The following is a 57671-nucleotide window of genomic DNA, read 5'->3' on the forward strand; positions in this document are numbered from 1 at the left end:
GAATCGCGGTGGCCTCACATGCCCAACCGCCTTCGGGCGGTGGCGGTAGATGCGCAGCAGCCATGCCGAAGCGAGCGTTGAAGACCTGTAGCCATCGCAGCGCCCCGGGCTCCCGTCGATCCAGCAGCCATTCGGCAAGCAGTTCAAGCATCTCAGTGCTCAGCGATTCACCATCTGCACGACGCAGACGGCGGCGCAGGTCCTCTGCATGGATGAACCGCTCACGGCGCTCGGTCAGAAACTTTGCCGCTTCGACCACGCCACCGTCAGCGCCTCGGATCGCGTTGTAGAAAACGTCGCGCCAGTCGGCGCCGGAATAGCGGCAGGTCATTGCCGTTCCCCTTGAATGCTGGAAATTTCAGGATGGCGCCCGCGAACAGTGCCGAGGACACTGCGGGCATGACGAAAAGAAAGCCCCACTCCAGCCAGCAACGCAAGCAGCACACGCCTTCCCGCGCGTGCGGCACCCAATCGGGGAAGGAGACGAATCCCGGGCGGCGTTGCCGGGCTACTGGAGAGGGAAAAAACAGATGCCAAGACGCTAGACATTGGCGCCTCCAGACACAGAGGCATGGGAGCCACGCACGACCCACCACATCACGTCCGAGCGCAAGGACTCGCACAGCACCTCGCGCCCACTGTGCAGCTCGATGAGGATGCAAAGGCTCTCAGCAGGCTTCTTGCCGTATGCGACGTTCCGCAAGTGGCCATAAGAGGTCTTGCAACGCTGCGCGAAGTCTTCGCGCGCAGGCCCACTCAGGCCCCCCAAATATTCCTTCAGCGTCTTGGTAGTCATGACGCAAGACTATACACCGAACGGTGCATAAAAGAACACCGTTCGGGGAATTCACCAAATGGTTACGGGCTGGTCAAATCAACCACTATGGAAATCGCAGACATTCGCCGCCGAAACGCACAAAAGATCGTGGACGAGCTCACGCTGTCAGCTGCAGCCCGCCGCTTCGACCTTCCCACTCGACAGCTGCTCGACATGCTGCAGGGCCGCAAGTCTTTTGGTGAAAAGATTGCTCGGCGGATGGAGGCAAATTTTTATCCTGAGCATCTCCCCGGCTGGCTCGACCAGCTTCAGGATTCCATCCTTGATGAGGATGCGACCATCGCTGCAGCGCCTGCAGCCATGAAGACAGCGGGAGACATACGCATCCCGCAGTACGAGACCGGTGGAAGCATGGGCCATGGGATCGTGCTAGCCGATCAACCGGGCGTAATCAAGCAGTGGACGGTGTCTGAGAAGTGGCTACACATGAATGTCCAGCGCATCACCAGCGCCAAGAATCTCGCCATAGTCACCGGCTTCGGCCCTTCAATGCAGCCCCTCTTTAATCCAGGTGACCCTCTTCTCGTTGACAGGGGGGTGAAGGTGGTAGACACAGATGGCGTCTATTTCTTTCGAGTGGGAACCGAAGGGTTTGTGAAGCAACTGCAACGCATCCCCACGATCAATGGACTTGTTGTTCGAGCCAAGAGCTACAACGCCCTGTATGACCCCTTCGACATCGTCGATGGGATGGACTTCGAGGTGTTCGCCCGAGTGGTGAAGATCTGGAAGGGCGAAGAATTCTAGATATACACCAAACAGTGTTGACCTAATATGCACCGAATGGTGTAATGCGTCTGCCTGAGTTTTCGCTCAGGCGGGCGCAATGGCATGCAGGCCGTGCGCCCTCCACCGCACAGGAGGCCCGGCATGCAATGCAGCAGTACAGCAGACAGTGCACACGTCTGCACCCTCTTTCTAGCCGTTGACACGATGCCGCTGCAGCGGCAAATCCAGGAGCTTGAGCGACTGCTCTGGCCCTACCAACTCACGTCCATGTGCAACGCCGCGACTGCACGGGTGCAGCAAGGCATCCTGCAGGCCGCCAGCGAGGCATACATTGCCCTCGACATCCCGCCCCCGGACAGCCACGTCATTGACGTGCTGATGTCTATCCCTGGCCTGGCCGGTGTTGAGCTGACGGACGACGCAAGGGGCGAGTGATGACCCTCTACACCGTCACATGCGGCCGGACTCGCCACACGATCCGCGCCACGGGCGCAGCGGATGCCATCGCCCGCGCCATGGACCTCTTCGGGCACGGACATCCCATCAGCGCAAAGGCAGCACGATGAGCCGCCCGCCCATCCAGATGGAAGGCCCATACCTGCCGCGCCGCGTCCGCCGCACCGTGCTGCGATGGCTGGTCCTGGCTATGTTCGGCACCCTCGTTGCCATCAAGTTCGGGGGCGCGCTATGGCTCTGATCCTCATCACCGGCACCCTGGTGCAGGACGCAGAAGTGCGCACGCTGCCCCAAGGCGTGGACAGCACACCCATGCCGGTCCTGTGTCTGCTCATCGACAGCGACGGCCCCGGCCAATTGCCTGTCAAAGCCGAGCAGGTCTACCCGCCAGCAGCCCGCGCCCAGGCCCAGCAGCGCGCCAAGTCATTCAAGCGCGGCATGCGTGTATCCATCACCGCGCCCGTCCACCAGATCCGTCACACCTTGGGCCACTGCAGCGACATCCAGCCCCTGCATGAGCCCGCCCCCATCCAACCTCAAATGCAACTTCTGGAGGCCGCTCATGGCTAAAGCAATCGTCATCGAAATCAAGCATGTCGGCCCTGGCGCGGTCCAAGTCGAATCGGATCTGCGAACACCTCGCGTAGGTGCGCCTCTGGCGCCCCAAGAATCCGCGGCACTGGAAATGATCCAGCACATCCAGCGGCAACCGGCCTGCCGCCGCGTGATCTATGACAGCCCGCGCGTCGATCCCGACACAGCCGCCTGCGTTGCCCTGGTGCGCGATCTACTGGACCCGGAGGAGTTTGGGCACAGCGTCACCGCCGAAGTGCGCAACGCGGCGCGCCGCGCCTTTGGCATCAAGGGCCAGCAGGAGGGACTTGCAGCATGACCAGCACACATGACACCCAGACCGCCGCCATGCCCACACCTGGCGCAGGCGCCCTGATGCTGCATGTGCCCGTCATGAGCATTGCACGGAGCCTGCGCAACCCGCGCAAGCACTTCGACCAAGCGAAGCTACAGGAGCTGGCCGACTCAATCAAAGCCACCGGCGGCGCGCTGCAGCCCATCCTGCTGCGCCCCCTACCCGAGTCGCGCATTGCCGATGAGCAGCAAATTGCGAAGGCCGAGAAGCGCGAGCGCGCGCAGTACGAACTGGTGGCAGGGGAACGCCGTTGGCGCGCCAGCCAGCTCGCAGGCGTGGCCGAAATCCCCGCAATGATCCGCCCGATGTCCGACGCGGAGGCTTTGCGGGCCGCTGTCATAGAGAACCTGCAGCGTACCGATATCACGAAGCTCGAAGAAGCCGAAGGCTATCGGGAACTGCTGGACCTCGGAGAAACCACGGCCGAAAAAATCGCAGAGGACGTGGGCAAGAGCCGCACCTACGTTTTCAACGTCATGAAGATCCTCGACCTGTGCGAAGAGGTCCGCGAGGTGCTGCGCAAAGGGGACATTGACTTCAGCCGCGCGCAGTTGCTGGCACGCATCCCCAGTGCACAACTTCAAATCAAAGCACTCAAAGACATCACCCGCACCGACTGGCAAGGGGAGAAGCCCAGCTACCGCGCGTGCGAGGATCTTGTGCAAAACGAGTACATGGTGCGCCTGGACCGGGCCAAGTTCACGATCACAGACGCAAGCCTGGTGCCTTCCGCTGGCAGTTGCGCGGACTGCAGCAAGCGCACCGGCGCCAATGCGGAGCTGAAAAAGGAAATGGGCCGTGCAGACATCTGCACTGACAAGCCGTGCTATGAGGCCAAGGCCGAAGCGCACACGGCCCGCATCGTGCAGGAGGCCAAAGACAAAGGGCACACGGTCATCATCGGCAAAGAAGCCGAAGAGCTTCAGGCCCAGGGCTACAACGAGAAGCTGCTCGGCTATCGCCGTCTGGACGCCATTGAAGACAGCCCAGGCGACTACCCGCTGCGAAAAATCATTGGCGACCAGATGAAGGCCGAGGGCATCCAGCCGGTCAAGATCGAAAGCCCTCGCCGAAAGGGCGAGCTTGTTGATGCCCTGCCCAATGAGACGGTGCTGCGCCTCCTGAAGATCGTGGACGGCCAGGCCAAAGCGTCGGAGAAAGTGGCCAAGGAAGCGCGGCAGTTCTCCGAGGCCAAGAAGGCCCAGGCCGAAGCGAAGGCAAGGGCAAAGTTTGAACAGGCCTGGCGCGATGCCCTGCTGGATCGCGCGTGGAACACCCTCAATGCCGAACAGCCCCCGGCCTTCAATCTGGATGTGCATCGCTATCTTGCCCTGCGCTCCGTCAAAAGCCTCGGGACCGACGACGCACAGGCCATTGCTGATGTGCTCGGCTTCGACCGTGTGGGCGCTCATGCCGCGCTGATCGAGTACGCCAAGGAAACAGCCAGCCCCGATTTCCTGCAGCTCCTGTGCATCGCGCAGGGCGACAGCCGCGCCACGCACAATCCTTACAACGGCACGCCGAATGAGGGACTGATGCTGGTCGCCGGCGCCGTGCTGCAGGAACGCCTGCAGGCAGTGATTGAAGAGGTCAAATTGGCTGCTGCCGACAAGCATCTGCCGAAGATTGCCCCTGTCAAACCTGCCGCCCCAAAGGCGGATCTACCCCTAAACCCCGCTGCGCGCGCTGGCGAGAGTCGCGCGAAGGGCAAAGCCAAGAAATCCCCCGCTGCGCGTGCGGGCGCCGAGCCGAAGACGACAGCCGCCGAAGCCTCGGCCGCTATCGCGGCCGCGCAAAGCGACGAGGGGGCGTCTGTCGCTGACGCGCAGGCACCCATTCATGGTGCGGCTGCAGCCGCACAGAACGACGATGCAGGCCCAGTCGCAGCTGACGCTGCGCAGGGCCTGCCGCCCTCCTCCGCAGCACCCGAAGTTGACCAGGCCATGACCCCTGACGCGCAGCAGTCTGCGCCCGCGCAGACTGCCACCGCTGACGATGACCAGGACAGTGCGCACGCCGGCACCGGGGCAGCAGATCAAGCAGCCACCAGCCAGGCAGTCACATTCGAGCCCGGCGACCTGGTGCGAGTGAAAGCCGGCCTCAAGGGACCAACCGGACGTCCCCGAAAAGAGTGCGGACGCGTGGGCGTGGTGCGGCCTGGCCATGTCTCGCTGATCGTGGAATTCGGAGCCGGCGTAGGCCAGCGCGCAGGCTTCGAGCCCGAGGAGCTGGAGCCCTACACCGCAGACCCTATCGTGCACAAGCGTGTGCGTGTGCTCAATCTGGAGAGCGCTTACCGCTGGCAGGAAGGCACCGTCACAGCATGTACAGCAGACGGCTGGCAAGTGGAGTTCTCGGGCAAGCCTGGCACCGTGGCCAAGGCTGCCATTTTCGATACCAAGGAACTGGAGAGCCTGGCATGAACGGACGCCGCAAACCTTTCCGCAGTCGCTGGGCGGGTCGTCCCGACACGTTTGCCGTGATCAATCACCACGGCACCAAGCTGACGAGCCAAGAGATCGCCTCCATCATCGACCCCGTGCGCGAGTGCTTTTCCCAGATCCGCGCCGGCACAGCCACCGAGGTGCACGCCACCGTCATGCACAGCACTATCCAGGTGGCCCAGGAGGTAGAGCGCGGAGGCATCGTCCACGGCCTGGCCGAACATTTCAACAGCGCCCAGGCCGCATGCGAAGCCTACTTTGCCCGCTGCCGCGCCGGCGGCGCCTGGCACCCCAGCGCCGTGCACTTCTACGAGCTGGACGCCCTCACCACCGCGATTGACCTGCATGAATTCCAGTTGCAGCAGTTGACGGCCCACGAGATCCAAGAAGTGACGCGCAGGCTGATCGCGCGCACAGAGAGCAGCGGTGGCGAAATGCTCCAAGCTGATAGCGACCTGAGCACCACCAAGCCGTACCGTAATAGCCAAGAGGAGGCACACGCATGATCGGCACCCAACCCACTGGCGCCATCGAGGGCGTGCAAATCAGCGCGGTGAGCCATGAGGGGCTAAGCGTCAGCATCAACGGCAAGCCAGGGCGTCTAGCTATCCTCACAGAGGACGGGCAGGTCATCGCGACCGGCCAAGATGTGGCTCGCGAGGCCCAGGCAGTAGCAGTGAACTGTTATCGCAATTTCCTCCAAGGAAAAGGATTCTTACGAATTCTAAGCAAACCGATTCAATCAGATATTTAAAACATTGATTATCAAAAAACCTGCCAAAGAAGTACTTCGGCAGGTTTTTTTAAAATTCAAACACAAACCATATATATCATCATAATTAACTACTATAAAAATAGCTCTACCCAGAAATCGACCAGTAAATTCAAAGAATATATTCAAATCAGCGGTTTTTGCGAACCTTTAAGAGAATATTCCGCAGAATCTTCTAAATCAGTATTCAAAATTTCATTATCCCTCGATTTAGATAAAACAGATTCTGAAACTTCGTCTTTTTTATTGCCAGAAGAAATTATTCCAGAAGATTCATAACGATCATTTTTTCCTCGCTCAATACTAATAGTCGCATCAACATAGTATGCCGCGATAGGAAGCGAACCGCGTCTGACACCTACATAATCAGCAAAGATCCCGAGAATTGATCGAGTTTCCATAGGCATCACTATATTATCCGGATTCACCAATCCGTAAGCTGCCGCCTCAAGATCTCGCCCAGCATTGAAGAGGTGCTGCGCATTGTGTTCACGCATGAAATATTCAGCAATGACGTCAGCGCGAATTCCTTCTAAATTTTTCTCCAATTGCTGCTGAGCCTGCGCGGCAATTGCCTTTCCATTTTTTATTCCCTCGGCAATAGCCTCAAGTGCAGTCTTAATACTATGCTGCACTCGCCCGTCCCCCGTATCGCCAAACAAAACGCCATTCTTTATAGCGTCAAATCTTTTTTCCACATCAGTAAATACATACTTTTCCAAACCTATATCTAAAGCGATGCAAGCAACTCCGGCAGACAAGAGAGCACAACGCAGCGCCGCTTCTCGGTGCTGAACTCTAACCTCGGCTCTTTCAGCGAAAAACTTAAAAGCAAACATTGCCCTATTAAAGGCAGGAAACCCCTGTAAGCTGGCAACAGCAGATTTAGCCTCTCCTAGTATTCGAAGCCAGTCGCCGTCATGTTTTTGCGACGGATTCTTTTGCACAAGCTCGACCAACTCTTCGTGAGTCAGCCGCTGATCAATGTCTAACTTCTTTGACAACTTATCGAGAAATTCTTTTGACAGCACAGCAATACCTTGCAACTGTGCAAACCTAAGTACAGAGGGCGAACTGTCAGTAGTAGCAATAATAGCCCGATCGCAACGCATTATTTCCTGCAAACCGCGAACCCACAACACGCGTTCAAAAGCCTTGGGGGACTTCTTATTTTTTACATCAACGATTCCTCGTATACGTGCAGCAGCAGATTGCCTGGTGTAAATCCACGTATCCAAGTCTGTAACGTCATTATCTTCAAATTTAAATGGTACAGATCGAAGCGCAAAGAAACCTTGGCGCACCAAATAAGCGCGTACAAGTTCCTCAAGTGCCGGCCCCTTTGACGGTGTCATATCAACCTCCACTGCGCAGGCGATCCAAGGCGCCTGTTACAAACACATGATCCTGGAGAGTGTGGCGCTCTCTCACCTTGTTTCTATTTTCACTAGGTCCTTTAAATTTCGTAGCAGGCGAACCATCAAGAAGAAGTGTATCAGATGCAATATTGTTGCCCTTGATCAAGCCTCTCGCCAATTCTCCTACATCTTTCTTCAAAAGACGCATGGTACAACGACCATTTCCTTTATTTTCCAGCTGGACCACCTGTCGTTTTTCAAGCTCTTTATAGTCTTCGGCAATTGCGCGAACACCATGTTGCCCTCCCACTGCCGAACCTTCAATAAGTCGGCCAAGCAACAAATTCGGCCAAGCAATCGCGCCTCGTGCAGCATCACTACGCGTCATTCCATATGTCAACGAAGCGAGCAAAGCTTTAGCATCATCCACCGGATCATCTTCAAATGGTTTTCCATATTTCTGAAAAGAATCAGGAGAGGTAAGATATCCAACAGCCTCTTTGCTATTACTAACCTCAAGTCTATCAAACAATCCAACACCAATCAAACGACGATATAAGTCCGCACCTAAAATTGCTACTGCCTCAATTTCAGAAACGGCACCTTTTTGCTTGATTTTATCTTGAAGCTCACTCAACAAACTCTGCTCAGAAGGAGATAAAGCCTGCATTAAAGTATATGCTTTGGCGGCATACTTCGCATCTCTAAAAGTGTTGCTATTAAAGAGAATACTCATCCCTCTATCATCTGACTGATCAAGAATAGCGGCCGAGCGACAAACATCTATAAGCGAATTTACATTCTTATTAACAATGCTATATTTATCGGAAATCTGTTGAGCTATCAAAACCCGAGACTCCGGCTTTTCAGCAACCATTTCTGATAGCTCAACTACCGCATGCTCTTCAACAGAAGGATTGGCTGCCTCGAATATTCTGGCAGTAGCCTGTAGAACACCTTCAGTAGTCGCACCAAGCACTGCAACGTCACCAGACGACGAAACATCAATACGACCTTCTGCATGTAATGTTTGGAGTCCAAGCTGCCGGGAAGCACGATCAATATCATTGAGTCTACAGATATCAGTAACCGTATTGGCGCTGACTACAGTTGTGCTTCCTTCAACCGAGCTGCGCCTTAAAAGGTTGTACAACCGTCCAGTTCTACCCGCAAACTGAATATTCTCAAGGCGCCCAACGCCATTCACTGCGTCGAGGTTACGAGACTGAGCAAGAAGCCAAGCCCCCTTGGTTTTATCATCCATCATAGCTCCCATCCTAGTGATTCTTGCGGCAACTATGCCACATTAGAGCGAGAATGGAATAGTAAGCAACACAGAAAGCAGACAATCTTCCTGAGCTGAACCCGCAAGAGCAGAGACTGGCTTGCTAGCAAAAGAGGCACTGGCTTGATCACATCCACCCGCGCAGATGACATTAAAATTTATTGATAAATAAAAATCAATAGAAATTGATAATTACTTTTTTCTCACGGATTGGACGCGACAGCGTACTCAACAGATTCAATGGAATTTTTCGTATAGATACAGCAGCCTACAGGCAGCGAAGCGCCATCAAGACTCTCGATGCCAGTGAACGTAAGCACCCTCAGACGACGACCGCAGTAGCAACACTGTCCCACAACAGCAACTACACCCACCACTGAGCCGAAAGCACTCAGCCCACTCGCCGGCGGCTGCCAGCTTCATGTCCTTGCCCACCCGAACAGCATCCTGATGGACTACATGCAGGATAGAAGTCAACCGGTCCATCCCCAATCGAACTAACGTAGCGGGCAGCGGGTCAACGAGCTCGTCGCCTCCAATGCATGCAGCCCAAAAGTCGCGCGCGTCCTCTTCGAGTCTCAGAGGCTTCCTGACAACATGCACGAATCCGAACGGCACCCAAGGACATGAAGTGTCAACCTCTTGCTTGTCAGCCCCGTCCGCCGCGCCTTCAGTCCGCGGGTTGCTTGCCCAAGCCAGAGTCCAATCGATCCGTTCGTCTTCTGCCATGAAAGTCCATCAGCTAGAGCAGTGAGGTGTTGCACATATCTCAATTTTGCGAGTGCACGATCTGCAACCCGTTTGCAATGGCGTCAGCGACAACTGCCCTGCAGGCCTGCTCGTCTTCAATCAACAGGAACCGCTTTGTCAATGTATTGATTAGACTGCGATGCACCTCTTGAGCCGGTAGATCGGAGACCTTGAGTCCCATCGACTGACAATCCAGTAGCAGTTTCCGGGCGACCCGACTCTCATGGACACCAAGAGAGAATGAGCGCAAGCCCCTCAGCTGGTTGAGAACATCTGCGGCAGGCAATGTCTTGAGGAACGCAGATACCGAACGGAGTGCCTTGATCTCAGCGAGAGTCGGCCCATCGACGCCAAACGCGACCAACACTTCCGCCTCGTCTCGCGTGTGTTCCAGCACCACCCAACCAGGTTCGGTGCCATCCCAGATGCAGCTGTATTCCGCGTTAGCGCTCATACATTGCACCTAAACTTGCGAGGCCTTTGAAGGGTATAGATGCAGTATCCTACGGGCACCCGAGGGAGACGAAGCCCACGCGCGGAGCGGCCGCGCCGGCAGGGGTTGTCATGGTTGTTGCGTCGCTCGTGGGGGTCATAGGGGCGATATTGTCCCAGTTCTGCGCGAACTTGGTAAACCGCCCCCGAACTTATCCCTGCAAGCTCAGCTATTGCGCTTGATCCCGAGCGCGCCCAGCATCTGCTCGGTCTGCTTTTGCATCTGCTCCTGCATCTGGGCGAACATGTTCTGCGACTGCTCCATATAGCTGCTCATCATGTTCTGCATGGCGGGCGGCTGCATGCGCATGAACTGGCTCCAGGCCTCGGGCGAGGTGCCCTGGGCCTGCTCGGCCAGCTTGTTCTGGAAGTCGGTGAACATCTGCACGTTCTTTTCCAGGTAGGAGCCCATGTAGCCCTGCATGGCGTGGCCGTAGAAACGGATGATGTTGGCCAGCACGGTCTCGGAGAACATGGGGGCGCCGCCCGCCTCTTCTTCCAGAATGATCTGCAGCAGGATGCTGCGCGTGAGGTCTTCGCCCGTCTTGGCGTCCTTGACCACCACGGGCTCGTTGCCCATCACCAGCTGCTTGACTTCCGTCAGCGTGATGTAGGAGGACGTGTTGGTGTCGTAGAGACGGCGGTTGGGGTATTTCTTGATCACGCGCTGTGCGCTGGGGGCGGCGGCTGTTGTCGTCTCTTGCATTGCAATGCTTCTCCTCTTGTACGTGCTTGTACGGGCAATTGATCTATTGCACTGCAACAGATTCTAGGCAGCGCCCACAGCACCCGGCGCAGCAGTAACCCTGATGGTAGCCGCGTACGACGCGCCTGCGGGCCTTGCCGCGCGCAACAGCGTCTCAAGGGCGACCTTGCCAGGCCGCAGTGCGCAGCCCGTTGCAGGTCGCGCGCCGTCAAGCCGGCAGGCGCGGGCTGGCAGGCGGCATTCCCAGGCTGGCATGCGTGGCCAGTTGCTCCAGCAAGGCCTCGCCGATGGCCCAGGTGTAGGCGGCATTGATGCCTGCACAAGTCAGCGGTCCGGTGAACCAGCTGGCAATGGAAGCCAGGCGCAGCACCTGCGTGCCCAGGCGCGGCGGCTCCATGGCCTGCACGAGCCCGGTGATGACCTGCACCGCAAGCTCCTGTGTGAAAGGCGCGCCGAACAGCAGGCACAGCCGCTGCGCCATGCGCAGCTGCATGGCCATGGCGACGGCCGCGCTGATCATGCCGGGAGGCGCCGCAGCGCTGGCAGCGGTCATCAGCGTGTGATTGCGGATGACTTCGCGCGCACGCAGCCGGCGCAGGCCATTGCGGGTCAAGGCTCGGGAAATGGTCATGGTTCAGCCCTCGTTTCACGCATGGTATGCACGGCGCGCCGGGTTGAGCCCCGCTCAGGCCACCATCTCCAGCAGCAGCACTTGCACCTGGACTCCCGGCGCCCCCACGGCCAGCGCGCCCACATAGCCGGCCGGCACAGGCAGATCCAGCGTGGTCCAGTCCTGTGGCGCCATGCCGGCCGGAGCATGGCACAGCCAACCGGAGGCGGCAGGCCCGCAGTCCACGGCATAGGCATCCAGCGGCAGCGACAGCCCCTGGCCCACTGCCTTGGACACTGCCTCCTTGCGCGCCCAGCAACGCATGGCCGCACCGGGCGCCTCTTCGGCAAGGGCCTCGATGGCCCGCTTCTCCGTGGGGTGGAAACAGGCCGCAATGCCCAGGAAGTCAGGGGGTGCCTGGGCGGATTCGACGTCGATGCCTGCCGTGATGCAGCGCGTGGCCACGGCCCAGACCTGGTTGCCGCTGTGGCTCAGGTTGCAACCCAGCCCGAAGGCCGCGAAATCGGGCCGACCAAAGGAGTTGAGTGCCAGCGGCGCCAGCGCCGGCATGCCGCCATAGGCGCTGGCCAGACGCCGCAGCAGGCTGCGCCCCGCGAGGTGGCGCAGCGCATCGCGCCCCTGCACAAAACGCGCAGCGCGCGCATGTTCGCAGGCGGCGGTATGCGCCGCCAGGGCCGGGTGAAAGACGCGCTCGAGTGTCCAGTCCAGTGTCAGCCCCAGGCAGACGGCAGAGTCCGGCGCCAGGGGTGGCAGCTCAAAATCCAGCGGCGCATGGGCCGGCACGCGCAGCCGCTGCAGTGTCACCTGGCGGCCGCGATGCCATCGCGCTGCGTTGACGGAGACGGAGACGCAGCCGCAGCAGGCGCCGGGATGGCTTCCGGCCTGGCCGTCTCGCGCCGCTGCGTGTCGGGAACCGTCGGCCGTGGCATGGCGGACGAGGCAGGCCTGGCGTCGCGCACCAGCGGTCCGGCAACGGCATCTGCAGGCGTGGAGGCATCGCCCCTGCTGGTGCCGGCGACCGGCTTGCCGGCCGTCTTGCCCTCGGGTTTGAGGCCCTCGCCACCGATGGAGATCAGCGGCAGCCCGCCCGTCTTGTCGTTGCCCATGATGACCACTTTGGCATTCTCGGAGCGCGCCAGTTCCAGGGTCGCCTCGATGCCGCGCCAGCGCAGATAGGCATCGTTCATGCCGCCACTGATGATTTCCTGGAAGTTGCGGATGCCCAGTGCCTCAACCCGCTTGCGCTCGCTCTCCTGCCCTTCCTTTTCCACCATCAGCGCGTATTGCTCGACTTCGTGGCGGGTGACGTTCTTGCGCACGATGGCATCTTCCACGCCGTCCGGCAGCACGATGCGCTTGATCAGCACGTCCTCGATCAGAACCCACTCCTGGCCAGAACGCAGTTCGGTGTTGAAGCGGTGGCGGATGTCGTAGCGCACCGACTCCGAGATCTGGTTCTGGATCTCCAGACGGTGACTGGTGTAGATATCCTCGGGGCGGTAGATGGCAATCACGTCGCGCGCACGCGCACCGATGGACTGGCCCACCAGGGTCTCGGTGTAGTCGCTGCCGATATAGCGGTGCAACTCCCCCAGGAACTCGGGCACCAGGCGGAATCGCCAGGCCAGCGTGACCTGCAGCTTCAGTCCGTCGGAGGCCAGCACCTCGTACTCGCGGTCCACGCTCTGCAGGCGGGCGTCGTAGATGTAGAGGATGTCCCAAGGCGGAATCAGGGTCGTGCCCTCGGAGCGCACCGAATCGATGTCCGTGCCGCCGCCAAAGCGCTTCCAGTGGACCCCGAGGTGGCCCGCCGGAATGGTGACGACCATGGACGGGAGCAGAAAGACCAGCAGGACCAGCAGGACCACGGCGGCGATCAGCAGATCGTCCCCGAAAAAACGCAGCCGTGCCCACAGCCTGCGGCCCATCGCGGCCATGCCGCCATCCCGGCTTGCGGTGGTGGCGTTCATGATGCACTCCCTCGGTTGGAGACGGAGGCGATGCGCCCGTCCTCTATGTGCACGCGGCGGTCCGCGTGGTGGAAATAGCGGTCGTCATGGGTGATGGCGATGACGGTCACCCCCTTGTGCTGCAGGCGCGGCAGCAGGACCTCGTAGAACTTGGCGCGGAAATGCGGGTCCTGGTCTGCCGCCCATTCGTCAAGCACCAGCACGGGCCGGCCTTCCAGCTGGGCCGCCACCAGGGCCAGGCGCTTGCGCTGTCCGGTGGACAGGCCCACGGTCGAGAAGCGCCGGCCGCCCTCTATGTGCACCTTGCTCTCGATCTCCATCTCGTCGATCAGCGCATCGGCATGTGTGCTATCGACAGGATCCAGGCCGTACAGCGTGCGAAACAGGTGGAAGTCCGAGAAGATGGCGCCGAACAGGTCACGGTAGCCTTGCAGGCCCTGGGCATCCACGGGCTGCCCGTCCAGGACGAGGGAGCCGGAGTCCAGCGGATACAGCCCCGTCAGCATCTTGACCAGCGTAGTCTTGCCCGAACCGTTGCCGCCCGTGATGAACAAGGTCTCGCCCCGGTGGATGCTCAGGTCGACAGGCCCCACCGTGAAACGGTCGCTGCCCTCGCCTCGCGTGAAGACGGCATGGCGCAACTCGATGGTGTCGAAGCCCGCGGGCGCATTGCCCGCACGCGTACCGGCATCAGCACCCGTACCGGCGCCGGTGCCCGGAGGCTCCACGTTGTCATCCAGCAGTTTCTCGACAGCCAGCAGGTTCTCCGCAGCCGCATTGGCCACGGTGATCTGCGGCGCGGCGGAGATCACCCCCGACACCGGCCCGACAAGAAACAGCACGGCGGTCAGCACCTTGACCGTGATGGCCGCGAAGGTCGTGCTCAACACCGGCAGGATGAAGACCAGCGAGCCCAGCAGCACGAAGATCGCCGCCTGGGAGAACACGAAATTCATGCCCAGCGTGCGCTGCGCCAGCGAACGGTAGTGGGCCGTGCGCGAGGACACGCGCACCGCATCGTCCAGCAGTTCCGCGGCGCGGCGGCTGGACAGCTTGATTTCCTTGAAGCCGCCCAGCAGCGCCTCGACCATCTCGTGCAGGGCGCCGATTTCCTCATGCGCGCGGCGCAGATCCTGACTGGCGCGCTGGCCGCGGCGGGCATATACGCGCGCGGCCAGCATCAGGACCACCACCACCAGCCCGAGCGCAGGCAGGGACAGCGTGGCGATGTAGACCGCCGTGCACAGGATCATCATCACGGCCTGCACGCCCAGGATCAGGCTGCCGGCAGTGTGCGAGACGGTCTGCGTATCGGCATTGATGGCCGTGAAGATGGCGCCATGGCCGATCTTCTCCACCCCCACCAGGCGGCTGGCGGCCAGCTTGCGGATCAGGCGGCGGCGCCATTCGTCAACGATGCTCTCGACCTCGTCGGTGGTGGTGTTGAGAACATAGCGCTGGCTGAAGATGTAGACCAGCAGCGCCAATCCGTACAGCGCCACGTACTGGGCGTTGCCGCCCGAATGCAGCTGGCTGTCCGTCGCCACCGAGTTGACCACGGCCAGGATCACCGTGCTGGAGGCGCCGGCGAGGAAAGCGACAAAGCCCAGGCGCTGCAGCGGGGTCCGCGCATCGCGGATCAGGAGTTCCGTCAGGCGCATGCGTCAGCGGCCACCCAGGCGGTCTTCGGCCTGCAGCGAGGCGAACAGCAGAAGGTAGATGAATGCCACCAGCGGCGTCAGCATGAAAGCCACGACCAGGGTACGCATCCAGCCCAGGCGGGTGCGCCGGCCGATGAAGGAAACGATCAGGCACAAAATCAGATAGATGAGAAAGGCGTTCGACATGCCCGGGCTCCTATTTCTTGTCGATGATCTTCAGGGGAATGGCGCCGTAGGCCAGCGCACGCACGTCGGCGGAGCAGTCGGCGCCGTTGGAGTAGGTGCACTCGATGACTTCGAGTTCTCCGGTCAGGTTGTCGCAGTTGCCCACATCGATGGCATTGGACAGATGGGTCAGGTCCTGCTTGCCGACCTTGAGCACATAGAAGCGGGCGATCGTGCTGCCGGCCGACTTGTCGTTGCCCTGCTTGCGGTAGCGGATGCCGGCCACCAGTTCCTCCATGGTCTGGTTGGAGGAGTTGTTCACCTGGATCTGGGGCGAGCACACGGAGCGGCGGTTCATACCGTCGTTGGCCAGGATCACCAGGGCCTGGGGAATGGACACATAGATCTGCCCCTTGGGCCGGCGCCTCTTGACCAGTTCCTGCAGCGGCTCTTCGATCACATGGTTGCTGCTGCCCAGCCGGTGCCCCACGTCCTGGGCCCTGGCGCCCGTCGTGGTGGCGGCCAGGCCGCCCGCCATCAACGTACACAGCAGCGCGGCACGCAGCGCGCCGCTCGTCATCATCGGGAAATCGTTCATGCAGGCACCAGGCAGGCCGCTGCGCCCAGGCGCAGGCGGTCGATGTCGGCGGACAGAGTGTCCAGGAAGTCGGGAGCCGACTGGAGGAAGAAATGCCCGCCATCGAAGCAATGCAGCCGCGAGCCACCCGTGGTCATGGCGGACCATCCCGCCATCGCCAGGGGCGTGGCGAGCGTATCGGCCCGTCCCGCATAGGCCACCACGGGGCAATCCAGGAGATGCCCCGGCCCCGGCAGCGGCTGGGCCGCCAGCGCGAAGTCGGCCCGCAGCACGGGCAGCATCATGGTCCAGAAACCAGGGTCGGCATCCAGCTCGGGCGGGATGCCGCCATAGGAGCGGACCAGCTGCTGGAAGGCGCCATCATCCAGGCCAGCCGTATCGGCCACGGCCGGGCGACCGGGGGGTGCGCTGGCGGCCACCAGCAGCCCGCACGGTGGCGGCAGGCCGCGTGCGGCAAGGTGCCTGGCCAGGGCAAACGCAAGGCGCGCGCCCAGGCTGCAGCCAAAGAGCGCGTAAGGACGGTCCAGCCAGGGCGCCACTGCGTCGGCAAGGCCGGCCAGCATGGCGTCCAGGCTGACCAGCGGCCTTTCCGACAGCCGCGTTTCGTGGCCCGGGTACTGCAGCGGCGCCACGGCCACGCCTGGCAGATGGCGGCGCCAGCCCAGATAGGCCGAGGCACCGCCACCGGCGAAGGGCAGGCACAGCAGGCGCACGCCTGCATCCGCCGCACCTGCACCGAAGGCCAGCCAGGGGCAGCGGGAGGGCTGCATCGATGTCATCGCAACCGGGCAGTGCCTGCTCAGGACGCGCCGGCCTTGCCGCCGCCGACGTTCTTCTGGACGAAGGCCTTGCCCTCTTCCACCTGTTGCTTGAGCTTGCTGCTCATGTCCGAGACCTTGACATCCAGGAAGGTGCCGCCCGTCTCGAAATGCTGCATGAACAGCTTGCCGACCGCGTAGGTGGTCGCGCCCGCCAAAGTGGACTGGGCCAGCACGCCGGCAGCGATGCCCACGCCCGGGATGAACTTCAGCAGGCTGGCCAGCGGTGCCGTCACCACCAGCGGCAGGTAGCCTCCCAGCAGTGCGCCCAGCAGCTTCTTGCCGGTCTCGTCCGACAGCGAATGGCCGTACAGGCGGCCCACCTTGCGCAGCAGGCTCAGCTGCACGCCGGTGAGGGCGATCAGGTCCAGGCCCGGAACCGGCAGGATGCCGATGCCCATGGCCGTGATCACGTGGTTCTTGATGGTGTGCAGGGCCTCGTTTTGCCGCTCCTGAGGGGTCAGGGGCGCATCGGCTGTTTCAGCAGAGGCCACGGCAGCATCGGCAATGGCCGTGTCGGTGGCAGGGCTCACGGTACTTTCGGCTTTTTCCACGCTCATGGGAAATCTCCAGTTGGGGAACAAGTGGCCCGGCGCACGGCGCCGGGAAGGCGGCACAGGAAGCGGAGTTCGCCCAGTGCCACGGCGGAACACAAATGTTCCAAAGTGTCACCGACACCGGAATCATTCGTGAAACACAGGTAACAGTCAACCCTGCGCGCCGCGCCCTGGCCGCGGGCGCAGGAGGGGGTCAGGGGACTGCGAACGGGGTGCATTCGGGGCCTCAGCCTTCGGCTTTTCCGTAGAGGCGCTCGGCCGGGATGCCCAGATCCTCGCAGGCGGCCAGCAGGGAGCGCACGGAGCGCATGGCGGCCGACTCCGGGTCGAACTCGATGCTGGTGATGAACGACAGCCACGGCTCCAGCCCCAGTGCATAGACGAAGACCTGTTCGCACTGCAGCATGCGCAGCAGGCCCATGGCGCGGCGGTAGTCCGAGCCGTCGAGCCGGCGCGACTGGTCGCGTGCGCGGTCCAGCGGTGTCGGCAGCAGCGGACCGTACAGCCAGCTCAGGGGCGCGCCCTCGCACTCCATGCCGATGAACAGGGCCTGCAGCGAACCCACCACGGGGCGCAGGTGCTCGTACAGGCGAGGCTCCAGATTGTTGGAGTCCGCCGCGAACAGCAGGCGGCTGCCGGCGGCATCCACCAGCCAGGCGGCCTTGGTGCGAATGTCCAGATCCGCATGCTCGCCCAGGAAAGGCAGGGCGGTGACCGTCAGGTCGCCCTCGCTGAAGACCTCCAGCGGGCCGATTTCCTGCACATCGGCAAAGCCCGCCGCCTGCAGTGCGAGCTTGAGCGAGGGGTCGGCAAGACTGCCTCCCCCGCCGGCTGGCACCAGAACCCGACCGATGCGCGAGCGCAGGGCCAGCAAGGTCTCCAGCTGCACATGGTCCTGGTGGTTGTGCGTCAGCGCCACGCAGTCGATGCGCTGCGGCAGGTCGGCCAGCGTGAAGCGCGGTGTCTGGCCCGCGCTGCCACCGGCAGGCACCAGGGGATCGATCAGCACGCTGCGCCCGCCTGGCGTCTCGACCAGCACGCAGGCATGGCCGAAATACCGCCAGCGCGCGCTCCCCACCGGCGCCGTGCACGCCAGGTCCCCACCGCGCCGGGCCGGTGGCGTGCCGGTCAGCAAGGCGTGGAAGCGGTCGGCCCGCGCGCCCTCCAGCCCGAGCGACTCGGCGATGGCGTCGAAAGGGCGCGGTGCGTGCCGCAGCGCTGCCAGCATGTCGTTGGCGGGGCTGGCATACGGAATCTGCAGGGCGACCGCTCCGTCACGTTCGAGCTGCGGCGTGCCCAGGGCAAAGGGCCGCACATCGCCGCCGCGCATCACCAGCGTGCTCTGAGCCGAAGTGTCATACAGCGGGCTGCGGTAGAGCAGCGCCTCGATCAGGCGCAGGTCCGGTGCGCCGGTCAGCGAGTACACGAGCTCCGCATAGCCGCGCACCGAATCGGGAAGGCGCGGATACAGCTGCGCCATCGAATGCCCGTCGGCCTGGGTCTTGAGCAACTCCCAGCACTGCCCCAGATCGGCAGCAAACGACAGCAGCCCGGCATGGCGCTGGCGCGTCTCGTCCAGCAGGGCCTGTATGTCCCCGCGGCGCTCGGCCGGCCAGTCCATGAAGGGGCCGCCGCGCATGGCGGCATTGGCCACTGCCTGGGCATGCAGCTCGGGCGCCTCCAGATAGGACTCCATGATGCGCACGTAGCGGTTGGCCAGGTACAGGGCCGCCGTGGCGGGCGAAATCAGAAAGGACCAGGCATACCAGCCCGCGAACCGTGGCACGGCCACCACGTCCTCGCGCAGATAAAGCGGTGTTGCGTCAGCCATGTGTCTCCTCAAGCCAATAGGTCAGCGGCCGGTCCTGGTCCAGCGTCTCCAGCAGGTGCGCCATGGACTCCAGCAGGGCGTCGGCCACGGCGGGAGCGACCTTGAGCGCGTCGTGCACCGCCAGCAGGCGAAAATCGTCGCCGGGCATGACTTCCAGGTTGAACGGGTGGTGCCAGGCGTCACGGATGTCCACATCGTGAAAAGCCAGGGCGGCGCTGTCGCTGCCCAGCTCGCCCAGCGGGTAGTTCTGGATGCGCAGCGCCGTGCCGAACAGGTCATCGGCATCGGCCAGCCCGGCGGCCGATGCGATAGCCCGCGGCGCCAGCCAGGCATGACCGGACGCCTGCATGCGCCGGCGCTGCAACTGCTGGCAGGCGGCGGCAAAGCCCTGCGCCCGGTCCAGCCTCACGCGCAGCGGCGGTGTGGCCAGCATGGCGCCCACCATGGCCTCGGCACCCTCGAGTTCGGCGGGACGCAGGGCCGAGGTGACGCCAAAGGCCAGGTCGTCGCGCCCCATGTGCCGCGCCAGCACCAGCGCCCACGCCAGCAGGGCCACGCTGGGCACCGACAGGCGGTGGCGGCGGGCAAAGGCAGCCACGCTGGCGCCCGTCCCGGCTGCCAGCACCCGGTGCACCTGGCGGGAACGTCCGCTGGCCACGGCTGCCTCGGCAGCAGGCCAGCGCGAGGGCGCCAGGCCCGCCAGTTCATTCTTCCAGAAGGCCTGCGCGCTGCCCGCATCCTGCGCATCCAGCCAGTCGAGGAAGCGCCGCACGTCGGGCGCTGGAGTGTCGGGCGCCGCCGCGCCGGGCAAGCGGCCCGCATAAACGGCCTGCACATCGGCCATCAAAATCGGCATCGACCAGCCATCGACCAGCAGGTGATGGTAGGTCCAGCAAAAGCGCCAGCCGCCGTCCGGCATGCGGGCGAGCGCAAAGCGCATCAGCGGGGCGCTGGCAAGATCGAAGCCGCGCGCCTGCTCGATCTCGCGCAGCGCATCGTATGCGACCTGTGCATCGGCGGGTGTCCAGGCAGACCAGTCCTCGGTGCGCCAGGGCGCGGCGGTGAGGCTGTCGTCCACATGCTGGCGCGCCGACCCGACTGCTGCGTCCACAGAGAAACAGGCGCGCAGCGCCGCATGGCGAGCCGCGGCGGCGTTCCAGGCAGCCATGAAAGCGGGCACATCCAGCGTCGCAGGCAGGCTGGCCCCCAGTTGCACCACATAGGCGGACGATCCCGGGCAGGCCAGGGCGTGGGACAGCATGGCGTCCTGTTGCGGCCCCAGGCCATGCGAGGGCAAGGCTGGCGCGCGCAAGGACGGGCTGGCCTGTGCGCCGCCTGCCTGTACAGGACCGGCTTGCCGCGCACTGGCCGCCGCGTGCACCAGCCAGGCCTGCATGTCGGCGGCCAGCGCCGCAATCCAGCCTTCCTCCAGGTCCCGGGGATCGTAGGTGAGATCCAGCGCCAGCCGCCCGTCCGCCACCATGGCATTGACTTCCAGCGGGAAGGCACGCGGCGTGCTCGCCGCGAAGCCCGGGCCGTCGCGCTCCGGCGCCGGGCGCAGGCCCTCGCCTTCGGGCCATGCCGTATCCCATTGCCCCAGGTAGTTGAAGGCGATGCCGGGCGGGGCCTGCGCGGCCAGGGCCTGGCGCACGGCCGGCTCGGGCGAAAGCTGGCTGAGCACGCCGTAGCCGAAGCCGCGCCGCGGCATGGCGCGCAGCGCCTCGCGCACGGCCGCAAGAGCAGACAGCGCGGACGGGCCCGCAGCGCCGTCCACAGGCGGGGCATCGGGCAACGACCGTGGCAGGGGCAGTGCCAGGGGTGCCAGCGCCGTGAACCACCCCACGGTGGAGCCCACCTCCAGGCCTTCAAGCACCACATCGCGGCCATGCGACTCCAGCGCCACGCCGATGCAGCGGCCCTGGACGCGACCGGCCAGGGCCGAGGCCAGCGCCGCCAGCAGCAGCTCCTGCATGGAGGCACCATGGACCCGTGGCGCCTCGCGCAGCAAGGCGCCAGTCTCGTCCACGGACAACTGCACGCCGAGGGTGACGGCTTCGCCCACCGTGGAGGCCGCCCCGGCGCCACGCGCCAGCGGCAGGCAGGCGTCGCCTGACTGGGCCAGCCAGTACGGCAGCTCGGCACGCGCCGACTGCGATGCCGCATGGCGCGACACGGCTGCCGCCCAATGGCTGAAGGACGCGCCGGGCGGCCTGGCAATGCGGCCAAGGCGGCAGGCCTCGGCCAGATCGTCCAGCAGTACGCGCCAGGACACGGCGTCGATGGCCAGGTGGTGCACGACCAGGTGCAGGCGTGCCTGTGCCTCTGGCTGTGCATGAGTTGGCGCCTCCTCCTGGCCAGGGGGAAGGTACAGAGCCGCGTGCATCAGCGGGCCCGCATGCAGGTCCAGCCGCTCCTGGTTGGCCACGGCGGCGGCCTGCAGCCGCTCGCGCCAGGCGGCCGGCGTTTCGCCAGGCGGCGATGCCACCACCTGCAGCAGCGGGACCGCAGGCGGCACAAGGCCATCGGCCAGCGTCTGCACCCAGCCGCCGTCCTCCCGGCGATAGCGCAGGCGCAGCGCATCATGGCGCTGCAGCAGCAGCGCCAGCGCGGCCTGCAGCCGCCCGGGCGCCAGGTCGGCAGGCACGGTCAACAGGAAACTCTGGTTGTAGTGCTGGCGCTGCGGAGCCTCCAGCGCCAGGAACCAGCGCTGGATGGGCGTGAGCGGCACGCGGCCATCGCCTGCAACGTCCTCGGTGGCGTGGGGCTGCACCATCGGCCCTCCGTCCTGACCCAGCAGCGCCACGAGAGCAGCCACCGTCTGCGAGGCCGGGTCCATCAGTTGCGCCAGCGTGATGGCCAGCCCCTGCCGGTTGGCCCGCGCAACCACCTGGATGGCAAGAATGGAGTCCCCGCCCAGCTCGAAAAAGCTCTGGTGCGGCCCCACCTCGGCAACGCCCAGCACCTGGGCCCAGACCGCCGCCAGCCGTGCGCAGGCGTCGCCTGCAGCGGCGTCGGCGTCGGCGGCAGGCGCTGGCGACGACGGCCGGGCCGGCTGCGCCGCCAGTTGCCGGCCCAGTGCCTGGCGGTCGATCTTGCCGCTGTGGGTGAGCGGGAGCTGGTTCAGCTCCACGAAATAGGCGGGAACCATGTGCGCAGGCAGGCGGGGCGCCAGGTACGCGCGCAACGCCTCGGCGCCGACGGGGTGCGCGGCCCCCACGCAGGCCGTCAGCCGGTGGTCGGCCTCGCCGTGCGCGATGACCAGCACCGCTGCGGCCTCCACACCCGGGTGGGTGGCCAGCGCGGCCTCGATTTCGCCCAGCTCGATGCGCAGGCCGCGCAGCTTGACCTGGTGGTCGTTGCGGCCTGCAAAGTGCACGCGCCCATCGGCCAGGCGCCAGCCCCGGTCGCCCGTGCGGTACAGCCGCTCGCCGGGGTCGCCGAACGGATCCTGCACAAAGCTGGCCGCCGTCAGCCCGGGACGCCCCAGGTAGCCACGCGCCAGCCCTGCACCGCCGATGTACAGCTCCCCCGGCGCCCCCGGGGGCAGCAGGCGCATGTCCTCGTCGAGCACATGCAGCTGCATGTTCGGCAGCGGCCGTCCAATGGGCAGCCGGTCGGCGCGTTGCACGCCCTCCTGCACGCTGACAGCCACCGAAGCCTCTGTCGGACCATAGGCATTGAAAAAGCGCCGGCCCACCGACCACCGCAGCGCCAACTCCGGTGCACAGGCCTCGCCGGCCACCACCAGCAGGCGCAGCGCATCAAGCGAGGCCGCATCCAGGGTGAACAGCACCGTGGGCGGCAGCGTTGCGGCGGTGATGCCATGGCGCCGCACAAAGGCCTGCAGCTGCGGCCCGGCCCTTGCCATGTCCGGGGCAGGCACCAGCAGCGCCGCCCCATGGCGCCAGGCCATGGTCATCTCCCAGATGGAGGCGTCAAAGGACAGCGAGGCGAACTGCAGCACGCGATCGCTTCCATCCAGCGCGAACACGCGCTGCTGGGCATGGGCCAGGGCGCGCATGCCCGCCCGCGTGTTGACCACGCCCTTGGGCGTGCCCGTGGAGCCGGACGTATAGATCACATAGGCAGAGGACGAGGCCTGCGGTTGGGCAAGCACAGTGGCCTGGGCAGCCTCGTCTGGCGACAGGGTGCCGAACAACTGCTCCGGCGTGAGGCAGCGCAAACCCAGCTCTTCCGCCACGGGCAGCGCGGCATCGGCCAGCACCAGCACTGCGCCGCTGTCCTCCAGCATGAAGCGCTGGCGCTGCGCCGGCAGCGCAGGGTCGATGGGCACAAAGGCTGCGCCCGCGTGAAGGATTGCGGCAATTGCCGCCAGGCAGACGGGCGAGCGGCCCAGGCACAGGGCCACACGGGTTTCTGGCCCTGCACCCAGGGCAGACAGCGAGCAGGCCGCCTGGCGCGACAGCCTCGCCAGTTGCGCATAGTCCATGCGGCCGTGTGGCCCTTCCAGGGCCGTGGCGCCGGGCGTGTGCTGCGCCCAGTGGTCGATCCAGTCCACCAGAAAGCGCTCGTCCATGGCCTCGACAGGGCCGGTGCCGGCCTCCAGGGCATCGCGCGCCTGCTCGGGCGAGAGCTGCAGCAGCGAGCCCAGTGCCTGACCGGGCTGCGCCGCCATGGCGGCAAGCAGCGCATCGAGGTGCGACAGCAGGCGGCGCGCTGCCGCAGCCGGCACCTGCTCGCGGTCGCGGTGCAGTGCCAGGCGCCATCCGTGCGCGCCTTGCATGCAGGCCAGGGTGAGCAGGAAGTTCGTGCGCTCATGGCTGGCGACTGCGGCCAGGCACAGACCACCGGCCTGCAGCGCATCGGGCGCAGGATAGTTCTGCACCAGAACCAGGGACTGGAACAGATCGCAGCCTGGCTCCAGTTCCGAGGCCTGGCGGATTTCCGCCAGCGATGCGGCCGCATGCTGCTCGCGCTCCAGATGGTCCTGCTGCAGCGCGGACAGCCACGAGAGCAGCGGCATGCCGGCAGCCACACGCACACGTGCCGGCACCGTGGCGATCAGCATGCCGACCATTTGCTCCACGTCAGCGATGTCGGGAGAGCGCCCCGACACGGTCACACCGAACACCAGGTCGCGGCTGCCGCTGTGGCACGACAGCAGCAGCGCCCAGGCGGCCTGCAGCACGATGCCGGGCGTGGCACGCGCGGCGCGGGCCAGCGCGGCCAGGGCGCTGCTGGTGGCAGGCGGCAGCAGGCATTCGATCGGGTCCGGAGCCTCAGGCTCGACAGGCTCCCCGGCCTGGCGCAGAAAGGCCAGTGAGGTGGGCTCGTGCAGGCCCTGCAACGCCTGGCGCCAGAAGGCCTGGTCGGCCTGCACGTCGCGCCGCTGGTGCCAGCGCACGCAGTCGGCGAAATCGGGCGCGCGCGGCAGCGCTGGCGTGCCATCGCCCAGTGCCTGGCCGTACAGGCGGAAGACCTCGTCCATCACCACCGAGACCGACCACCCGTCCAGCAGCAGGTGGTGGGCGCTCCACAACAGCTCATGGCGGTCTTCTGCCGTGCGCAGCAGATGCAGGCGCATCAGGGGCGCGTGGCGCAGGTCGAAGCCCCGGGCCCGGTCCTGCGCCAGCAGTGCCGACAGGGCGGCATGCTGCGCGGCCGTATCCATGGCGCGCCAGTCGTCGTGCTGCCAGGGCAGCTCCACGTGGACATGCACATGCTGCATGGCCTCGCCATCGTCCCAGTGGAAGCTGGTACGCAGCACGCCATGGCGTGCCACCACAGCTTCCCAGGCACGGCGCAGCGCTGCCGGGTCCAGCGGACCCTGCAGGGTCAATGTCAATTGATCGAAGTAGACCTGGTCATCGGGTGCACGCAGACTGTGGTAGAGCAGGCCATGCTGCAGGGGCGTGAGCGCCAGCACGGCCACCGGAGCACGGCTGCGGGGAACGGCCTGCGGCACCTGCCCGGCCGGGGCAGCACATGCGCCACGGCCCTCGCGCGCGGCGCTGGCGATCTCGGCCAGCACGGCCTTCACCTCGTCCAGCCAGGGGGCGATGCGCTCGCGGTTCGGCTTCCCTGCCGGAAAGCTCAGTTCCCCGCGCAGCCGGCCATTCCAGAGCCCCGCATTGAGCTCGATCACATGGCTGCGCGCCAGTCCGGGGGCCTGCGCAGGGCCCGCCGCCTCATCCACCGGGGCGATGGTCTCGTCTCCGGCAGGGGCGCCGTCCATGCGGCCCAGGTAGTTCAGCAGCAGTTCCGGTTCAGGCAGCGCGGCCAGGCCGGCGCGCACGGCGCCGTCGGGCGAGCGGTAGCGCAGCAGCCCCAGCGCCAGTCCCTGCCATGCGGCGCCGCGCACCTGCGCGGCAACCTGCGCTACCACCGTCGCGGCATCGGCGGCGCCGTGAGCTGGCTCGATGCCCACGCGCTGCAGCGCCGTGAACCAACCGACGGTGCGAGACAGGTCCAGCTCCTCGAAGAGGTCGGCGCGTCCGTTGCGCTCCAGATCCACCCGCCAGGGGCCATCCACCCCCAGCCGCACGCCTGCCACAACCAGGGCGGCGAGCAAAGCCTCGTCCACGCGGGCGGCAAAGGCACGCGGCACCTCGTGGACCAGGGCCTGCGTCGTCTCCTCGTCCAGTTCGAAGGCCAGCGTCTGGGCCTGGCCCACGCAACCGGCGGGCGTCTGGCGAGGCAACACGGTCGCGCCCACCTGGCTGAACGCCTGTTGCAACGCCTGCGCCTGCGCAGCCGCCTCGGGCCCGGCGGCCAGCTCGCCCAGCCGGTGCGACCAGCGCGCATAGGAGCTGGTGGGCGCGGGCAGTCGCACGGGCTCGCCGCGCGACACCTGTGCGCAGGCCAGGGCCAGGTCTTCCAGCAGTACCGACCAGGAGTAGGCATCCACCGCCAGGTGGTGAATGGCCAGCATCAGCCGGCCCGTGCCGGGCAGCAGCACGCCACGCACCATGCGGCCGGACGCCGGGTCCATGGCGCGCTGGGCCGCGGCAAAGGCTTCGGCCCGGCGCTGCTGTGCCTCTGCCGGTGCAAGGCCCTCCAGGCAGACCACGTCCAGCACAGGCCCGGGCGCCATGGGGGCAATATCCAGCACGCCTTGCGCGTCCACCCGCAGGCGCAGCATCTCGTGGCATGCCACCACGCCCGCCAGCGCACGCTCCAGCGTTTCGGCCGGCAACTGCGGGGGCACGCGCAGCACGGCCGCCTGGTTGTAGTGAGCGGCCCCTGACCCTGCATGCTCCAGGAACCAGGCCTGGATGGGGGTCGGTGACAACGGTGCCCCGGCCTCCGCCACCGGTACCGTCGGCGCGGCCCGCGACCGCAGGGCGATCTCCCCGGCCAGGGCACGCACGGTCTGGGTGCGGAAGATGTCGCGCACCACCAGGTCCAGGCCCTGGCGGCGCGCACGCGAGACGATCTGCAGGCAGCGGATGGAGTCCACACCCAGGTCGAAGACGTTGTCGGTGACGCCCACCTGCGCAAGGTTCATCACCTCGGCAAAGAGCCGGGCCAGGGTGGCTTCCAGCGGGCTGCAAGGCTGGGCCGTGCCGTCCGCCACAGGCAGTTGCGGCGGCGACTGGAGGGCCAGCCCCGCCAGCGCGCGCCGGTCGATCTTGCCCGATGCCGTATGGGGCAGGCTCTCCAGCACGCGGCACACGGCAGGCACCATGTAGGGCGCAAGCCGCTCGGACAGCCAGCTGCGCAGCGCCGCCGCATCGGCCTGTCCCGCAACCACCGCGAGCAACACCGGCTGGCCTGCGCCATCGTGCGCCAGCACCACGGCAGCCTCGCGCACGCAGGGATGGGCCATGAGGGCGGCCTCCACCTCGGCGGGCTCGATGCGAAATCCCCGGATCTTCACCTGCGTATCGCGCCGGCCCAGGAACTCCAGCGCACCGTCGGCACGCCGCCTCGCCAGGTCGCCGCTCCAATAGGCGCGCACTCCGCCCAGTGCGGCGCAGGCGCGAAACGCGGCCTGTGTGGCCTCGTCCTGTTGCAGATACCCCTGCGCCACACCACCGCCGCCGATGACGATTTCGCCGATGGCCCCGGCAGGCAAGGCCTGCCCGGCGCTGTCCACCACGGCCAGTTGCACGCCCTGCAGCGCATGGCCCAGCGGCAGGATCTCGGAGCCCAGCGGCAGCACGTCGCGCGCGGGGTCGAAGAACGCGGCCGAAATGGTGGCCTCCGTCGGGCCATAGCCGCTGAGCAGGGCCACAGGATGGCGGCACAGCGCCTGCCACTGGCGCAAGCTGCGCACGAAAACGCGGTCGCTGCCCGTGACCACCAACCGCAGGTCGGCCGGAACAGCCGTGCCCGTTGCATGCAGCATGCCCACCCACTCGTGCCAGAACGCGGACGGCAGATTGAGCACGGTCAGCCGCGCGCCTGCCACCTGGGCCTGGAACGCCTCCAGGCTGTCAAGACTGTTCTGTGCCCGCAGCACCACGCAGGCACCGGAGGCCAGCGTGGGGAAGATCTCCTCGCCAGCCACATCGAAATCGGGTGCCGCGAACTGCAGCACGCGATCGGTCTCGCACAGGCCGAACTCACGCGCCACCGCCGCCGCATGGTGGGCCAGGTTGGCATGGCTCACGACCACGCCCTTCGGGGCGCCGGTCGATCCCGAGGTGAAGCAGACATAGGCCCGTTGCGCGGGGTCTGCGAGCCAGGGCTGCTGCGCGGCGCTGCCGGCGGGCTCTGCCACCAGGTCCGGCGCCACCAGCACCGTATGCGAAGGCCACTGCTCCGCCTCAGACGCGGTAATGACCAGGCGCACGCCGGCCGCCTCCATCATGGTCGCGCGCTGTGCCAGCGGCCTCGCCAGGCTGAGTACGGCATAGGCACAACCACAGCGCCAGGCCGCCAGCATGGCCACCGGCAGAGCCAGGCAGTTGCCCAGGCCCAGGCCGATCAGGTCGCCGGGCCTGGCACCCGCGCCGCGCAGTCGCCCGGCCAGTGCGTCGGCTTGGCACACAAGCTCGCGCAGCGAAAGTGCCGCGCCATCCGCCTGCACGGCCATGCGCTGCGGCCAGCGATCGGCAGCGCGGGCTATCAGCGCGGGTACGGATGCCGGCGCAGCGCCCTCGGCCATGGCTGGTGCAGGAGCCACGGCGCAGGCCTGCGGGGCCAGTGCCAGCCGGGACAGTGCAAGGCCGCACGCCCACTGCCCCGCCACATGCGCAAACTGCGCGCACAGCGCAGCCACGGTGGCCGGGTCGAACAGGTCGGCGTCGTACTCCATGTCGCAGGCGAAGGCTTCGCCGTCCAGACGCGCCGACAGGTTCAGGTCCAGCTCGGGCGCCGCCGCTGGCACGGGCAGCGGCCGCACGGCCAGCCCCTGCATCGCCAGCACGGCTGCACCAGCGGTCTGCTGCACGAACATGGTCTGGAACAGGGGCGCACGGTTGAGCGCCCGCTCGGGCCGCACGGCCTGCACGATGCGCTCGAACGGCAGGTCCTGGTGCTCGAATGCCTGCAGGCAGGTGCGGCGAACGCGCTGCAGCAGCTCGGCCGGTTGGGGGTCGTCGCGCAGGTCGATGCGCAGCGGCAGGGTGTCGATGAAGAAACCGACCAGTCCCTGCGTCTGCGGCGTGTCCCGGTGGGCCACCGGGCAGCCGATGACGACCTCGTCCTGGCCGGTCCAGCGCCCCAGCACGGCGGCATAGGCGGCCAGCAGCGCCATGAAGGGCGTGACGCCTGCGCGTGCTGACGCCTCCTGCAGCGCCTGGGTGCCCTCCGGCGAGATGCGAAAGTGATGGTGGGCGCCACTGGCGCCGCGCTCTGCGGGCCGGGGCCTGTCCAGCGGCATCGCCAGCTGGGTGGGTGCGCCCTGCAGTTGCGCCTGCCAGAAGGCCAGTTGCGGCGCCAGCCGCGCCTCGTCCAGCGTGGCACGCTGCCAGGCCGAGTAGTCGGGGTAGCGCAGGGGCAGCGGTTGCAGCGGCGACGGCAGGCCCCGGCAGGCCGCGTCATACAGCTGGCCGAGTTCGGCCAGCAGCAGCCCCATGGACCAGAAATCCCCGGCAATGTGGTGCAGCGACAGGGCCAGCACGTGGCGCTGCGGCTCCAGTGCAAACAGGCGCAGCCGCAAGGGGGGCGCCTGCGTCAGATCGAAGGGCTGGCGCGCCTGCTGCGCCATCAGCTCGGCCAAACCCTGGGGCGAGGCATCGTCCACGGACTCTGGCTGAAGGCGCACGGCCTTGGCAGCGCCGATGCGCAGCACCGGCTCGGCGGCCTCGTCCACGATGACGCTGCGCAGCAGCTCGTGGCGCTCCACCAGCACCGTCAGCGCCTGCTGCAGGGCCTCAAGGTCCAAAGGGCCTTCGAGCTCGAAACAGGCGGCCATGATGAAGGCGCTGCCACCGCCCTCCAGCCGGTCCAGGAACCAGAGCCGGCGCTGGTTGAAGGACAGCGGCACGCGGTCGGGGTCCACCTCTGCAGCCGCTCCTGCCGCCACCGGCGCGGGCCCGCTGCGTGACAGCAGGGCCAGCAGCTGCGGCTTGAGCGCGCGCAGCTCATCGCGCATCTGCCCGCCAATGGCGCCTGCCGGGCCGCGCACTTTCAGATCGCCGCCCTCGCATTGCACGGTCACGCCCAGCTGCGCCAGGCGGGCCAGCAGATCGCTTGCCCTGTCGCTCGCACTCTTCATAAGGTGAATTCCTCCACGGTGCCGCCCATGGGCCGGCACGCGTCAACAAAGTCCGCCAAGTCGCCCAGCACCGGATGCTCGAACACCGCCGCGATGCCCAGCTCCACGCCGAAGTGCTCACGCACATAGGCCAGCACGCGCATGGCAATCAGGGAATGGCCGCCCAGTTCGAAGAAGTGGGATTGCGCACCGATCTCGGCCACGCCCAGAACCTCGCGCCAGACGGCGGCCAGCCGTTGCCGCGTGTCCGGGCCTTCGCCGCCCTGCTCCGGGGCCTGTGCCGGCTCGCCGCTGGCGGGCAGGCCTGCGGGTGCCGCAGCCGTGTCCGTCCAGACGCTCCCGGCCAGGCGCAGCAGGGAGGGCAGGTCGCGCACGCAAACCGATACGCGGGGATGGGGCGAGGCCAGGGCTCGCCGCAGCACGGCCACGCCTTCGGCGGGCGTCAGTCCCTCGCTGGCGGCCAGCGCGGGCAGGCCCCAGCGCTGGCGGGCCATGACGGTCATGCCCACTTCGGTCCAGTCGTCCCAGTCGATGGCCTGCGTGAAGCCGCCACGGCGTGCCGTGCGCTCGGCGGCGAACAGCGCCAGGAACTCGTTGGCGGCGGCATAGCCGATCTGGCCGAACTTGCTGCCCGGCACCACCGTGCCCAGCGAGGAGAACAGCACAACGAAGTCGGGCTCGTGTCCGGCCAGGGCCGCATCCAGCGCCAGGGCGCCCTGGACCTTGGCTGCCATGGCCGTGGCGATGCTGGCGTCGTCGCGGTTGTGCACCACCCCGCCCTGGTCCGCCACCCCGGCCGCATGCAGCACGCCGTCCACGCGGCCAAACCGGCTGCGGGCCCGGGCCAGGGCATCGCCCAGCACTCTGGCGTCGGACACATCGCAGGCCAGCGCCAGCACCTGGGCACCACGCGATTGCAACTGCGCGACCAAGGATGCATCGACATGCCGGCCCAGCAGCACCAGATGCGCGCCACTGCCGGCCAGCTCGCGCGCCAGCGCCGAGCCCATGCCGCCGAACCCGCCCGTCAGCACATAGACGCCTGCAGGCCTGAAGCGCGCCTGGCCGGCCAGCGGCTCGGGCAGGCGCTGCGCCGTGAACTGCGGCACCCAGCGCCGCCCGCGCCTGAGGGCGACCACGGGCTGCGGGACCTGCGACAGCGGATCGGTGCGCAGCAACTCGGCAGCCAGGGCCTGGAGCGCCTCGCCTGCGCCCGGTCCGTCCATGTCACGGACATCGATGAGGCGGCAATCGAGGTTCGGATACTCCAGCGGCAACACCTTGACGGCGCCGAGCAGCGTTGCAGCGCCCGCGGCCAGGGCCTCGTCGCCGTCCACGTCGGCTGCGCCAGTGGTCACGATGTCCAGCCGCACCGGCCAGGGCGGCACCGCGCTGCCCAGGGCGCGCGCCAGCCCCAGGACGCCGAAGAAGCCGCGCCGCAACAGATCGTCCGGCGCACCGCCGCGTGTGGCCTCCAGGTGCACGATGCGCTGCGGCCGTGCATGCTCCGGCAAGGCATCCAGAAGACGCAGGAAATCCTGGTGATCTCCAGCACCGATCGTGAAATGGCCGGGCGCCGCCTGCGCAAACGCCTGGCCGGCGCTGACGGCAAGCACCTGCTGGCCGGCCACGCTCAGGGCCTGCGCCAGCGCGGCGCCGGCCGGCAGGTGTACGCCCACCACCATCCAGCGCAGCGACGCTGCGGCGGGTGCCGCGATGCCAGCCGCCTGTGCAGCGGGCTCGCGGCGCCAGCCCGGCACATGGAACCAGTCGGCCATGTCGGGCAGCTTCGGCGGAGCAGCCCGGACATCGCCCAGGAAAGGCGAGGCCGGTGAAACAGCGGAAAGCGAAGGGGCGGCTGGCGCATGCGACTTGCCTGCCACTTCGGCAGGCCAGTGCCGGATGCGTTCAAAGGCATATCCGGGCAGGGGAATGCGTCGGCCGGCTGCGGGCGGCAGGCGCCCCGGACGCGAGGCAGCGCCCAGGCACCACAGCCGCGCATGCAGCGCATCCAGCGCTGGCTCGGCGACGGACCCCTCGCTGCGCTGCAGCGCCGAGGGCGCCAGCGCATCTGCAGCCCATCCATTGGCGCCAGCGAGCTTGCCCAGCACCCTGCCGGGGCCGAATTCGGCCAGCACACCGATGCCCTCGGCGCGCAGGGTCTTCAGGCCGTCGGCAAAGCGCACTGGCGCACGCAGGTGGCACGCCCAATACGCCGGGTCCGTGGCCTCGGCGTCCGTGATCCAGGTACCCGTGAGATTGGACAGGAAGCGTCGCTGCGGAGGGTGCAGCACCATGCCATCGAACAAGTCGGTGAACGCGCGCTGCATGCCCTCCATCGATGCGGAGTGGAAGGCATGCGAGGTGTCCAGCCGCATGGCGGCCTGGCCCGCATCCGCCAGCGCCGCCTGCAGCCGGTCTATGGCCGGCACCGGCCCGGCGAACACGCACTGCTGCGGCGCGTTGATGGCGGCCAGGTCGATGCCGACATGGGCCGGGCTGGCCAGCAGTTCGCGCGCCTGAGCCTGTGTGAGCGGCGCGGCCAGCATGGCACCGTGCGGCAGCGCCTGCATCATACGGCCGCGCGCGGCCACCAGGGCCAGGGCGTCGTCCAGAGAGAAGACCCCGGCCAGGCAGGCTGCCACGTACTCGCCCAGGCTGTGGCCCAGCAAGGCCGCCGGCTCCAGGCCGCGGGCCAGCGCGGCGCTGGCCATGGCATAGGACACGGCGAACAGCGCGGGCTGCGCCAGCTCGGTCTGGCGCAGTGCCTGGGCATCGGCGGCCACGCCGACCGGGCCGTACAGAATGCCGCGCAGATCCTGCCCCAGGTGGGGAGCCAGCCCATCGGCACAACGATCGAAGACGCTGCGGTAGTCAGCGTCCTGCTCGTACAGCGCGCGACCCATGCCGGGATACTGGCTGCCCTGGCCAGGAAACAGCCAGGCCTGCGCAGGCCTATCGCCCTGAGACCCCTGGGACGCCTGACAGGGCACGGCGCGGCGCAGCAGCGCCGCCGCCTGGGCCGCGCCGTGCGCCACCACGGCCGCGCGCCAGGCAAAGGCGGCCCGGCCCTGGTGCAGCGTGAACGAGAGGTCGGCCAGCGATGTCTCTGGCGCCTTGTCCAGCATCCCTGCCAGGGCCAGCAGGCCGGCCTGCAGCGCGGCCGGCGTGCGCGCCGACAGTGGCAGCACCCAGGCCTGCGGCAGCGCGCCCGTGCTGGACGCCTGGGGCGCATGCGCCGCTGCCTGCTCGATCACCACATGCGCATTCGTGCCGCCGATGCCGAAGGCACTGATGCCTGCGCGGCGCGTGCCGTCATGCGTCCACGGCCGCTGCCGGGAGACCACCTCGATGGGGACGCAGGCAAAGTCCGCATGCGGATTGGGGGCCGAAAAATGCAGGCTGGCCGGGAGCACGCCATGGTGCACGGCCAGCACGGCCTTGATGAAGCCTGCAATGCCTGCAGCCGTATCGGCATGGCCGATGTTGCTCTTGACGGAGCCCAGCGCCAGGGGACGGCTGCGGGCCGCCGGGCCCTGCGCGCCCGCGCCATCGGCCGTGTTGCCGAAAACACGGCCCAGGGCCGCGATCTCCACCGGGTCGCCCAGTGCCGTGCCCGTGCCATGGGCCTCGATGTAGTCGATGTCGCCCGGAGCCAGGCGCGCCGCTGCCAGCGCGGCGGCAATCACCTCCGCCTGTCCGTCGGCGCCGGGCGCGGTATAGCCGACCTTGGCGGAGCCGTCATTGTTGACGGCGCTGCCGCGCACCACGGCGAGCACGTTGTCGCCATCGGCCAGGGCCCGGGACAGCGATTTCAGCAGCACCATGCCCACGCCGCCTCCCGGCACGGTGCCGCCTGCATCGGCCGAGAAGGGGCGGCAGCGTCCATCGGGCGACAGGATCATGCCGGGCTGGTGGACGTAGCCGTCGCGCTGCGGGAACTGGATGGACACGCCCCCGGCCAGGGCCATCTCGGCACTGCCCTCGCGGATGGCACGGCAGGCCATGTCCACCGCGACCAGGGACGAGGAGCAGGCCGTCTGCACGGCCATGGCCGGGCCCTTGAGGTTCAGGTGATAGGCGATGCGGCTGGCGGCAAAGTCCTTGTCATTGCATGACAGCGCATGGTAGGTGTCGGCGCCGGCCGGCAGTTCGCCGCCCGGATACAGCACGCGCAGATAGGTGTTGGTGCCCACGCCCAGGAAGACGCCGATGCGCCCGCCATGGGCTTCGGGCGTGTAGCCCGCATGCTCCAGCGTGTGCCAGGCGCACTCCAGTGCCACGCGGTGCTGCGGGTCGAAGGTCAGGGCATCGCGCGGACCCACGCCGAAGAAGGCCGCATCAAAGCAGTCCGCATCGCCGATGCGCCCGGCCGAGCCCACGAAGCCCGGAAGCGGCGCGTCTGGCGCGCCGCCATGGTCGATGCCCTCGCGGCCTTCGAGCAGCAGGCGCCAATAGGCATCGAGATCAGGCGCACCGGGATAGCGGCAGGCCATGCCGATGACGGCTACATCCTGTTCGCCCGCAGGCTGCGCCACCCGCTGGGCCACCGGGGCTGCGCCATCGTGCGGGGACCGGAGCGCGTCCAGATACGCAGCCTGGCTGCGGATGGTCGTGAAGCGAAACAGCTCGCTGATGGGCACGGATACACCCAGGTCCGCCCCCAGCCTGTCGTGCAGCGCCACCAGCAGCAGCGAGTGGCCACCCACGTCGAAGAAGTTGGCATCCGCATCGATGCCGGCACGGCCGAGCACCTCGCTCCACAGCGCGGCCACGCGTGCCTGCGTGGCCGCGGGCACCGGCAAGGGGGTCCGGCTGCCGCCGTCCGCCCCGCCATCGAACTGCGGTTGCGGCAACGCCCTGCTGTCGATCTTTCCATGCGCAGTCAGCGGCATCGCATCCACGCGCACCACCACGGCCGGCACCATGTGCGGGGCCAGCGTGCCGCGCAGCCGCGCGCGCAAGGCTGCCGCGTCCAGGTCCTGGCCACCGGCCACCCACGCAGCCAGGCGCTGCTGGCCCTGTGCATCGGTCCAGGGCATGGCAAAGGCCTGGGCCACGCCGGGCTGCTCCAGCAGGGCGGCCTCGATCTCGCCAGGCTCGATGCGAAAGCCGCGCAGCTTGATCTGGCGGTCCATGCGCCCGAGGAACTCCAGGGTTCCGTCTTCACGCCACCGGCCCCGGTCACCGCTGCGGTACAGGCGTGCGCCCTCCGAGCCGTCAAAAGGATCGGGGCCGAAACGTCCGTCGCCCATGCCGCTGGCGACATAGCCGGGACTGACATTCGGGCCGCCGATCCAGATCTCCCCGGCCACCCCCACGGGAACCCGCCGCCCCTTGTCGTCCACCACGTACAGGCGCGCATCGCCCAGCGGGCGGCCTATGCCCGGCGACTGGCCCGGCAGGTGGCGTGCGGCGGTGGCTGTCACGGTCGCCTCGGTCGGGCCGTAGGCCACGAAAAGGCTGCGCCCGCGCGCCCATGCATCGGCCACGGCATCGGGACAGCGTTCCCCGCCGACGACCAGGGTCTGCAGGCTCGGCAGGTCCGCCACCGGCGTGGCCACCAGCAGCGAGGCCGGGATCTGCAGGTGGGTGACGGCCATGGCCTGCAGCGTGCCGACCAGCGGGGCGCCAGGCAGGAGTTGATCGCGCGAGGCCAGGCACAGGCAGGCACCGGCCGACAGGGCGAAGGCGATATCGGACATGGCCACGTCGAAGCCGAAGGCCGCCATCTGCAGCACGCGGCTGCCGGGCCCGATGCCGAAGGCCGTGCCCGCCGCCTCGGCCAGCCGGCACAGTGAGGCATGCGTGACGCGCACGCCCTTGGGCCGGCCCGTGGAGCCCGAGGTGAAGATGATGCAGGCCAGGGCTTCGTCGCCATGGCCTGCCGGCGCAGCAATGGCGCCAGGGGCGCCTTGGTCCTGGCCCTCATCCAAGTCAACGCCTGAGCCTGGCTCGCCTGCCACGGGAAAGGACAGTGACATGGGCAGGGGCCACAGGGGCAGGCTGCAGCCCGCGACGGGCGCCTCGGCCACCACGGCCGTGGCGCAGGCATCTTCCAGCATGGCACCGATGCGCGCGCCGGGATAGGCAGGGTCCACGGGAACCACGGTGGCCCCCGCCTCCCACAAACCGGCCAGCGCCACGATGAGCGCGGGCGAGCGCTGCGCGACCAGCGCCACGCAGTCGCCCGCCCGCAGCCCCTGGCTGCGCAACCAGCGTGCATAGGCCGAGGCCTGGCGCGACAGCTGCCCATAGTCCATCGCCTGCGGCGCGCCCGCCATGCTGGCCACGGCGGGCAGGCCGGGATGCTGCGCGGCGGCGCGGCGCAGCAGCGCATCGAGCCGCTGCGGCCCCTGGTGCGGCGGGTTCAACCGCTGCGGCTGCGCCGCAGAGCAGGCCAGCCTGTCCAGCAGGGCCTGTTCATGCGCATCGCACAGCGGATGGCCGTCCAGCGGCGCGGAAGGCTGCTGCAAGGCGGCCTCCAGCAGGGCCGAAAAAGCCGAAGCCAGCCGCGCCGCCAGCGCGGGGCCGAAGAGATCGGCCGCATATTCAATATGACCGCCGAGCACGAGGTCGTCTTCGCCCTGCCCTGCCAGCAAGGCCAGCGACAGGTCGCAGCGCGACACCGGTGCGGCCTGGATACGGGGCGGGACGCGCTGCCCATCAAACACCAGATCCCAGTCCTGCCCCTGGGAGAGCACGAACATCGCCTGTGCCAGCGCGGGGCGCTGCGCGGCGCGGGGCACGCCCGAGGCCTCCACCACCTGGGCGAAGGGCACATCCTGGTGGCGCAGCGCCTCGGCCAGCTGGTCGCGCACGGTGCGGGCCAGCACATCCAGGCCGGTACTGCCGCTAACGCCCACGCGCAGGACGACGGTGTTGCTGAAGAAGCCGACCGCACTGTCCATGCCCTCGCGTTCGCGCGCGGAAACGGGGGTTGCAACCATGACTTCGGCATCACCGCCAAAGCGTGCCAGGGTGGCAGCCCATACGGCCAGCAGCAGCGCAAAGGGCGTGGTGCCCGCTTGCCGCGCCGCTGCCGTGACCCGCTGCATGCTCGCCGGCGGAAGGCAGAGCGCGGCCCGGGCATTGCGGTAGCTGCGCCGCTGCGGCATGCGCTCGGGCTGCAGTCCCAGCACGGCGGGGGCGGCGGCCAGTGCGCGCCGCCAGTATTCAAGCTGCGGTGCCCACAGGCCCTTGTCGCCGCAGGCGCGCTGCCACTCGGACACATCGATGCATTGCAGGGGCGGCGGCAGCGCCGACAGATCACCGCCCTGCAGCGCATGCGCCAGCTCCCGCATGAATATTTCGCAGGACTGGCCGTCCACCGCCGTGTGGTGCATGGAAATCACCAGCGCCTGGTCGTGCATGCCCAGGGTGAGCAGCGTGGCCGAACAGGGCAGCGCTTGGTCCAGCGCAGGCAGCCGCGCCACTTCGTCGTCCAGAAAGCGCTCCAGCGCGGCTTCGGCACCGGGGCCGGAGAGATCCCGCCGAACCAGCGAGAAATCACCGGCCTCCCCCACCTGCTGCCACAACAGGCCATCGCGCAGCACCAGGCGGGTGCGCAAGGCCTCGTGGCGTTGCACCACGGCGCGCAGTGCCTGCTCCAGCCTGCCGGCATCCAGCCCGGCGCCGGTGCGGTAGCACACCACCTGGTTGTAGGCGCCGCGCTGGGCCTCATGCTGCTCGATCAGCCACAGGCGTTCCTGGTTGAAGGAGGCGCGAGCCTCGCGCCCCGGATGCGCCGGCCCCCGGCCGATGGCCGGCAGGTCCGCGCCGGGCGCAGCCTGGCCGATGCGCGTCGCCATGGCGGCCAGCGTCGGCACCTCGAACACGGCCGCCGCGTCCAGCGGCACGCCCCATTCCTGGCGGACGGCCTGGGCCAGCCGGGCCGCATTGAGCGAATGCCCGCCCATCATGAAGAAATCCGCGTCGGCGCTGCCGGGACGGGAGCCGATCACGCGCTCCCAGACATCGGCCAGACGCGCCTGTGCGGCCGTCAGCGGCCGGCGGGGCGCGTTGCCCTCGCCGCTGGCCGGCAGGTCGTCGGGGCCCGGGGCCGGCAAGGCGCGCACATCGACCTTGCCGTTCGGATTGAGCGGCAACTGCGCCAGACGCACATAAGCACTGGGCAGCGCTGCACGGGGAAGGCGATCGCGCAACCAGGCATGCAGTGCGGAGGCGGCGGGCGCATGCCCCGGCAGGTGCACCACCCAAGCGGCCAGAACGGTCTCGCCGTCGGTGCCCACCCATCCGGCGGCGACCGCGTCGGCCACGCCGGGGTGAAGCAACAGGGCCGCGCGCACCTCCGCAGGGTCTACGCGAACGCCACGGATTTTCATCTGCCGATCCAGCCGCCCCAGGCAGTCAAGCCCGCCATCGGGCCGCCAGCGGCCCAGGTCGCCGGTGCGAAAGCCGCGGGCGCCGTCCAGGGCCGCAGTGGGCTGGAAGCGCTGCCGGGTTTCCCGCTCGCGGCCCAGGTAGCCGAGCGCCAGGCCATCGCCGCCCACCACGATCTCCCCGGCCACCCCCACGGGCAGCGCCTGGCCAGCGGCGTCGCAGACCGCGATGCGGTGGCCCGGAATGGGCCGGCCTATGGGAACGAGATGGCCACCGGCCTGTGTCACCTCCTGAAAGGTCGAGTCGGCCGAGATTTCAGAGGAGCCATAGAGATTGAGCAGGCGGCAGCCCGGCAGGGCCGCAAGAAAGCGGCCGGCCAGGTCGCTGGAAAGCGCCTCCCCGCTGACCGTACAGTGCCGCAGCGCGGGCAGCAGGACTGCCGTATCAGCGGCCGGCTCCAGCAGGGCCTTGAGCAGCGAGGGCACCACCACCAGCCGGGTCACCCCATGGCGCGCCAGTGCGCCGGCAAAGGCATGCGGGTCCACCACATCGGCATGCGCCAGCACCACGCTGGGCACGCCCGCCAGCAGGGGGCCGAAGAACTCCCAGATGAAATCGACGAAGGCCGGCGTGGTCTTCTGGCAGCACACTTCGCCCGCTACAAAGGGATAGGCATCCCACATCCACAGCAGGCGATTCACGGCGCCGCGGTGCAGTCCCATGACAGCCTTGGGCTCGCCCGTGGAGCCCGAGGTGTAGAGCACGTAGGCCAGGTTGTCGGGGCCGATGCACAGCGCAGGCGCCTCGGCCTCGGGCAACGGCATGCCGGGATCGATGAGCAGGGGAGCGCCTGCGGCCGGCAGCCATGCGGGCCGGCCCTGCGCCAGCAGCAGCGATGCACCGCTGTCGGCCAGCATATAGGCCAGGCGCTGCGCAGGATGGTCCGGGTCCATGGGCACAAAGGCCGCGCCGGCGCGCAGCACGGCCAGCAGGGCCACGGCCAGGTCGGCACCGCGCGGCAGACACACGGCCACGGGAATGCCGGCTGCAGCCCCCCCTGCCCCGGCCCCTGTGGCGCTTGATGCGCCAAGCTGAGCGACAAGGTGGGCCGCCAGGGTCGCCGAGCGCCGGTCCAGTTCCTGGTAGCTGACTGCGCGGCCCGCATCGATCAGCGCGGTCGCGGCGGGCGACTGGCGCGCGCGCCGCTCGAACATCGCCGCCAGGCTGCCAGCGCTCTCGATGCGCTCGCCCAGCGGCGCCGGATGCAGTGCGTCCAGGCCGCGCCGTGCGTCGGCCGGCCGCTGCAGTGGCAGCACGGACAGCGGCAGCGAGGGCTGGGCCAGCGCCGCTTGCAGCAGCACCGGCAATGCGATGGCGATGGCATGAGCCACCTGCTCATCCACCAGGCCCTCGCGGTACTCCAGCCAGCCCGCAATGGCGCCATCGTCGCGCCCCTGGTCCAGCTCCAGCGTCAGATCGGCGCGGGCCACAGGCAGGGGAACGGCCTGTCCCGTCAGCAGGACATCGCCGGCCGCCTCGCGCAGCGCAGGCAGCGCCTGGAAGACAAGCATGGCCTGGTACAGCGGCTGCACCCCCGGCAGGCGCGGCGGGTTGACCGCCTGCACCACAGCCTGCAGCGGCAGGTCCTGGTGGGCAAAATCCTCAAGGCAGGCTTCGCGCACACGCTCCACCAGGGCTGCAAAGCCGGGGTCTGCGCGCAGGTCGGTGCGCAGCACCAGGGTCTCCACCAGAAAGCCCACGGTGCCGCCGGTGTGGGGTCGGTGGCGGTTGGACACGGGCACGCCCACGGCCAGATCGTCCTGGCCGGTGAAGCGCGCCAGGACGGCATTGAAGGCGGCCAGCACCACGGTGAAAGGCGTGGTGCCACAGGCGACGGCGAATCTTCCCAGTTCCGCCGCCAGCGCGGGCGCAAGCACCACCGCGATACGGCCGCACCGGTCCTGACCCGCCTCGCGCGGCCCGGCAAAGGGCAGCTCCAGCAGCGGCGGCAGGCCTGCAAGCCTGTTGCGCCAGTACGCCGTCAGGGCCGGCAAGGCCTGCTGCCGGGCGCTGTCGCCCAGCCAGGCGACGTAGTCGCCAAAGCGCTGCGGCGGCGGCAGGTCTGCGGCCACCCCGCCCAGTTGCGCGGCGTAGAGAGCGGCCAGCTCGCGCAGCACCAGCGAGGCCGACCACAGGTCGATGATGGCGTGGTGAAAACCCAGCAGCAGCACCTGCTCGCCGTGGGCGCGCAGCAGATCGGCCCGCAAGAGGCTGCCCCGCTCCAGCGAGAAAGGCCGGGCCGCCGCGTCCTGCAGCGCCTGCGACATCGATGCCGGGCCGACATCGTGCACCGCCAACGGCAATGCATCCAGCGCATCGAAGACCAGGCGAGCCGCTTCGCCATCGGCATCCTCGAAGCGCGCACGCAGGCTTTCATGGCGCTGCGCCAGGGCGGTCAATGCGGCCTGCAGCGCGGCCACATCGGGCGTCGCGCCACCAAAGCGCACGGCAAGGCCAAGGTTGAACTCGCCGCGAGCCCCGTGAATGCGCTCCATCATCCACAGCCGCTGCTGCGCCGACAGCGCGGTCACGGGCGCATCTGCGGCACGTGGCGCGGCGCCTGGCGCCTGCGTGTCTGGCAGCTCGAAGCCGTCCTCGGCCAGCAGGGCCGCCAGCAGATCGTCGTCGGAAAAACCGCCCGTGCTCATGGCAGCGCCTTGGTTGCTGCAGCGCCGTGGGCGGCCGCCTTTTGATCAGGGGTCATGCTTTCGATCTCGAACAGCCGGCCCGCAATGGCCAGCGTGATTCCCGGGCGGGATTCCAACGCAATCACGCGCTGGCAGAAATCTGCCATGCAGGGGTGGCGCAACAGCTCGGCCATCGATATATCGACGCGAAACAGCTCCCGCGTGCGCGCCGCGATCTGCGCCGCCCCCAGCGAATTGCCGCCCAGCGAGAAGAAGTCATCGTCCACGCCGCAGTCGGCCAGGCCCAGCGCCTTGCACCACAGGCGCACCATGTAGCGCTCGAACGCATTGCGTGGCGCTGCGCTGGATCCCATGCCCGCAGCCAGGCGCAAAAGGGCCGCGCGGTCCAGCGCCCCCCGGGCATCGGTGGGCAGGGATGCGACGTTCAGCACCGGCACGCTCACCGGCCGGCCACAGGCATCGTGCAGCCACCGATGCGGTGCGGACGGGTCACCGCTGCCGGCCACTTCATTCACTTGCTCCACTTGATCCACTTGATCCTCTTCGCCGGCACGGCGCGCGTCGGCTGCGGCGCCTTCACGCACCCAGACCAGCTCATCGGCACCGTAGATGGCGCCCTCGCGCACCGCGGCGTGGCGGGGATGGCCGAGGTCCAGGCCCACGGTCATGACAGGCTGCTCGCCGCGCACCGCCAATTCGAAGGCCTGCAGGCCCTGCGCCTCATCGATCGACAGATAGCCCGAGGCAGCGAACAGCGCCGGGTTCGACACCTGGCGGCTCAGGCCGGTGTCCCGCCACGCCGAAAAACCGAGGTAGCGGCAGCGGGCGCCACCGGCGCTGTGCGCCTGTCGCTCCACAAAGGCCATCTGCCAGGCATCTCCCGCCGCATAGGCAGCCACGCGGCGCCCCCCCAGCAGGCCCATGACCGAGCCGGCCACCAGGAACAGGGCCCGGGGATCGTGGGCGACCAGGGCGTGCAAGTGGCGCGTTCCCTCGACCTTGGCGCGCTGCGCCCGGGCAAAGCATTGCTCGTCTTCCTCCGCACACAGGGCCAGGCGCGACTCGGCCGCCAGTTGCACCACGCCGGCCAGCGGCTGTCCGAAGTGCTGCTGCGCCTGGGCTACCGCGGCCTGCAGGGCGGCGGGGTCGGTGACATCGGCCTGCACGTACAGGAGCGCCCCGCTGCGCGCAAGCAGTTCCAGTGGCTGCCGGCGCTCCACAGCAGGGGCACGGCCGACGATGAGCAGCCGGGCGCGGTACCGGCCGAGCAGGTGCCGCGCCAGCAAAAAGCCCACGCCCCCCAGCCCACCGGCCAGCAGGTACAGCCCCTGCTCCTGGAATCCCTGATGCCCTGCAGCATCGGGAACCAGGGGCACCAGGCGCCGCACCCGCCGCACGCCGGCATTCCACAGCACCTCGGGCTCGCGCTGGCCGCAGCCCAGTTCCACACACAGCCCGGCGGCATCCAGAACGGCGGCATCGGCAACGGCACTGGCATCGGCGTCGGCAGCGGCGTCGTCCCAGGCGACATGGCGGCAGCGCAAGCCGGGCATTTCAGCCTCCAGACTGCGCAGTACCGCGCGCGCCATCGCCCGCTGGCCTTCGTCCTGGCCCGTACCTGCGCAGACCAGCAACCGGCCTGGCACATGCCCGCCGGGGGCGGCCAGCCAGCGGGCTGCCTGCAGCAGGCCAGGCGCCAGCGCCTGTTCACCGGCCAGCACCAGCACATCAGGCGCCCCTTCGCGCAACGCGGCCACGGCGTCGGCCGGTGCCCCTGCATCGTCCAACACCATCCAGCGGTGACGGGGCTGCAGGGCCTGCAATTGCGCCAGCGCCTGGGCGCCGGCACCACACAGCGCCACAGTCAACGCATGCGCCTGCGCAGGCGCCATGGCTGGCGACGCATCGTGCTGGCGCGGACGCCATACGGGCCGGGCAAACCAGGCAGGCACGGTGCCTGCACCGCCGATCAGGCAGGCGGCATCCTTGATTTCGCGATCGAAGGCCCCTGTCTCCACCAGGCGGCGCAGCTCCACGCGCTGCACCTTGCCGGCGCCCGTGCGCGGCAGGCGCTCGGGCGGCACGGCAATGAAATGGTCCACGGCCAATCCCAGGTCCTGGCCCAGGCGCATGCGCAAGGCGCGCATGAGCGAACGGCGCAGTTGCGGCTCGCCAGCGCCCGGCGCGTGAAAGAACAGCACCAGCTGGTCGGTGGCCGCGCCGGCCGGACGCACGCCGATGGCAGCCAGCCCCTGGCGGTCCAGGCCGGGCACGCGCGCAGCCGCCTCCTCGATCTCGGCGCTGTAGAAATTGGCACCGTTGACGATGATCATTTCCTTGACACGGCCCACGATGTGCAGCTCGCCCGAACGCAGGAACCCCATGTCGCCGGTCTGGAACCAGCCGTCGCGCAGCGCCTCGGCCGTGAGGTCGGGCCGGCCGTGATAGCCCGAGAACACCGAGGGCCCGCTGAGTTCGACCCGCCCGATCTCCCCCTCCATCAGGGTTCGGCCTGCATCGTCCACGATGCGCTGTGCACCGCCTGCGATCGGGTGGCCCAGGCTGGTCACCGCCTCGCCGGACGCTGTCCAGCGGCGCAGCGAGAACGCAGAGACCGTCTCGGTCATGCCAAAGGACATCCAGACGGCGCCCTGCCTGAGCCCGTCCTGCGCAAAGCGGCGCTCGAAATCCACGAGAACCGGCTCCGACACCGGCTCTCCGGCGTTGATGAGCATGCGCAAACAGGACAGATCCCAATGGCCGGGGGCCTGGCCGCGGGCTGCACGCAGCAGCAGGTCGAATGCAAAGTTGGGCGCCCACACCGCTGCGACCCGGTGCTCGGCCACCAGGTCCAGCCAGCGCGCGGGAGCCTCGAGGATGGTGGCCGTATCCACCTGGACCTGGTCCAGGCCCAGCACCGTAGGCATCACGCACAGGAACACCACGCCGCCCACATGGTCCAGCGGCATCCAGTTCAGCGCGGTCTCGCCGGGCACGAAGCGCAGTTGCTGCTGCACGCCGCTGATCATGGCGGCCAGATTGCCGCGGCTCAGCACCACGCCCTTGGGCGTGCCGGTGCTGCCCGAAGTCAGCAGCATCAGTGCGGGCTGCCCCGGCCCGGCGCTGGCAGAGGGCTGCGCGGGCGCACCCGCCTGCAGTACCTGGGCATCGAGCAGTTGCATGCCCTGCAGCGCTGCGGCATGGGGCCGCAAGCCGGCCAGGGCTGCCGCAGAGCCGACCACGGGCGCCCTGCCCGCCACCTCCCAGCAGTTGAGCAACCGCTCCAGGCCGGCCCCTCCGGCCGCCGCCGGTCCCAGTGCCAGAGGTGCCGGTACCAGGCCGCCGAGCACACAGCCCCAGAACACGGGCAGCAGGTGACGACTGTCCCCGGCATCCACGATGACGGTGTCACCCGCCTTCAGCCCCAGGGCCAGCAGCCCGCCCAGGGTGCGGCAGGCCTCGTCGAGCAGCTGCGCATAGCTGGTACGGGACTGGGAAAGATCGGCAGCCACATGGACGATGCCCGCTCCGGGACGCGCAGCCGCGCGCACCAGCGCCTGCTCCAGCGCATATCCGACACCCGCGTCCGGCAGCGCAGGTGAATGGTGGACGGCAGGAATGCGCTCATGCAAAGGCACCGCGCCGCGCCGCACCGCAGGTGCAGGCGCCGTATCGCCCAGCAAGGGCCGACCGGGCAGCAGATCGCACAGGTGCAGGTGGGAAGCCGGCTGCACGGCAGGCCGGGTGACCAGCGCGCTGCCCCATTGCTGCTGCGCGGCGTCGACCGCGCCCGGCGACCAGACTGGCAGTGCGGCCAGGGCGGCCTCGTCGATGGCACCCATGTCATCCAGCGGCAAGGCGCTGACCCGCACCACCGCATCGCCTGCGCCAGCCAGGGCAGCCTGCAGGGCATCGCGCTCTCCGCCCACCACGTAGGCGACCAGGCCGTCGAACCCAGCAGCATTGCGCCGTGAGAGATGCACATCGGCGGCTCCCGCCGCCATCAGGCGGGCTTTCAGACCGCCCGCTTCCGCCCCGCTGTCAGTACCCGCCATCGATCCGATCCCTTCAAAGCTGCGGCTCCGACGCCGATTCACTGCCCCGCCCAAAGACCGGCCGGATAGTTACAAACATTTTCTTTAATGTCAATGCAGCCATTCTCATTAAGAGAAGGTTCAATGGGAGCATTGGCATGCCAACGCAAGAGAAACGCCAGCAGCAAAGCCTGGAAAATTCAATTGATTATTGAAAATGGATTTTCAATATATTTTCACCGCATGTATATCACTGAAATCAGTGATACCGACATCGTGGCGTCATAGAGCGGCGCCAGGAAGAGCGGGCGGCGAGAGCCATGCCGGCCCGGGAAGTGGAAGGTGACTGCAAGAGAGCTGCTGACCTGGAACGGGCAGCACATGGGCAGGTGGCCAATGCACCATGGCTGTGCATGAAAACGGTCATCAGTGGCAGCCACGCCATGAATAAGCATGCCACCCATAAATCAGTGCTGCCAGGATCTTTTTTTTGACGCAAGCGCTTATTGAAGCAATTGCGCCACAGTCACGGAAACAGCACGGAAAGCCATCGAAACAAAACAATGCAAATTCCGAGCTGGGCAGAGGCCAGGATTTGCACAAGGAAGATCGCCCAGACGAAAAAAAGCCTCTCGGATTTTATCCGAGAGGCTTTTCACCAATATATTTGGTAGGCGCGATTGGACTCGAACCAACGACCCCCACCATGTCAAGGTGGTGCTCTAACCAGCTGAGCTACGCGCCTGTCGTTTGTTGAAGCCGCAAGTATAGCAGTGCAAAACAGGGCTTCCGGGCAAGTTGCGCAGTTTTTTGGATCAACCCGCCACCCTGGCGCGTTCCAGCATGGCGTGCATCAGCACATTGCAGCCTGCAGTGATGTCCGCGGGCGTGGCGTCCTCGATCTCGTTGTGGCTGATGCCGTCCTTGCAGGGGATGAAGACCATGCCGGCCGGCGCCAGCCGCGCCATGTAGACCGCATCATGCCCGGCGCCCGAGACGACGGGCATGTGCGAGTAGCCCAGGGCCTTGGCGGCGCGCGCCACCGCATCCACGCAGTCGGCATGGAAGGGTTGGGCGGGGTAGCTGGACACCAGGTTGATCGCTATGGGCAGGCCCGTCTCCCGGCTGATGCGGTCGGCCACGGCGCGGATGTCGGCGTCCATGGCTTCGCAGTCGGCATCGGTGGCGTTGCGCAGGTCGATGCTGAATTTGACCTGGCCCGGGATCACGTTGCGGCTGTTGGGATGGACCTGCACCATGCCCACGGTGCCGCGCCCGTGGGGCGGATGGCGGTGGGCGCAGGCCACCACTTCCTGCATCAGCTGCGCGGCCACCTGCAGCGCGTCCTTGCGCAGGGCCATGGGCGTGGGGCCGGCATGGGCCTCCATGCCCGTGACCACGCAGTCATACCAGCGGATGCCCAGCACGCCGGTGACCACGCCAATGGTCCTGGCGTTGTCCTCCAGCACCGGGCCCTGCTCGATATGGGATTCGAAGTAGGCGCCGATCGGGTGGTCGCCCGGCTCCTGGCTGCCCACATAGCCGATGCGCTCGAGCTCGCCCTTGACGGTCTTGCCTTCGGAGTCGGTAGCCGCATAGGCATGCTCCAGCGTGAAGGCCTTGGCGAACACGCCCGAGCCCATCATCACCGGCACGAAGCGCGAGCCTTCCTCGTTCGTCCAGAAGGCCACCTCGATGGGCGCTTCGGTCTCGATGCCGTGGTCGTTGAGCGTGCGCACCACCTCCAGCCCCGCCAGCACGCCGTAGTTGCCGTCGAACTTGCCGCCCGTGGGCTGGGTGTCGATGTGGCTGCCCGTCATGATGGGCGGCAGGCTGTTGTCGCGCCCGGGCCGGCGCATGAAGCCGTTGCCGATCTTGTCGATGGTCACCGTCATGCCCGCCTCGCGCGCCCAGCGGGTCACCAGATCACGGCCCTGGCGGTCCAGGTCGGTCAGCGTCAGGCGGCAGACGCCGCCCTTGGGCGTGGCGCCGATCCGGGCCAGCTCCATGAGTGAATCCCACAGCCGGCTTCCGTTGACGCGCAGCTGCGCGATGTCCTGCTTCACTTGGGTATCTGTATCCATTGCGGTCTCCTTGTCATGCGGGCTTCAGCGCACCACGGCCGTGGGCTGCAGCGTGGCGGCGCGGCGCTGCACCGCGTCGAAGTTGGGGCCGAAGGCCGGGCGCTTGATATAGCGCCCCTTGCCCTTCTCGGCACGCAGATCGCCCTGCGCATAGGCCACCACGCCCTGGCTGATGGTGTGGCTGGGCATGCCTTGTACGGTGCGCCCCTCGAAGATGTTGTAGTCACCCTTGGAATGCTGGGTCTTGACCGACAGGGTGTGCGTGGCAGCAGGGTCCCAGACGACCAGATCGGCATCGGCGCCCACGCCGACCAGGCCCTTGCGCGGATAGATGTTGAAAAGCTTGGCCGTGTTGGCCGAGGTGATGGCCACGAATTCGCTGGGCGTCAGCCGGCCGGTGTTCACGCCCGCATCCCAGATCACGGCCAGGCGCTCCTCCACGCCGCCGGTGCCGTTGGGGATCTTGGCGAAGTTGTCCCGGCCCATGGCCTTCTGCGCGGCGCAGAAGGTGCAATGGTCGGTGGCCGTGGTGTGCAGCTGGCCCGACTGCAGGCCCTGCCACAAGGCCTCCTGGTGGCCCTTGGCCCGGAAGGGCGGGCTCATCACGTGGGCGGCCGCCTTGGCGAAGTCGGGGTCGCGGTACACGCTTTCGTCGATCACCAGATGGCCGGCCAGCACCTCGCCATACACGCGCTGGCCGCGCGCACGGGCAGCGGCAATGGCCTGCGCCGCCTCGGTGCAGCTGACATGCACCACGTAGATGGGCACGCCCAGCACGCCGGCGATGGCGATGGCCCGGTTGGCCGCCTCGGCCTCCACCATGGGCGGGCGGGCCAGAGGGTGGCCTTCGGGCCCGGTGATGCCCATCTTGGCCACTTCCTGCTGCAGCAGGTAGACCAGCTCGCCGTTTTCGGCATGCACCGTGGGCATGGCGCCCAGCTCCAGCGCGCGCTTGAAGCTGTTCACCAGCGTTTCGTCGTCGCACATGATGGCGTTCTTGTAGGCCATGAAGTGCTTGAAGCTGTTGATGCCCTCCTCTCGCACCAGCGTGCCCATGTCGGCATGGACGCTGTCGCTCCACCAAGTGACGGCCACGTGGAAGGAGTAGTCCGCCGCCGATTTCTCGGCCCAGCCGCGCCATTTGCGGTAGGCGTCCAGCAGCGGCTCCTGCGGATCGGGAATGACGAAGTCGATGATGCTGGTGGTGCCACCGGCCAGCGCCGCCGCCGTGCCGGTGTAGAAGTCATCGGCCGTGACCGTGCCCATGAAGGGCAGTTGCATGTGGGTGTGCGGATCGATGCCGCCGGGCATGACGAACTGCCCCGAGGCATCGATCACCTGTGCCCCGGCCGGCACCAGGGCCGCCACATCCGGCCCCACGGCCACAATCGCCCCATCCACGCACAGCACGTCGGCCTTCTCCTGCCGGTCTGCATTCACCACCGTGCCGCCACGCACCCATACCGAACCCTGTGATTGACCCATAGCGTCATGCCTCCTGTTGGTTGGTCCGGCCTATGCCTTGCTCAGCGCGGGCGCGCCCTTGGTCACCTGGCCTGCCATGCCGATGCGGTACACCACGCCGGCAATGAACAGGCCGATGAACCATGCGTAGTCATAGGCATGCTTGAAGAAATCACCCACGTTAGGGAATGCAGCGGGGAACGCTGCGTGCAGGAAGCCGGGCAGGTTGGGCGCCACGCCCAGGGCGAAGGCGGCCACGGCCACCCAGTTCCAGCCGTTGGAGTAGCGGTAGACGCCCTCTTCCCTGTACAGGTCTTCCACCACCAGCTGCTTTTTGCGCACCAGGAAGTAGTCCACCATCAGAATGCCCGCGATCGGCCCCAGCAGGGCCGAGTAGCCGATCAGCCAGGTGAAGATGTAGCCCTCGGTCGATTCCAGGATCTTCCAAGGCATCATCACGATGGCAATGGCCACCGTCATGTAGCCGCCCACGCGGTAGCTGATCTTCCTGGGCGCCAGGGCGGAGAAGTCATAGGCCGGCCCCACCAGGTTGGCCGCCAGGTTCACGCTCACGGTGTCGATCAGCAGCACGATCAGCGCGATCAGAACGGCCGCGCCCGTCATGCGGCTGGCGACATCCACGGGGTCCCACAGGGCCTTGCCGTAGATCACCACGGTGCCCGATGTCACCACCACCGCCAGCATGGCCAGCAGCCCCATGGGCACGGGCAGGCCGATGGCCTGGCCCACCACCTGGTCCTTCTGCGACTTGGCAAAGCGCGTGAAGTCCGGAATGTTCAAGGCCAGCGTGGCCCAGAAGCCCACCATGGCCGTCAGCGACGGCCAGAACACCGACATGAACTGGCCCGCCTTGGGGCCGCCCGGCGCGTACTGCGAAGGCTGCTCCATGATGGGGCCGAAGCCGCCGGCCTTCTGGTAGACCCATCCCAGCAGCACGAAGCAGATCAGGATCTTGAGCGGCGCTGTCCAGGTCTCCAGCTTGCGGATGGACTCGATGCCATGCACCACAAAGTAGAACTGGATCGCCCAGAACACCAGAAAGCACACCAGCTGCCCCACATTGATGCCCAGGCCAGCGATCTTCTCGCCTTCCAGCGGATGGCCCAGCAGCACGCCCAGCAGGGTGTAGATCATCATGCCGCCGAACCAGGTCTGGATGCCGTACCAGCCACAGGCCACCAGGGCCCGCAGCATGGCCGGCAGCTTGGCGCCGTGGGTGCCGAACGAGGCACGGGCCAGCACAGCGAAAGGAATGCCGTACCTGGCCCCGGCATGGCCGATGAGCAGCATGGGAATCAGCACGATGAGATTGCCCAGGAACACCGTCATCACCGCCTGCGACCACGACATGCCGTTCGTGATCATGCTGGCGGCCAGCGTGTAGGCCGGGATGCACATCACCATGCCTATCCACAGGGCGGCGAAGTGGTACCAGGTCCAGGTGCGCTGGCTAGGCAGCGTGGGTGCGAGGTCGTGGTTCCACAGGCTGCCTGCGGACTCACCGGAATGCGGGGCATGCGACATTGCGAAGCTCCTTCTCGAAGAGAGAAATCACCAATCCATTGCTGATCCAGGGTCTGACTTTTTCCATCAAGCGCATTTCGTGCCAGGTCGGCCCGGATGCGGGCCGTGCGCCGACCTGCCGCAATGCACCCTCTAGCCCTGCGCCGTCACGGCCTGGCGCATGGGGTTGTTCGGGTGCGTGGTCCAGTTCGCATACTCCCCGGTGACCGTCTGGCCGGTGCGAGGGTCCACCTCGCCCGGCTGCAGGCTGCGCATGGTGATGCACTCGGGCACGGGGCAGATGGACACGCACAGGTTGCAGCCCACGCATTCGGTGTCATCCACCTCGAAGCGGCGCACACCGCCCTCCTTGCTGAAAGTGATGGCCTGGTGGGAGGTGTCCTCGCAGGCCACGTGGCAGCGCCCGCACTGGATGCAGCTGTCCTGGTTGATGACGGCCTTGTCGATGTGGTTGAGGTTGAGGTCCTTCCAGTCCCTGACCGTGGGCACGGCCCGGCCCTGGAAGTCCTCGATGCGCGCAAAGCCGTGCGCGTCCATGTAGTTGGACAGCCCGTCGCACATGTCCTGCACGATGCGAAAGCCGTAGACCATGGCCGCCGTGCACACCTGGACATTGCCGCATCCCAGCGCGATGTATTCGGCCGCGTCCTTCCAGGTGGTGATGCCGCCGATCCCCGAGATGGGCAGGCCCGCCGTCTGCGGATCGCGCGCGATCTCGGCCACCATGTTCTGGGCGATGGGCTTCACGGCCGGGCCGCAGTAGCCGCCGTGCGAGCCCTGGCCGTCGGTGCTGGGGTGCATGACCAGGGTGTCCAGGTTCACGCCCATCAGCGAGTTGATGGTGTTGATCAGGGACACCGCATCCGCCCCGCCGGCCTTGGCTGCCCGCGCGGGAAAGCGCACGTCGGTGATGTTGGGCGTGAGCTTCACGATCACCGGCAGCCGGCTGTACTGCTTGCACCACTGCGTGACCATCTGGATGTACTCGGGCACCTGGCCCACGGCCGCACCCATGCCGCGCTCGCTCATGCCGTGCGGGCAGCCGAAGTTCAGCTCCAGCCCGTCGGCGCCGGTGTCCTCCACCATGGGCAGGATGCGCTTCCAGCTTTCCTCCACGCAGGGCACCATCAGCGAGGCGATCAGCGCGCGGTCAGGCCAGGCCTTCTTCACGCGGGTCATCTCCTCCAGGTTGGTGCGCAGCGGCCGGTCGGTGATCAGCTCGATGTTGTTCAGGCCCATCACGCGCCGGTCCTGCGCCATGAGGGTGGAGTAGCGCGGCCCGTTCACGTTGACCACATGCGGGTCCTCGCCGAGCGTCTTCCACACCACGCCGCCCCAGCCGGCCTCGAATGCGCGGGTGACGTTGATCTCCTTGTCCGTGGGCGGTGCCGAGGCCAGCCAGAACGGATTGGGGCTGGAAATGCCCAGAAAGCGGCTGCTGATGTCTGCCATGTCGATGCTCCTTGAAAAGCGCGGGCACAGCCGCTCAAACCCCGGTCGCCACGGCGCTGGTCAGCGCCTGGTGCATGGCCCGCGCGGCGACCTTGCCGTGCTCCACCGCCTGCACGGTCAGGTCCTGGCCACCGGCGCGGCAGTCGCCGCCGGCCCACACGCGCGGCACGCTGGTGCGGCCTTCGTCGTCGGTGTCGATGCGGCCGTCACGCAAGGCAATGGCCGCGCCCGCCGGCGTGGCGACATAGGTCTGGCCAATGGCCTTGAGCACCATGTCGGCCGGCACGTCGAACACCTCCTGCGTCACCTGCAGCCTGTCGCCCTCCATGCGGGTGCAGGCCATGCGCACGCCGCAGACCTTGCCGTCCTGCACCAGGATCTCCTGGGGCGCGGCCCACAGCCGCAAGTTGACGCCATGGGTCTGCGCCCATTCCTGCTCCACCCAGGAGGCGGACAGCGCATCCTTGCCCCGGCGGTAGAACATGGTGACCTCGTCGGCGCCCAGCAGCCGGGCCTGCACGGACGCATCCACCGCCGTCATGCCGCCGCCGATCACCACCACGCGCCGGCCCACCGGCACCATGGATTTGTCGGCCGCCTGGCGGATGTCGGCAATGAAGTCCACCGCATTGCGCAAGCCTTCGGCCTGCGGCTCGGCCGCGCCCAGCGCATTGACGCCCGCCAGGCCCAGGCCGAGGAATACGGCGTCATGCTCTGCCAGCAGCGAATCCAGCGTGAAATCTCGTCCCAGCCGCTGGTTGTTGCGCGGCGTGATCCCGCCCACGGACAGCAGCCAGTCGATTTCCTTTTGCGCAAAATCACCGGGGGTCTTGTAGCTGGCCAGGCCGTATTCATTGAGCCCGCCCAGCTTGGGCCGGGCGTCGAACAGCACCACCTCGTGGCCCTGCAGCGCCAATTGGTGCGCGCAGGTCAGGCCGGCAGGGCCAGCTCCGACCACGGCCACCTTGCGGCCCGTGGCGGCGGCACGCTGGAACAGCGGTGCACCACCGGAGGCCATGAAGGCATCGGTCGCATAGCGTTGCAGTGCACCAATTTCGACCGGCTTGTCTTCCTGGGTGTTGCGCACGCAGGCCTGCTCGCACAACTGCTCCGTGGGGCAGACACGGGAGCACATGCCGCCCAGCGGGTTGGCCGTCAGGATCTCGCGCGCCGCGCCACGGACGTTGTCCTGGGCGATGCGGGCGATGAAGGCCGGCACATCGATGCTGGTGGGGCAGGCCGTGGTGCACGGCGCGTCATAGCAGTAGTAGCAGCGCTCGGCCTCGATCAGGGCCTGGGCGCGGTTCAGCGGGGGGTGGGCGTCGGAGAAATTGGCCGCGTAGTCGGCCAGGTTCAGGCGGCCGGCGGCAATGCCGCAGGCGCGTTGCGCGGGGCTATCCATGGTGCATCCTCCAGAGTCAGGATTGAGGGCGTGAAGGGGGACACGGCATGCAGGGCCATGCCGGGCCATCTCGGACAACGCAAGGCGGCCCGCAGGAGGAACTCCTGCAAGGCCCCGGATCCAGCAACACAGTCTTCGGAGGTTTCATCGTGGTCCTCGCATGTGCAAGTGACGCCTCTTGTCGGGCGCACTGGGGGTGGAACGGAATTTACGCGGGTGAAAAAATTTACCAATCAGTAAAATCACCCAGAAAGTCGTCAGCAAGAAAGATGCCAGACAATCGCACCAAAATGGCGCCACTTATCTCCACTTACCATCTGCGCAATGGCAACCCTTTCTGACAATGCGCCCTCCCCCCAGGCCCGATCGGCCACGCGCAAGCCCACCGCTGCACGGCTGCGCAAGGAGCTGAACATCCTGCAGACGGCCGAACTGCACTTTGCGCAATACGGCTTCGAAGGCGCATCGCTGGAACTGATCGCGCACGACGCCGGCCTCAGCCGCCACAACCTGCTGTACTACTTCGCCAGCAAGGAGGAGCTGTACCTGCGCGTGCTGGGCGATGTGCTGACGCAGTGGCTGGCCGGCATGTCCGACCTGCTGCGCGGCGACGACCCGGCGGAGGCCTTGCGCATCTACATCCGGGCCAAGCTGCAGTCCTCGCGCGAGCGGCCCCATGGCTCCCGTGTCTTCACGCGCGAGGTGATGGCCGGCGCGCCCCGCTTCGGGCAGGCCATATCGAGCCAGGTAGGCCCGGCGCTGGCAGCCGACGTGCAGGCCTTCGAGCGCTGGGTGGCGCAGGGCAAGATTGCCCGCGTGGATTTCACCCACCTGATGTTCATCCTCTGGTCCGTGACCCAGGCCTACGCCGACCAGCAGGCCCAGTTCGCGCTGCTGCTGGGCCGGCCGGAACTGACCGCCGACGACTACGACACGGCGGCCGATCTGATCTACCGGCTGGTAATCCGTGGCCTGCAGCCGGATACCGCGGCTCTCGCACAATGAGCGCATGAATCACAGCATCCGCCTGAGACCCCTGGAGCGCGAAGATCTGCGCTCCGTGCATCTGCTCAACAACAATGCCGCCATCATGCGCTACTGGTTCGAGGAGCCTTACGAGACCTTCGACGAGCTTTCCGCGCTCTACGACGCGCACGTGCACGACCAGACCGAGCGCCGCTTCATCGTCGAGCACCAGGGCGATCGCGCCGGTCTCGTCGAGCTGGTGGAGATCGACCTGATCCACCGGCGCGCCGAGTTCCAGATCATCATCGCCCCCGAGCAGCAGGGCCAGGGCATCGCAGCCCAGGCAACGCGGCTGGCGCTGGACTATGGCTTCAAGACGCTCAACCTGCACAAGATCTTTCTCCATGTGGACCAGGAGAACGAGAAGGCCATCCACATCTACGCGCGCATAGGCTTCGTGCAGGAAGGCGTGCTGATCGACGAATTCTTCGCCAATGGCCAGTACCGCAACGCCATCCGCATGTACCTGCTGCAAAACGACTACCTGCAGGCACAGGCCGGAGTCGGCACCTGACCTCCTGCCAGAGGAGCACGGGCCCTGCCCGCCTCCTTGACCGGCAAGTCTCCCCATCGTTGGCGGGCGCACAAACAAAAAAACAAACAAAAAAGCCTTCTGAGTGATCAGAAGGCTTTTTGCATTCCATCTGGCAATGGAAAGTTGGTAGGCGCGATTGGACTCGAACCAACGACCCCCACCATGTCAAGGTGGTGCTCTAACCAGCTGAGCTACGCGCCTGTGTTTGTTCGAGAAAGCGATTCTAGCACGGGTTTTCCAGGGCTCCGGCAAAAATACCAGAACAGGCTCAGCGCCGCCGTGCCGAACGCACGCCCGCCACGGCGGCCACGATACCCAGCACCTTGTTGAGGCGACCGGAATCGGCCACTTCCACGGTGAAGGTCATCCAGGCCGTTCCCTTGACGGATTGGGTCTGCACGCCGATGACATTGGTCTTCTCCCGCGCAAAGACTTCGGAGATATCGCGCAGCAGGCCCTGCCGGTCGGCCGCTTCTACGGACACATCGACCGGGTAGACGGCCGAGGCCACGGCCGCCGCCTTGGGCTGGCCCCAGGCCACGTCGATCACGCGCTCGGAATTGCGCGCTGCCATTTCACGGAAGTTGGAGCAGTCGCAGCGGTGCACGCTCACGCCCTTGCCGCGCGTGACAAAGCCCCGGATGTCGTCCGGCGGCGCAGGCTTGCAGCACTTGGCCAGCTGCGTCATCAGCGAGTCCACGCCCACGACCAGCACGCCGCCCTTGGGCGAGTCCGTGCCGCGTGCCTTGCGCACCGGGGAGAATTCCTCGACTTCCTCCTCCGCCTCGGCCGGTCGCAGCACGGTCTCGATGTTGCGCAGCGAGTATTCATCCTTGCCGACGACTTCGAACAAGGCATCGGCCGATTTGAAGCCGAGCTGAACGGCCAGCTCCTCCAGCTTGACGGCCGTCTTGCCCTCGCGCTGCAGCAGTTTCTCGACCGCCTCGCGGCCGCGCGCCACGGTCTCGTGCGTGGCCTGGGCATTGAACCAGGCACGCACCTTGGCCTTGGCCCGGTTGCTGGTCAGGTAGCCGAGGTCAGCGTTGAGCCAGTCGCGCGAGGGGCGCCCCTCCTTGACCGTGGTGATCTCCACGGTCTGGCCGTTTTGCAGCGGCGTGTTCAGCGGCACCATGGCGCCGTCCACGCGCGCGCCGCGGCAGCGGTGCCCCAGGCTGGTGTGCACCGAGTAGGCAAAGTCCACGGGCGTCGCGCCCTGCGGCAGCTCGATGACGGCCGCGTCGGGGGTGAGCACGTAGATGCGGTCCTCGAACAGGCCCCGATGGTGGGCGCCCGCCAGGTCGCTGCCCCAGGCCAGCAACTGGCGCAGCACGGCGATCTTGGCGTCGTACTCGCTGCTGGCCGTGACACCCGCGTATCCCTTGGTGCCCGCCTCCTTGTAGGCCCAGTGGGCGGCCACGCCGTGCTCGGCGTGGTCGTGCATGGCCTGGGTGCGGATCTGGATCTCGATGGCGCGGCCCGTCTCGTCGCGCACCACGGTGTGCAGCGACTGGTAGCCGTTGGGCTTGGGCTTGGCGATGTAGTCGTCGAATTCCGCCTCGATGGGCGTGAACTGCTCGTGCACCCAGGACAGGGTGGCGTAGCAGTCCTTGATCGTGGGCACGACGACACGCATGGCGCGGATGTCGAAGACCTGGTCGAAGTTCAGCGACTTGCCTCGCATCTTCTTGACGATGCTGTAGATGTGCTTGGGCCTGCCTTGCACGGTGGCGCTGATGCTGTGCGCGCGCAGGTCGGCCTCCAGCCGTGCGCGCATCTGCTCCATATAGGCTTCACGCTCCACGCGCTTTTCATCGAGCAGGCGGGCCACTTCGCGGTAGGTCTCGGGCTCCAGGAAGCGCAGGGACAGATCCTCCAGCTCCCACTTGATCTGCCAGATGCCCAGCCGGTTGGCCAGCGGCGCAAACACCGTCAGCGCCTCGCGCGCAATGCCGGGCGAGACCGGGCGCTTGCTGGCTGCGTAATAGCGCAGCGTCTGCAGGCGCGACGCCAGCCGCAGCAGCACCACGCGCAGGTCGCGCGAGAAACCCAGCAGCATCTTGCGCACGTTCTCGGTCTGCGTGGCCTCATCGTCCAGGTACTGGCCGCCCAGCTCTGCACCGCGCGCCTGCTCCTGCACGCGCATGAGCTTGTTGGTTTCCACGGCCAGGGTGGCGAAATTCTCGCCAAAGGCCTTGGCGATCACTTCCTGCGGGCGATTGAGGTGCACGCTGGCATGCACCAGATAGATCGCCGCCTGCATGGTTTCGGAGCCGCCGATGGTCTTGAGGATGGCAGCCACCGCATCGGCATGGGCCATGGTGTTCTCCCCGGACTCCATGGTCTCGGTGGCGATCAGCGGCTCGGCAAAGCTGCGCGCGCGCGCCAGCGCGTTGACCTGTTCGGGCAGGGTCTGCGACGTGGCCGTGATCAGGTGCGGCAGCACCGACGGCACCTGGCCCGGCGCGGCTGCGCCGGGCGAAGGCGCCTGCACGGCGGCCTCGCTGCTGGCAGTCTTCATTCGTCACTCTCCCTGGCCTGCTCGGCAAGATTCATGGTGCTTGGCAAGCGCTCTTCTCCCCATAAGAACCGGCACAGCAAGGCCACCTGCCCTGCCGCGACGAAGGTGGGCGCATGCCCCACCCCTTCAAATTCCACGCAATGCGCCTTCGGGCCGCGCTGCGCCATGGCCTGTGCCGTGGCCGCCGTCAGCAGATCGGACTGCGCACCACGAACTAGCAAGACGCGTGCCTTGATCTGGTCATACAGCTGCCACAGCAGCGCTTCGCCGGCCTGGGCCATCTCGCGCGTCATGTGCTGCAGGGGCACCGCAATCTGAGGGTCATAGTGCAGGACAAGGCCGCCATCGGCGGCCGGCCGCATCATAGGTCGCGTCAATCGCAACCATTGCCCTTCGCTATGTGGGCCGAAGCCTTCGGAAATCAAGAGCAGCGCATGGGCTGCCTGCTCAAGATTTTCAAAATGCGCGCCCTTGCCCAGGTACTGCCCTATGCGCTCCAGGGCAGACCACTCGATGACAGGTCCCACATCGTTGAGCACCAGCCTGCGGATGGGCGCCGGCAGCGGCAGCCCCGGCTGGCCCGCAAGCGCCATGCCGATCAGCCCGCCCATGCTGGTGCCCACCCAATCCAATTGTTCGACAGGCGCCTGCGCATGCACCTGGGCCAGCAAGGCCAGCATGTCGGCTGCGTAAAGAGGCACCTGGTAGGCGGCCGGATCCTGCAGCCAGTCGCTTTCGCCACGCCCGACCACATCGGGGCAGATCACGCGGGCACGTTCGCTGAGCCGCTCGGCCAACGCGTCGAAGTCACGTCCCTGGCGCGAAAGGCCGTGCACGCAGACCACGACATGGGGATGGTGCGGATCGCCGGTGCGATTCCATTCCCAATAAGCCATGCGGTGCGAAGCATTCTCTTGAGCAGCCGGGCTGGCAGTACGGCTCCA

The 57671-nt window shown here is 67.1% G+C and carries 32 protein-coding genes, 2 tRNA genes and 1 pseudogene (1 of these 35 running past the window's edge); 9 read left to right on the top strand and 26 right to left on the bottom strand.

Annotated features, from left to right (window positions below; translation table 11 throughout):
• A pseudogene (locus DTS01S_RS09230) lies at positions 1–331 on the bottom strand (hypothetical protein); the annotation flags it as partial.
• Between the two features lie 552 nt (positions 332–883).
• On the opposite strand from DTS01S_RS09230, the gene DTS01S_RS09240 reads away from it, so the two are divergent.
• The 7 genes from DTS01S_RS09240 (at position 884) to DTS01S_RS09270 (ending at position 6149) form a co-directional block, all read left to right on the top strand.
• Positions 884–1585, top strand: coding sequence for a S24 family peptidase (locus DTS01S_RS09240; RefSeq protein ID WP_061287629.1), 702 nt, complete (start codon positions 884–886; stop codon positions 1583–1585).
• Positions 1586–1708: 123 nt separating this feature from the next.
• On the top strand, positions 1709–2002 hold the full coding sequence (locus DTS01S_RS09245; protein WP_061287630.1) for a hypothetical protein: 294 nt from the start codon (positions 1709–1711) through the stop codon (positions 2000–2002).
• 252 nt (positions 2003–2254) lie between these two features.
• Positions 2255–2593: a hypothetical protein gene (locus tag DTS01S_RS09250; RefSeq protein ID WP_052155259.1), complete on the top strand. Its 339-nt coding sequence runs from the start codon at positions 2255–2257 to the stop codon at positions 2591–2593.
• Positions 2586–2915 (top strand): hypothetical protein, encoded by a 330-nt coding sequence (locus tag DTS01S_RS30330; protein WP_139223855.1) that lies wholly within the window; start codon positions 2586–2588, stop codon positions 2913–2915. Before DTS01S_RS09250 ends, DTS01S_RS30330 begins: the two co-directional genes overlap by 8 nt.
• Entirely contained in the window at positions 2912–5374 is a 2463-nt protein-coding gene (locus DTS01S_RS09260) for a ParB/RepB/Spo0J family partition protein (RefSeq protein ID WP_061287632.1), read from the top strand. Before DTS01S_RS30330 ends, DTS01S_RS09260 begins: the two co-directional genes overlap by 4 nt.
• Positions 5371–5901, top strand: coding sequence for a hypothetical protein (locus tag DTS01S_RS09265; protein WP_061287633.1), 531 nt, complete (start codon positions 5371–5373; stop codon positions 5899–5901). Before DTS01S_RS09260 ends, DTS01S_RS09265 begins: the two co-directional genes overlap by 4 nt.
• The gene (locus DTS01S_RS09270; RefSeq protein WP_061287634.1) at positions 5898–6149 is read left to right on the top strand and encodes a hypothetical protein; all 252 of its coding nucleotides are present in this window, start codon (positions 5898–5900) and stop codon (positions 6147–6149) included. Before DTS01S_RS09265 ends, DTS01S_RS09270 begins: the two co-directional genes overlap by 4 nt.
• Positions 6150–6292: 143 nt before the next feature.
• On the opposite strand, the gene DTS01S_RS30335 is transcribed toward DTS01S_RS09270, so the two are convergent.
• From DTS01S_RS30335 to DTS01S_RS09375, 22 genes are all read right to left on the bottom strand, one after another.
• On the bottom strand, positions 6293–7522 hold the full coding sequence (locus tag DTS01S_RS30335; protein ID WP_139223854.1) for a hypothetical protein: 1230 nt from the start codon (positions 7520–7522) through the stop codon (positions 6293–6295).
• Position 7523: 1 nt separating this feature from the next.
• Positions 7524–8792, bottom strand: coding sequence for a hypothetical protein (locus DTS01S_RS30340; protein ID WP_139223853.1), 1269 nt, complete (start codon positions 8790–8792; stop codon positions 7524–7526).
• A gap of 787 nt (positions 8793–9579) precedes the next feature.
• A complete protein-coding gene (locus DTS01S_RS09280) occupies positions 9580–10014 on the bottom strand; it encodes a hypothetical protein (protein ID WP_061287636.1) in 435 nt (144 codons plus the stop codon).
• A gap of 204 nt (positions 10015–10218) precedes the next feature.
• On the bottom strand, positions 10219–10758 hold the full coding sequence (gene phaR, locus DTS01S_RS09285) for a polyhydroxyalkanoate synthesis repressor PhaR (protein ID WP_016445296.1): 540 nt from the start codon (positions 10756–10758) through the stop codon (positions 10219–10221).
• Positions 10759–10966: 208 nt separating this feature from the next.
• Positions 10967–11389, bottom strand: coding sequence for a hypothetical protein (locus tag DTS01S_RS09290; RefSeq protein WP_016445295.1), 423 nt, complete (start codon positions 11387–11389; stop codon positions 10967–10969).
• Between the two features lie 54 nt (positions 11390–11443).
• Positions 11444–12193 carry a 4'-phosphopantetheinyl transferase family protein gene (locus tag DTS01S_RS09295; protein ID WP_017406158.1) on the bottom strand — a complete coding sequence of 250 codons (750 nt, stop codon included), beginning with the start codon at positions 12191–12193 and terminating at the stop codon, positions 11444–11446.
• Positions 12190–13359, bottom strand: a complete 1170-nt coding sequence (locus tag DTS01S_RS09300; RefSeq protein ID WP_016445293.1) for a prohibitin family protein — start codon at positions 13357–13359, stop codon at positions 12190–12192. The genes DTS01S_RS09295 and DTS01S_RS09300 overlap by 4 nt, the downstream gene beginning before the upstream one ends.
• On the bottom strand, positions 13356–15020 hold the full coding sequence (locus tag DTS01S_RS09305; RefSeq protein ID WP_061287637.1) for a cyclic peptide export ABC transporter: 1665 nt from the start codon (positions 15018–15020) through the stop codon (positions 13356–13358). Before DTS01S_RS09305 ends, DTS01S_RS09300 begins: the two co-directional genes overlap by 4 nt.
• Before the next feature lie 3 nt (positions 15021–15023).
• The gene (locus DTS01S_RS09310) at positions 15024–15206 is read right to left on the bottom strand and encodes a hypothetical protein (RefSeq protein ID WP_016445291.1); all 183 of its coding nucleotides are present in this window, start codon (positions 15204–15206) and stop codon (positions 15024–15026) included.
• 10 nt (positions 15207–15216) lie between these two features.
• Entirely contained in the window at positions 15217–15783 is a 567-nt protein-coding gene (locus DTS01S_RS09315; RefSeq protein WP_016445290.1) for a hypothetical protein, read from the bottom strand.
• The gene (locus DTS01S_RS09320) at positions 15780–16553 is read right to left on the bottom strand and encodes a thioesterase II family protein (RefSeq protein ID WP_016445289.1); all 774 of its coding nucleotides are present in this window, start codon (positions 16551–16553) and stop codon (positions 15780–15782) included. The genes DTS01S_RS09315 and DTS01S_RS09320 overlap by 4 nt, the downstream gene beginning before the upstream one ends.
• Positions 16554–16582: 29 nt before the next feature.
• Positions 16583–17161 carry a YcjF family protein gene (locus DTS01S_RS09325; RefSeq protein WP_016445288.1) on the bottom strand — a complete coding sequence of 193 codons (579 nt, stop codon included), beginning with the start codon at positions 17159–17161 and terminating at the stop codon, positions 16583–16585.
• A gap of 223 nt (positions 17162–17384) precedes the next feature.
• On the bottom strand, positions 17385–18989 hold the full coding sequence (locus DTS01S_RS09330) for an MBL fold metallo-hydrolase (protein WP_016445286.1): 1605 nt from the start codon (positions 18987–18989) through the stop codon (positions 17385–17387).
• Positions 18982–29616 (bottom strand): non-ribosomal peptide synthetase, encoded by a 10635-nt coding sequence (locus tag DTS01S_RS09335; RefSeq protein WP_061287638.1) that lies wholly within the window; start codon positions 29614–29616, stop codon positions 18982–18984. The genes DTS01S_RS09330 and DTS01S_RS09335 overlap by 8 nt, the downstream gene beginning before the upstream one ends.
• On the bottom strand, positions 29613–40667 hold the full coding sequence (locus DTS01S_RS09340; RefSeq protein WP_061287639.1) for a hybrid non-ribosomal peptide synthetase/type I polyketide synthase: 11055 nt from the start codon (positions 40665–40667) through the stop codon (positions 29613–29615). Before DTS01S_RS09340 ends, DTS01S_RS09335 begins: the two co-directional genes overlap by 4 nt.
• Positions 40664–44671: an SDR family NAD(P)-dependent oxidoreductase gene (locus DTS01S_RS09345; protein WP_254787986.1), complete on the bottom strand. Its 4008-nt coding sequence runs from the start codon at positions 44669–44671 to the stop codon at positions 40664–40666. The genes DTS01S_RS09340 and DTS01S_RS09345 overlap by 4 nt, the downstream gene beginning before the upstream one ends.
• Before the next feature lie 698 nt (positions 44672–45369).
• A tRNA-Val gene (locus tag DTS01S_RS09350) sits at positions 45370–45446 on the bottom strand.
• Positions 45447–45516: 70 nt separating this feature from the next.
• Positions 45517–46785, bottom strand: a complete 1269-nt coding sequence (locus DTS01S_RS09355; RefSeq protein ID WP_047217671.1) for a Zn-dependent hydrolase — start codon at positions 46783–46785, stop codon at positions 45517–45519.
• A 24-nt stretch (positions 46786–46809) separates the two neighbouring features.
• A complete protein-coding gene (hydA, locus tag DTS01S_RS09360) occupies positions 46810–48270 on the bottom strand; it encodes a dihydropyrimidinase (RefSeq protein WP_043789688.1) in 1461 nt (486 codons plus the stop codon).
• Positions 48271–48300: 30 nt separating this feature from the next.
• Complete coding sequence (locus DTS01S_RS09365; RefSeq protein ID WP_016445279.1) at positions 48301–49794, bottom strand: NCS1 family nucleobase:cation symporter-1; 1494 nt, start codon at positions 49792–49794, stop codon at positions 48301–48303.
• Positions 49795–49926: 132 nt separating this feature from the next.
• Positions 49927–51246 carry an NAD-dependent dihydropyrimidine dehydrogenase subunit PreA gene (gene preA / locus DTS01S_RS09370; RefSeq protein ID WP_013803150.1) on the bottom strand — a complete coding sequence of 440 codons (1320 nt, stop codon included), beginning with the start codon at positions 51244–51246 and terminating at the stop codon, positions 49927–49929.
• Between the two features lie 34 nt (positions 51247–51280).
• The gene (locus DTS01S_RS09375; RefSeq protein WP_061287641.1) at positions 51281–52648 is read right to left on the bottom strand and encodes an NAD(P)-dependent oxidoreductase; all 1368 of its coding nucleotides are present in this window, start codon (positions 52646–52648) and stop codon (positions 51281–51283) included.
• 324 nt (positions 52649–52972) lie between these two features.
• On the opposite strand from DTS01S_RS09375, the gene DTS01S_RS09380 reads away from it, so the two are divergent.
• Both DTS01S_RS09380 and speG read left to right on the top strand, forming a co-directional pair.
• A complete protein-coding gene (locus tag DTS01S_RS09380; protein WP_016445276.1) occupies positions 52973–53653 on the top strand; it encodes a TetR/AcrR family transcriptional regulator in 681 nt (226 codons plus the stop codon).
• Positions 53654–53657: 4 nt separating this feature from the next.
• A complete protein-coding gene (gene speG, locus DTS01S_RS09385; protein ID WP_016445275.1) occupies positions 53658–54188 on the top strand; it encodes a spermidine N1-acetyltransferase in 531 nt (176 codons plus the stop codon).
• A 145-nt stretch (positions 54189–54333) separates the two neighbouring features.
• On the opposite strand, the gene DTS01S_RS09390 is transcribed toward speG, so the two are convergent.
• The 3 genes from DTS01S_RS09390 to DTS01S_RS09400 all read right to left on the bottom strand — a co-directional run.
• Positions 54334–54410, bottom strand: a tRNA-Val gene (locus tag DTS01S_RS09390).
• Between the two features lie 67 nt (positions 54411–54477).
• Positions 54478–56727, bottom strand: a complete 2250-nt coding sequence (locus DTS01S_RS09395; RefSeq protein WP_016445274.1) for a RelA/SpoT family protein — start codon at positions 56725–56727, stop codon at positions 54478–54480.
• Positions 56724–57671 carry the 3' portion of an alpha/beta fold hydrolase gene (locus DTS01S_RS09400; RefSeq protein WP_174538876.1) on the bottom strand. The gene runs 60 nt beyond the window's last position, so only the last 948 of its 1008 coding nucleotides appear in the window; the start codon falls outside the window, past its right edge — the gene reads right to left on this strand; the stop codon is at positions 56724–56726. The genes DTS01S_RS09395 and DTS01S_RS09400 overlap by 4 nt, the downstream gene beginning before the upstream one ends.

The sequence above is a fragment of the Delftia tsuruhatensis NBRC 16741 genome (assembly GCF_001571325.1).
In the GTDB taxonomy this organism is placed as follows: Bacteria; Pseudomonadota; Gammaproteobacteria; order Burkholderiales; family Burkholderiaceae_C; genus Comamonas; species Comamonas tsuruhatensis.

Excerpts from the sequence above, each read along its gene's own strand:
- DTS01S_RS09260 (WP_061287632.1), top strand. The coding sequence starts at position 2,912 with ATGACCAGCACACATGACACCCAGACCGCCGCCATGCCCACACCTGGC.
- DTS01S_RS09375 (WP_061287641.1), bottom strand. The coding sequence starts at position 52,648 with ATGGATAGCCCCGCGCAACGCGCCTGCGGCATTGCCGCCGGCCGCCTG.
- DTS01S_RS09250 (WP_052155259.1), top strand. The coding sequence starts at position 2,255 with ATGGCTCTGATCCTCATCACCGGCACCCTGGTGCAGGACGCAGAAGTG.
- DTS01S_RS30335 (WP_139223854.1), bottom strand. The coding sequence starts at position 7,522 with ATGACACCGTCAAAGGGGCCGGCACTTGAGGAACTTGTACGCGCTTAT.
- DTS01S_RS09335 (WP_061287638.1), bottom strand. The coding sequence starts at position 29,616 with ATGAAGAGTGCGAGCGACAGGGCAAGCGATCTGCTGGCCCGCCTGGCG.
- DTS01S_RS09395 (WP_016445274.1), bottom strand. The coding sequence starts at position 56,727 with ATGAAGACTGCCAGCAGCGAGGCCGCCGTGCAGGCGCCTTCGCCCGGC.
- DTS01S_RS09280 (WP_061287636.1), bottom strand. The coding sequence starts at position 10,014 with ATGAGCGCTAACGCGGAATACAGCTGCATCTGGGATGGCACCGAACCT.
- preA (WP_013803150.1), bottom strand. The coding sequence starts at position 51,246 with ATGGCAGACATCAGCAGCCGCTTTCTGGGCATTTCCAGCCCCAATCCG.
- DTS01S_RS09340 (WP_061287639.1), bottom strand. The coding sequence starts at position 40,667 with ATGAGCACGGGCGGTTTTTCCGACGACGATCTGCTGGCGGCCCTGCTG.
- DTS01S_RS09245 (WP_061287630.1), top strand. The coding sequence starts at position 1,709 with ATGCAATGCAGCAGTACAGCAGACAGTGCACACGTCTGCACCCTCTTT.
- DTS01S_RS09355 (WP_047217671.1), bottom strand. The coding sequence starts at position 46,785 with ATGGATACAGATACCCAAGTGAAGCAGGACATCGCGCAGCTGCGCGTC.
- DTS01S_RS09365 (WP_016445279.1), bottom strand. The coding sequence starts at position 49,794 with ATGTCGCATGCCCCGCATTCCGGTGAGTCCGCAGGCAGCCTGTGGAAC.
- DTS01S_RS09330 (WP_016445286.1), bottom strand. The coding sequence starts at position 18,989 with ATGGCTGACGCAACACCGCTTTATCTGCGCGAGGACGTGGTGGCCGTG.
- DTS01S_RS30340 (WP_139223853.1), bottom strand. The coding sequence starts at position 8,792 with ATGATGGATGATAAAACCAAGGGGGCTTGGCTTCTTGCTCAGTCTCGT.
- DTS01S_RS09240 (WP_061287629.1), top strand. The coding sequence starts at position 884 with ATGGAAATCGCAGACATTCGCCGCCGAAACGCACAAAAGATCGTGGAC.
- DTS01S_RS09270 (WP_061287634.1), top strand. The coding sequence starts at position 5,898 with ATGATCGGCACCCAACCCACTGGCGCCATCGAGGGCGTGCAAATCAGC.
- DTS01S_RS09305 (WP_061287637.1), bottom strand. The coding sequence starts at position 15,020 with ATGCGCCTGACGGAACTCCTGATCCGCGATGCGCGGACCCCGCTGCAG.
- DTS01S_RS30330 (WP_139223855.1), top strand. The coding sequence starts at position 2,586 with ATGGCTAAAGCAATCGTCATCGAAATCAAGCATGTCGGCCCTGGCGCG.
- DTS01S_RS09265 (WP_061287633.1), top strand. The coding sequence starts at position 5,371 with ATGAACGGACGCCGCAAACCTTTCCGCAGTCGCTGGGCGGGTCGTCCC.
- phaR (WP_016445296.1), bottom strand. The coding sequence starts at position 10,758 with ATGCAAGAGACGACAACAGCCGCCGCCCCCAGCGCACAGCGCGTGATC.
- DTS01S_RS09315 (WP_016445290.1), bottom strand. The coding sequence starts at position 15,783 with ATGAACGATTTCCCGATGATGACGAGCGGCGCGCTGCGTGCCGCGCTG.
- DTS01S_RS09380 (WP_016445276.1), top strand. The coding sequence starts at position 52,973 with ATGGCAACCCTTTCTGACAATGCGCCCTCCCCCCAGGCCCGATCGGCC.
- DTS01S_RS09320 (WP_016445289.1), bottom strand. The coding sequence starts at position 16,553 with ATGCAGCCCTCCCGCTGCCCCTGGCTGGCCTTCGGTGCAGGTGCGGCG.
- DTS01S_RS09300 (WP_016445293.1), bottom strand. The coding sequence starts at position 13,359 with ATGAACGCCACCACCGCAAGCCGGGATGGCGGCATGGCCGCGATGGGC.
- speG (WP_016445275.1), top strand. The coding sequence starts at position 53,658 with ATGAATCACAGCATCCGCCTGAGACCCCTGGAGCGCGAAGATCTGCGC.
- DTS01S_RS09325 (WP_016445288.1), bottom strand. The coding sequence starts at position 17,161 with ATGAGCGTGGAAAAAGCCGAAAGTACCGTGAGCCCTGCCACCGACACG.
- DTS01S_RS09310 (WP_016445291.1), bottom strand. The coding sequence starts at position 15,206 with ATGTCGAACGCCTTTCTCATCTATCTGATTTTGTGCCTGATCGTTTCC.
- hydA (WP_043789688.1), bottom strand. The coding sequence starts at position 48,270 with ATGGGTCAATCACAGGGTTCGGTATGGGTGCGTGGCGGCACGGTGGTG.
- DTS01S_RS09290 (WP_016445295.1), bottom strand. The coding sequence starts at position 11,389 with ATGACCATTTCCCGAGCCTTGACCCGCAATGGCCTGCGCCGGCTGCGT.
- DTS01S_RS09345 (WP_254787986.1), bottom strand. The coding sequence starts at position 44,671 with ATGGCGGCGGGAGCCGCCGATGTGCATCTCTCACGGCGCAATGCTGCT.